The sequence below is a fragment of the Streptomyces sp. NPDC054883 genome, assembly GCF_053610645.1.
Window position 1 is genome coordinate 1 of the sequence record NZ_JBSGYT010000045.1, and the last position, 54,157, is coordinate 54,157.

The 54,157-nt window shown below is 71.9% G+C and carries 56 protein-coding genes and 3 pseudogenes (1 of these 59 cut by a window edge); 37 read left to right on the forward strand and 22 right to left on the reverse strand.

All coding sequences use genetic code 11. The annotated features are described in order from the left end of the window. Nucleotides 1–122 (forward strand): annotated as a pseudogene (locus ACWGH1_RS27175) (MerR family transcriptional regulator); the annotation flags it as partial. 212 nt (nucleotides 123–334) lie between these two features. Here ACWGH1_RS27175 and trhA read toward each other — a convergent pair. Beyond that, complete coding sequence (gene trhA / locus ACWGH1_RS27180) at nucleotides 335–1,120, reverse strand: PAQR family membrane homeostasis protein TrhA (protein ID WP_453409083.1); 786 nt, start codon at nucleotides 1,118–1,120, stop codon at nucleotides 335–337. A gap of 220 nt (nucleotides 1,121–1,340) precedes the next feature. Between trhA and ACWGH1_RS27185 the strand changes: the two genes are divergently transcribed. Next, nucleotides 1,341–1,901 (forward strand): hypothetical protein, encoded by a 561-nt coding sequence (locus ACWGH1_RS27185; protein ID WP_453354135.1) that lies wholly within the window; start codon nucleotides 1,341–1,343, stop codon nucleotides 1,899–1,901. A 14-nt stretch (nucleotides 1,902–1,915) separates the two neighbouring features. Here ACWGH1_RS27185 and ACWGH1_RS27190 read toward each other — a convergent pair. Continuing rightward, nucleotides 1,916–2,164, reverse strand: a pseudogene (locus ACWGH1_RS27190) (tyrosine-type recombinase/integrase); the annotation flags it as partial. Continuing rightward, nucleotides 2,157–3,035 (reverse strand): helix-turn-helix domain-containing protein, encoded by an 879-nt coding sequence (locus ACWGH1_RS27195; RefSeq protein ID WP_453354136.1) that lies wholly within the window; start codon nucleotides 3,033–3,035, stop codon nucleotides 2,157–2,159. The pseudogene ACWGH1_RS27190 and the gene ACWGH1_RS27195, both read right to left, overlap by 8 nt. Nucleotides 3,036–3,481: 446 nt before the next feature. On the opposite strand from ACWGH1_RS27195, the gene ACWGH1_RS27200 reads away from it, so the two are divergent. From ACWGH1_RS27200 to ACWGH1_RS27215, 4 genes are all read left to right on the forward strand, one after another. After that, complete coding sequence (locus ACWGH1_RS27200; protein WP_453354137.1) at nucleotides 3,482–4,735, forward strand: ice-binding family protein; 1,254 nt, start codon at nucleotides 3,482–3,484, stop codon at nucleotides 4,733–4,735. A 265-nt stretch (nucleotides 4,736–5,000) separates the two neighbouring features. Next, a complete protein-coding gene (locus ACWGH1_RS27205) occupies nucleotides 5,001–5,657 on the forward strand; it encodes a DUF5819 family protein (RefSeq protein WP_453354138.1) in 657 nt (218 codons plus the stop codon). Nucleotides 5,658–5,700: 43 nt separating this feature from the next. Next, nucleotides 5,701–6,768, forward strand: a complete 1,068-nt coding sequence (locus tag ACWGH1_RS27210) for an HTTM domain-containing protein (protein WP_453354142.1) — start codon at nucleotides 5,701–5,703, stop codon at nucleotides 6,766–6,768. Nucleotides 6,769–7,303: 535 nt separating this feature from the next. Continuing rightward, nucleotides 7,304–7,504, forward strand: coding sequence for a hypothetical protein (locus ACWGH1_RS27215; RefSeq protein WP_453354139.1), 201 nt, complete (start codon nucleotides 7,304–7,306; stop codon nucleotides 7,502–7,504). Nucleotides 7,505–7,579: 75 nt separating this feature from the next. Here the strand turns inward: ACWGH1_RS27215 and ACWGH1_RS27220 are convergent, their stop codons facing one another. Next, the gene (locus tag ACWGH1_RS27220; protein ID WP_453354140.1) at nucleotides 7,580–8,044 is read right to left on the reverse strand and encodes a DUF5994 family protein; all 465 of its coding nucleotides are present in this window, start codon (nucleotides 8,042–8,044) and stop codon (nucleotides 7,580–7,582) included. 307 nt (nucleotides 8,045–8,351) lie between these two features. Here ACWGH1_RS27220 and ACWGH1_RS27225 point away from each other — a divergent pair, with 307 nt between their 5' ends. From ACWGH1_RS27225 to ACWGH1_RS27260, 8 genes are all read left to right on the forward strand, one after another. Beyond that, a complete protein-coding gene (locus ACWGH1_RS27225; protein ID WP_453354141.1) occupies nucleotides 8,352–8,927 on the forward strand; it encodes a DUF5994 family protein in 576 nt (191 codons plus the stop codon). Nucleotides 8,928–8,932: 5 nt separating this feature from the next. Beyond that, nucleotides 8,933–9,121, forward strand: coding sequence for a hypothetical protein (locus ACWGH1_RS27230; RefSeq protein WP_361312667.1), 189 nt, complete (start codon nucleotides 8,933–8,935; stop codon nucleotides 9,119–9,121). Nucleotides 9,122–9,219: 98 nt separating this feature from the next. After that, nucleotides 9,220–9,486: a hypothetical protein gene (locus ACWGH1_RS27235; protein ID WP_453355865.1), complete on the forward strand. Its 267-nt coding sequence runs from the start codon at nucleotides 9,220–9,222 to the stop codon at nucleotides 9,484–9,486. A gap of 47 nt (nucleotides 9,487–9,533) precedes the next feature. Next, nucleotides 9,534–9,818 carry a hypothetical protein gene (locus ACWGH1_RS27240; RefSeq protein ID WP_453355861.1) on the forward strand — a complete coding sequence of 95 codons (285 nt, stop codon included), beginning with the start codon at nucleotides 9,534–9,536 and terminating at the stop codon, nucleotides 9,816–9,818. Nucleotides 9,819–10,447: 629 nt separating this feature from the next. Continuing rightward, nucleotides 10,448–11,647 carry a PP2C family protein-serine/threonine phosphatase gene (locus tag ACWGH1_RS27245; RefSeq protein ID WP_453355862.1) on the forward strand — a complete coding sequence of 400 codons (1,200 nt, stop codon included), beginning with the start codon at nucleotides 10,448–10,450 and terminating at the stop codon, nucleotides 11,645–11,647. A gap of 315 nt (nucleotides 11,648–11,962) precedes the next feature. Then, nucleotides 11,963–12,535, forward strand: coding sequence for a peptidoglycan recognition protein family protein (locus ACWGH1_RS27250; RefSeq protein ID WP_453355863.1), 573 nt, complete (start codon nucleotides 11,963–11,965; stop codon nucleotides 12,533–12,535). A gap of 217 nt (nucleotides 12,536–12,752) precedes the next feature. Continuing rightward, nucleotides 12,753–14,288, forward strand: coding sequence for an alkaline phosphatase (locus tag ACWGH1_RS27255; protein ID WP_453355864.1), 1,536 nt, complete (start codon nucleotides 12,753–12,755; stop codon nucleotides 14,286–14,288). A 66-nt stretch (nucleotides 14,289–14,354) separates the two neighbouring features. Next, a complete protein-coding gene (locus ACWGH1_RS27260; RefSeq protein WP_453409084.1) occupies nucleotides 14,355–14,894 on the forward strand; it encodes a hypothetical protein in 540 nt (179 codons plus the stop codon). A gap of 30 nt (nucleotides 14,895–14,924) precedes the next feature. Here the strand turns inward: ACWGH1_RS27260 and ACWGH1_RS27265 are convergent, their stop codons facing one another. The 3 genes from ACWGH1_RS27265 to ACWGH1_RS27275 form a co-directional block, all read right to left on the reverse strand. Further along, complete coding sequence (locus ACWGH1_RS27265; protein ID WP_453354287.1) at nucleotides 14,925–15,869, reverse strand: MASE1 domain-containing protein; 945 nt, start codon at nucleotides 15,867–15,869, stop codon at nucleotides 14,925–14,927. 94 nt (nucleotides 15,870–15,963) lie between these two features. Continuing rightward, the gene (locus ACWGH1_RS27270) at nucleotides 15,964–16,791 is read right to left on the reverse strand and encodes a PP2C family protein-serine/threonine phosphatase (protein ID WP_453354282.1); all 828 of its coding nucleotides are present in this window, start codon (nucleotides 16,789–16,791) and stop codon (nucleotides 15,964–15,966) included. Nucleotides 16,792–16,862: 71 nt separating this feature from the next. Next, nucleotides 16,863–18,377, reverse strand: coding sequence for an alpha/beta hydrolase (locus ACWGH1_RS27275; protein WP_453354283.1), 1,515 nt, complete (start codon nucleotides 18,375–18,377; stop codon nucleotides 16,863–16,865). 301 nt (nucleotides 18,378–18,678) lie between these two features. Here ACWGH1_RS27275 and ACWGH1_RS27280 point away from each other — a divergent pair, with 301 nt between their 5' ends. Beyond that, the gene (locus ACWGH1_RS27280; protein ID WP_453354284.1) at nucleotides 18,679–19,098 is read left to right on the forward strand and encodes a GNAT family N-acetyltransferase; all 420 of its coding nucleotides are present in this window, start codon (nucleotides 18,679–18,681) and stop codon (nucleotides 19,096–19,098) included. A 47-nt stretch (nucleotides 19,099–19,145) separates the two neighbouring features. Further along, nucleotides 19,146–20,003: pseudogene (locus tag ACWGH1_RS27285) on the forward strand (SigB/SigF/SigG family RNA polymerase sigma factor); the annotation flags it as partial. Here the strand turns inward: ACWGH1_RS27285 and ACWGH1_RS27290 are convergent. Then, nucleotides 19,996–20,409 (reverse strand): ATP-binding protein, encoded by a 414-nt coding sequence (locus ACWGH1_RS27290; protein WP_453354288.1) that lies wholly within the window; start codon nucleotides 20,407–20,409, stop codon nucleotides 19,996–19,998. The pseudogene ACWGH1_RS27285 and the gene ACWGH1_RS27290 overlap by 8 nt on opposite strands. Nucleotides 20,410–20,955: 546 nt before the next feature. Between ACWGH1_RS27290 and ACWGH1_RS27295 the strand changes: the two genes are divergently transcribed. Next, complete coding sequence (locus ACWGH1_RS27295; RefSeq protein ID WP_453354285.1) at nucleotides 20,956–22,305, forward strand: aminotransferase class III-fold pyridoxal phosphate-dependent enzyme; 1,350 nt, start codon at nucleotides 20,956–20,958, stop codon at nucleotides 22,303–22,305. Nucleotides 22,306–22,598: 293 nt separating this feature from the next. Further along, nucleotides 22,599–23,516 (forward strand): factor-independent urate hydroxylase, encoded by a 918-nt coding sequence (gene pucL / locus ACWGH1_RS27300; protein ID WP_453409085.1) that lies wholly within the window; start codon nucleotides 22,599–22,601, stop codon nucleotides 23,514–23,516. Between the two features lie 34 nt (nucleotides 23,517–23,550). On the opposite strand, the gene ACWGH1_RS27305 is transcribed toward pucL, so the two are convergent. Next, the gene (locus tag ACWGH1_RS27305) at nucleotides 23,551–24,027 is read right to left on the reverse strand and encodes a histidine phosphatase family protein (RefSeq protein ID WP_453356711.1); all 477 of its coding nucleotides are present in this window, start codon (nucleotides 24,025–24,027) and stop codon (nucleotides 23,551–23,553) included. A 255-nt stretch (nucleotides 24,028–24,282) separates the two neighbouring features. Between ACWGH1_RS27305 and ACWGH1_RS27310 the strand changes: the two genes are divergently transcribed. The 6 genes from ACWGH1_RS27310 (at nucleotide 24,283) to ACWGH1_RS27335 (ending at nucleotide 27,148) form a co-directional block, all read left to right on the forward strand. Continuing rightward, a complete protein-coding gene (locus ACWGH1_RS27310; RefSeq protein WP_453356710.1) occupies nucleotides 24,283–24,498 on the forward strand; it encodes a CbtB domain-containing protein in 216 nt (71 codons plus the stop codon). Between the two features lie 18 nt (nucleotides 24,499–24,516). Continuing rightward, nucleotides 24,517–25,275, forward strand: a complete 759-nt coding sequence (locus ACWGH1_RS27315; RefSeq protein ID WP_453356709.1) for a CbtA family protein — start codon at nucleotides 24,517–24,519, stop codon at nucleotides 25,273–25,275. Between the two features lie 21 nt (nucleotides 25,276–25,296). After that, a complete protein-coding gene (locus tag ACWGH1_RS27320) occupies nucleotides 25,297–25,542 on the forward strand; it encodes a hypothetical protein (RefSeq protein WP_453356708.1) in 246 nt (81 codons plus the stop codon). Between the two features lie 230 nt (nucleotides 25,543–25,772). Next, complete coding sequence (locus tag ACWGH1_RS27325) at nucleotides 25,773–26,417, forward strand: hypothetical protein (RefSeq protein ID WP_453356707.1); 645 nt, start codon at nucleotides 25,773–25,775, stop codon at nucleotides 26,415–26,417. Nucleotides 26,418–26,544: 127 nt separating this feature from the next. Continuing rightward, complete coding sequence (locus ACWGH1_RS27330; RefSeq protein WP_453356706.1) at nucleotides 26,545–26,895, forward strand: hypothetical protein; 351 nt, start codon at nucleotides 26,545–26,547, stop codon at nucleotides 26,893–26,895. A 100-nt stretch (nucleotides 26,896–26,995) separates the two neighbouring features. Continuing rightward, a complete protein-coding gene (locus tag ACWGH1_RS27335; protein ID WP_453409086.1) occupies nucleotides 26,996–27,148 on the forward strand; it encodes a hypothetical protein in 153 nt (50 codons plus the stop codon). Nucleotides 27,149–27,213: 65 nt separating this feature from the next. On the opposite strand, the gene ACWGH1_RS27340 is transcribed toward ACWGH1_RS27335, so the two are convergent. Continuing rightward, nucleotides 27,214–27,624 (reverse strand): hypothetical protein, encoded by a 411-nt coding sequence (locus tag ACWGH1_RS27340; protein ID WP_453356488.1) that lies wholly within the window; start codon nucleotides 27,622–27,624, stop codon nucleotides 27,214–27,216. Nucleotides 27,625–27,780: 156 nt separating this feature from the next. Here ACWGH1_RS27340 and ACWGH1_RS27345 point away from each other — a divergent pair, with 156 nt between their 5' ends. The 3 genes from ACWGH1_RS27345 to ACWGH1_RS27355 all read left to right on the forward strand — a co-directional run bounded on the left by ACWGH1_RS27345 (nucleotide 27,781) and on the right by ACWGH1_RS27355 (nucleotide 32,755). Continuing rightward, the gene (locus ACWGH1_RS27345) at nucleotides 27,781–28,608 is read left to right on the forward strand and encodes a hypothetical protein (protein WP_453356489.1); all 828 of its coding nucleotides are present in this window, start codon (nucleotides 27,781–27,783) and stop codon (nucleotides 28,606–28,608) included. 103 nt (nucleotides 28,609–28,711) lie between these two features. Further along, the gene (locus ACWGH1_RS27350; protein WP_453356490.1) at nucleotides 28,712–30,727 is read left to right on the forward strand and encodes an FUSC family protein; all 2,016 of its coding nucleotides are present in this window, start codon (nucleotides 28,712–28,714) and stop codon (nucleotides 30,725–30,727) included. A 294-nt stretch (nucleotides 30,728–31,021) separates the two neighbouring features. After that, nucleotides 31,022–32,755, forward strand: coding sequence for a VWA domain-containing protein (locus ACWGH1_RS27355; protein WP_453409087.1), 1,734 nt, complete (start codon nucleotides 31,022–31,024; stop codon nucleotides 32,753–32,755). A gap of 86 nt (nucleotides 32,756–32,841) precedes the next feature. Here the strand turns inward: ACWGH1_RS27355 and aspS are convergent, their stop codons facing one another. Further along, on the reverse strand, nucleotides 32,842–34,647 hold the full coding sequence (aspS, locus tag ACWGH1_RS27360; protein ID WP_453355346.1) for an aspartate--tRNA ligase: 1,806 nt from the start codon (nucleotides 34,645–34,647) through the stop codon (nucleotides 32,842–32,844). Between the two features lie 159 nt (nucleotides 34,648–34,806). Here aspS and ACWGH1_RS27365 point away from each other — a divergent pair, with 159 nt between their 5' ends. After that, nucleotides 34,807–37,011 carry a SpoIIE family protein phosphatase gene (locus tag ACWGH1_RS27365; protein ID WP_453355345.1) on the forward strand — a complete coding sequence of 735 codons (2,205 nt, stop codon included), beginning with the start codon at nucleotides 34,807–34,809 and terminating at the stop codon, nucleotides 37,009–37,011. Between the two features lie 24 nt (nucleotides 37,012–37,035). Here ACWGH1_RS27365 and ACWGH1_RS27370 read toward each other — a convergent pair whose 3' ends face one another. Both ACWGH1_RS27370 and ACWGH1_RS27375 read right to left on the reverse strand, forming a co-directional pair. Next, complete coding sequence (locus ACWGH1_RS27370) at nucleotides 37,036–37,998, reverse strand: pirin family protein (protein ID WP_453355344.1); 963 nt, start codon at nucleotides 37,996–37,998, stop codon at nucleotides 37,036–37,038. 151 nt (nucleotides 37,999–38,149) lie between these two features. Next, nucleotides 38,150–38,776, reverse strand: a complete 627-nt coding sequence (locus tag ACWGH1_RS27375; protein WP_453355343.1) for a TetR/AcrR family transcriptional regulator C-terminal ligand-binding domain-containing protein — start codon at nucleotides 38,774–38,776, stop codon at nucleotides 38,150–38,152. 97 nt (nucleotides 38,777–38,873) lie between these two features. Here ACWGH1_RS27375 and ACWGH1_RS27380 point away from each other — a divergent pair, with 97 nt between their 5' ends. Further along, nucleotides 38,874–39,929, forward strand: a complete 1,056-nt coding sequence (locus ACWGH1_RS27380; RefSeq protein WP_453409088.1) for an aldo/keto reductase — start codon at nucleotides 38,874–38,876, stop codon at nucleotides 39,927–39,929. A 6-nt stretch (nucleotides 39,930–39,935) separates the two neighbouring features. Here the strand turns inward: ACWGH1_RS27380 and ACWGH1_RS27385 are convergent, their stop codons facing one another. From ACWGH1_RS27385 to ACWGH1_RS27395, 3 genes are all read right to left on the reverse strand, one after another. Next, nucleotides 39,936–40,397, reverse strand: coding sequence for an SseB family protein (locus ACWGH1_RS27385; protein ID WP_453355952.1), 462 nt, complete (start codon nucleotides 40,395–40,397; stop codon nucleotides 39,936–39,938). Nucleotides 40,398–40,466: 69 nt separating this feature from the next. Beyond that, complete coding sequence (locus ACWGH1_RS27390) at nucleotides 40,467–40,661, reverse strand: DUF397 domain-containing protein (protein WP_453355951.1); 195 nt, start codon at nucleotides 40,659–40,661, stop codon at nucleotides 40,467–40,469. Nucleotide 40,662: 1 nt separating this feature from the next. Beyond that, entirely contained in the window at nucleotides 40,663–41,520 is an 858-nt protein-coding gene (locus ACWGH1_RS27395; RefSeq protein ID WP_453409089.1) for a helix-turn-helix domain-containing protein, read from the reverse strand. A gap of 117 nt (nucleotides 41,521–41,637) precedes the next feature. Here ACWGH1_RS27395 and ACWGH1_RS27400 point away from each other — a divergent pair, with 117 nt between their 5' ends. The 5 genes from ACWGH1_RS27400 (at nucleotide 41,638) to ACWGH1_RS27420 (ending at nucleotide 46,473) form a co-directional block, all read left to right on the forward strand. Further along, nucleotides 41,638–41,844, forward strand: coding sequence for a hypothetical protein (locus tag ACWGH1_RS27400; protein ID WP_453355949.1), 207 nt, complete (start codon nucleotides 41,638–41,640; stop codon nucleotides 41,842–41,844). Next, the gene (locus ACWGH1_RS27405) at nucleotides 41,841–42,245 is read left to right on the forward strand and encodes an ATP-binding protein (RefSeq protein ID WP_453355948.1); all 405 of its coding nucleotides are present in this window, start codon (nucleotides 41,841–41,843) and stop codon (nucleotides 42,243–42,245) included. The genes ACWGH1_RS27400 and ACWGH1_RS27405 overlap by 4 nt, the downstream gene beginning before the upstream one ends. Before the next feature lie 67 nt (nucleotides 42,246–42,312). Then, complete coding sequence (locus tag ACWGH1_RS27410) at nucleotides 42,313–44,139, forward strand: acyl-CoA dehydrogenase (protein WP_453355947.1); 1,827 nt, start codon at nucleotides 42,313–42,315, stop codon at nucleotides 44,137–44,139. Nucleotides 44,140–44,337: 198 nt separating this feature from the next. Beyond that, on the forward strand, nucleotides 44,338–45,078 hold the full coding sequence (locus tag ACWGH1_RS27415) for a hypothetical protein (RefSeq protein ID WP_453353215.1): 741 nt from the start codon (nucleotides 44,338–44,340) through the stop codon (nucleotides 45,076–45,078). Nucleotides 45,079–45,180: 102 nt separating this feature from the next. After that, entirely contained in the window at nucleotides 45,181–46,473 is a 1,293-nt protein-coding gene (locus tag ACWGH1_RS27420; protein WP_453353214.1) for a M18 family aminopeptidase, read from the forward strand. Nucleotides 46,474–46,517: 44 nt separating this feature from the next. Here the strand turns inward: ACWGH1_RS27420 and ACWGH1_RS27425 are convergent, their stop codons facing one another. Further along, a complete protein-coding gene (locus tag ACWGH1_RS27425; RefSeq protein ID WP_453353213.1) occupies nucleotides 46,518–48,359 on the reverse strand; it encodes an NHL domain-containing thioredoxin family protein in 1,842 nt (613 codons plus the stop codon). Between the two features lie 103 nt (nucleotides 48,360–48,462). On the opposite strand from ACWGH1_RS27425, the gene ACWGH1_RS27430 reads away from it, so the two are divergent. After that, on the forward strand, nucleotides 48,463–49,017 hold the full coding sequence (locus ACWGH1_RS27430; protein WP_453353212.1) for a Uma2 family endonuclease: 555 nt from the start codon (nucleotides 48,463–48,465) through the stop codon (nucleotides 49,015–49,017). Here ACWGH1_RS27430 and ACWGH1_RS27435 read toward each other — a convergent pair. Continuing rightward, nucleotides 49,014–49,817, reverse strand: coding sequence for a hypothetical protein (locus ACWGH1_RS27435; protein WP_453353211.1), 804 nt, complete (start codon nucleotides 49,815–49,817; stop codon nucleotides 49,014–49,016). The two genes, ACWGH1_RS27430 and ACWGH1_RS27435, sit on opposite strands and share 4 nt — an antisense overlap. A 32-nt stretch (nucleotides 49,818–49,849) precedes the next feature. On the opposite strand from ACWGH1_RS27435, the gene ACWGH1_RS27440 reads away from it, so the two are divergent. After that, nucleotides 49,850–50,344, forward strand: coding sequence for an LURP-one-related/scramblase family protein (locus tag ACWGH1_RS27440; RefSeq protein WP_453353210.1), 495 nt, complete (start codon nucleotides 49,850–49,852; stop codon nucleotides 50,342–50,344). Between the two features lie 5 nt (nucleotides 50,345–50,349). Here the strand turns inward: ACWGH1_RS27440 and ACWGH1_RS27445 are convergent, their stop codons facing one another. Then, on the reverse strand, nucleotides 50,350–50,679 hold the full coding sequence (locus tag ACWGH1_RS27445) for a hypothetical protein (protein WP_453353209.1): 330 nt from the start codon (nucleotides 50,677–50,679) through the stop codon (nucleotides 50,350–50,352). An 84-nt stretch (nucleotides 50,680–50,763) separates the two neighbouring features. Beyond that, entirely contained in the window at nucleotides 50,764–51,543 is a 780-nt protein-coding gene (locus ACWGH1_RS27450; RefSeq protein ID WP_453353208.1) for a carbon-nitrogen family hydrolase, read from the reverse strand. A 137-nt stretch (nucleotides 51,544–51,680) separates the two neighbouring features. On the opposite strand from ACWGH1_RS27450, the gene ACWGH1_RS27455 reads away from it, so the two are divergent. Continuing rightward, nucleotides 51,681–52,505, forward strand: coding sequence for a maleylpyruvate isomerase family mycothiol-dependent enzyme (locus ACWGH1_RS27455; protein ID WP_453353207.1), 825 nt, complete (start codon nucleotides 51,681–51,683; stop codon nucleotides 52,503–52,505). 32 nt (nucleotides 52,506–52,537) lie between these two features. Here the strand turns inward: ACWGH1_RS27455 and ACWGH1_RS27460 are convergent, their stop codons facing one another. Together ACWGH1_RS27460 and ACWGH1_RS27465 are read right to left on the reverse strand one after the other, a co-directional pair. Then, nucleotides 52,538–53,857 (reverse strand): MFS transporter, encoded by a 1,320-nt coding sequence (locus ACWGH1_RS27460; protein WP_453353206.1) that lies wholly within the window; start codon nucleotides 53,855–53,857, stop codon nucleotides 52,538–52,540. Then, nucleotides 53,854–54,157 carry the final stretch of a GntR family transcriptional regulator gene (locus ACWGH1_RS27465; RefSeq protein WP_453353205.1) on the reverse strand. The gene runs 347 nt beyond the window's last position, so 304 of the gene's 651 nt are visible here — the last part of the coding sequence; its start codon lies off the right edge, out of view; it ends in the stop codon at nucleotides 53,854–53,856. The genes ACWGH1_RS27460 and ACWGH1_RS27465 overlap by 4 nt, the downstream gene beginning before the upstream one ends.

Consider the following 54,157-nt stretch of genomic DNA (forward strand, 5'->3'; position numbering starts at 1 on the left):
GCACCCCCATCGAGGCCGCCTGCCGCATCGTCATCCTCGAAGACCAGCTCGAAGAGGCCCAGCGCATCAACGCCGAATACCGCCGCGCCGCCGAATCGCCCGGTCCGTCGGCCTCGGCCTGAGGTGAGTGTGCCCGTCGGTATCCGCGTGCCCGTGCCCATGGATCGTTTTACTGCGGTGACGGGGCGTGCAGGTGTACCGCGTGTGCGGCTTCTCCCTCCGCCGCCACCCTCCAGCACTACGAGCCAGAACGAGCAGCCAGCGGCGTGCCTACCCTGCACAAGCTGAGGGGCGACGTGCGCACCGCGCAACGCGTCGGTCGTCATCGTCATAGTCAGTGGGCTACGAGGAAGATGGCGGTGTAGTGCGCGGTGAAGGCTGCCACGGTCAAGGCGTGGAACACCTCGTGGTAGCCGAACCAGCGGGGTGAGGGGTCGGGGCGCTGGAGGGCGTAGACGACCGCGCCAGCGCTGTAGAGGAGGCCGCCGGTCACGATCAAGGCGAGTACGGCCGCCCCGCCACTGTGCAGGAAGTCGGACAGGTAACGCACCGGTGCCCAGCCCAGCGCCAGGTAGCACGGGGTGTACAGCCAGCGGGGAGCTCCGACCCACAGGACGCGGAAGGTGATTCCCGCCAGCGCGCCCGTCCACACGATCCACAGGAGGACGGACCTCTGGTCAGGGGGGAGAAGGAGCACGGCCAGCGGGGTGCAGGTGCCTGCGATGATCAGGAAGATGTTGGCGTGGTCGAGGCGACGCAGAACGGCCTCGCCGAGTGGCCCCCAGGTGCCGAGGTGGTAGACGGCACTCGTCCCGAACAGCAGCCAGGCGGTGACGGAGTACACGCTGCAGGCCAGAGCGGCCTGCGGTGTCGCGGCCAGGCAGAGGAGGACGATGCCCGCGGCCAGCGCTGCGGGGACCATTCCTGCGTGAAGCCAGCCTCGTAGCTTCGGCTTGATCGGCTCCACCAGATCGGCCGCTCGCTCGACCAGGTCGGCAACGGGGTGGGAGTCCTCGCGTCCTCCAACCGTTGGTGCGGGATGAACACGACCGGCTTCGGCGTCGTCTCGGGACACTGCTTCCCGTCCTGACCCGGACTGCTGGGCATCACTGGCGACCATGTGTTCATGCTAGGAGCCTGCCCGGAGCGGCGAACCCGGAGGTCTGCCGCAGACTGCCGGACCGGCTTCGCCTGACGTGGCCGGTTCAGCCGCCTCATGGGTCCGGTCCTGGCGGTCTGCCACCGACCGGGGTCGTGGAAGTCGTGTAATTCGACGGGCCATGGGAACGATGAGGGCTCCCGAACGGGTCTCTCCGCTCTCCTACGTCCAAGGATCGCCGATGCTTCCCGAGTTCCGCTCCCACGCATCCGTCCCCCTTTCCCATCAGCTGGAACAGCGACTGGGACTGGACCCACGCCTCGAAGCCGGCCACATCGATGTCGAGCGTGTCGCGGACATCGCCGTCGTCGCAGCGGCCCACTCCGACGGATACGCGGCCACCGCACACCTCCTCGGACTGCTGGCCGCTCTCCCCGCTCCCACCGCGGCCGGAGAACGCTTCTGGTCGGACTTGTGGAGGTCCTCGGGCTCGCTCTACCTGCTGCCCGCCAACATGAAGGCCTGCGTGCTGACTTCGCTGTCCGGAGAAGGCACCGGTCTGGCCGGGCAGATCCTCTCGGCCGTCGACGAGATGACGCCGCCCCAGCGCATCGCAGCCGGAGAGGTCATCGGCCAGGCACTTGCCGAGTCCGACCACCTCCCCGACCTGAAAACGCAGGTCATCGGCGAACTGTGGCTCCGGGACCTCGAACTCACGGCCTGGCGCGTCCTGCACGCGGACCACAAATCAGCCGATCCGGCCGGGCGAAAAGCCTTCCTCGACGCATGGACAAGCATCTGACCGGCAACATCACGCTGGTAGATCACCGCCGCCTTCTCCGAGGACTGGCCGGCGCGGACCATCGTGTCCTTCAGCGTGGCCCGCGACTGCGTCGACAGGGTGAGGCCGGTGTGGCGCAGGTCGGAGAAGCGGAAGCCGGCCGACTTGGTGTCCCCCTCGGCGCGGCGGCCGGTGTTCGGCTCGGGGGCCGCCTTGGTGATCCGTAGGGCGAGGGGGTCGAGGGTGACCGAAGTCCGGCGGGAAGCCGCCTGCTCCTCAGTGCGCCGCCCGGAATGCCGTGCCGACGTATGCCTTGACGATTTCGGCGAGGAACTGCCGGGCGCCGTCCGGGCTCAACGCCTGGGCCTGCAAATACGCATACATGTCGCTGTAGAGCCGCACCTCGGATCGTTTCTCCAGATAGAGGTCGCCGGTGAACCTTTCCAGATACACCACACTCTCATCGGCGGCGCCGGAGAATTCGAGCAGCGAGAACTGCCCGGAGACACCGGGGTGCGCCCCCACCTCGTGCGGGAGTACCTGCACGGTGATGTGCGGCTGGGCACCGAGGCTGTTCAGATGCTCCAGTTGTTCGCGCATGACCTCGTGGCTGCCCACGACGCGCCGCAGCGCCGCTTCGTCCAGTACGGCCCATAAGCGCAGCGGGTTTTCGGGAGCAGCCAGCCGGTCCTGGCGCCGCAGCCGTACCTGGAGGCGGGTGGCGGCCTGGTCGTCGGCGGCGTGAGGGATCGTTCCTGCGATGACCGCCCGGGCGTAGGCCGGGGTCTGCAGCAGGCCCGGGATCACCAGGGGCTCGTAGGTCCGGATCGCGGCGGCCTCGGCCTCCAGTCCGATGTAGGCGCCGTACGGGATGTCGCCGTAGGCGTTCCACCAGCCCTGTCGGCCCGATTCCCGGGCCAGCCGCATCAGGTCGTCGACGAGCCGCTGGTCCTGGACTCCGTACAGCCGGCAGAGATCGCGCACGTCGCGCGGCTTGATGAGGCGGCGGCCGTTCTCCAAGAGGCTGATCTTGGGCTGGGAGATCAGCAGTCGCTCCGCCACATGCTGCGTCGTCATACCGCCGGCCTGCCGGAGCCGGCGTAGCTCCGATCCCAAGCGGCGCCTGCTGACGGTGGGATTGATGTCGACGCCCACGGGACGTGTTCCTCCGCTCCTTGCAACCCCTGTTCCGGTGAGCACACTGCCATGCCCCAGGGGGAGTTGGATCCGTCCTGGTGTCGTGTCGCGCACGGCCGCCAATCGATTCGGTTCCCACCGTTGCCTCATGGATTGCGGCAGCCCGGGCCGAGGGTCCAGAGAAATACCGGCTTCCCCCACACGGCTCATTAATCCGATTCAGTTATTTGCATTATCGGCCCGTCGGCACGAATGGCGGATGAGACGGAAATCGCCGAACAGATCCCGACTTTTTGCAAGTTTCTGCGTAATATGCCAGCCATAGTGAGACGGTCCTGTGCGGTCGAGACCGTCCATTACGTCACCATCCACTCACAGGAGTTGGCCCCTCGATGACGCTGAATATCTCTGGCGCGGCGCTAAAGCGCACAACGCCGGTCTGGATCGCGACGGTACTCGCCACGGTGATCGCCTCTGCCGTGGTCGCGGTGACGCCGACCCGGGCACATGCGATCGCAACACCCGTACCTCTGGGCACGGCCGCCAGCTTTGCCGTGCTGGCCGGCTCGGAGATCACCAACACCGGCCCCACGGTCATCACCGGCGACCTCGGAGTGAGTCCGGGAACAGCCATCAGCGGATTCCCGCCCGGGATCGTGAACGGTACCGTGCACTCCGGCCCTGTCGACCCCGTGGGCCTCCAAGCCAAGAGCGACCTGGTCGTGGCGTACGACAACGCCGCCGGGCAGCCGGCGGACGCGACTCTTCCCCCGGACGCCGGGGGCCTGACGTTGGTTCCCGGCGTGTACACCGCCCCCTCCACTCTCGGACTCACCGGCACCCTCACCCTGAACGCCCAGGGCAACCCCAACGCCGTGTGGGTGTTCCAGGTCGGTTCGGGTCTGACGACGGCAAGCTCCAGCAACGTGTCCCTCATCAACGGGGCCTCGCCCTGCAACGTGTTCTGGCAGGTCGGAAGTTCGGCCACCCTCGGCACCGAAACCAACTTCGTCGGCACCATCATGGCCCTGACCTCCATCTCTCTGACCACGGGCGCGGACATCGACGGACGGGCGCTGGCTCGTAACGGCGCGGTGACGATGGACACCAACACGATCAACCGCGGGACGTGTGCCGCCGGCACCACCGGCGGAACCACGGGCGGTCTGGTCACGGGCGGCGTCGTCGCCGGCACCACGACCGGTGGCCCGACGACGGGTGGCACCACGACCGGTGGTCCCACGACCGGTGGCTCCACGGCTGGCGGCCTGCTCGGCGGCGTGCTCGGCGGTGCGACGACCGGCGGCGCCAATGGTGGCCTGCTCGGCGGCGTGCTCGGCGGTGTGACGACGGGCGGTGGCCTCGTAGCGGGTACCACGACGGGCGGCGTCACGGGCGCGACGACGGGCGGAACCAACGGTGGCACAACCGGCGGTGTTCCCAAGCCGCCCGGCAAGCCGGGCAAGCCCGGCTGGCCTGGCCATGACGTCCCCGGGTGGCCGGGTCACGACGAGCACGACGAGCACGAGCAGCAGGGCCGTCCCGACCACGGGGATCACGGCGGACACGAGCACGGGCACCACGAGGGGCCCGACTACGGGAACCACGAAGGACCCGACCACGGTCAGGGCGAGCCCGACCACGGTCAGGGCGAGGAGCCGGACAACGGGTACGGCGGTCAGGGCGACGAGCACGACGGCTGGGGCCACGACGAGTGAGCACTCCGCACGCCATGCGGATCGTCTGCGGTAAGTCGCGCGTAGCTCCCGAGGCGGCCTGAATGCCCAGGCAGTCACGCGCGACACACGAGTAGGGCGGGTGGCGCGCGGCGGATCTTCCTCGGTTCCGTCGCGCGCCGCTCGCGCAAGTCCGGAAGGAACGGATGGGTGAGCAGTCGGGATGGGAAGGCCGGGTGGGATCGTGCCGGGTGGCGTCACGTCAACGGACGTGAAGGAAACGGAGCACTCAGGATCCGGGCCTGCGGTGGAGGACCACGACGGCGGTCCGGAGTCGTACTCGGATGATTCCGGGCCGCGCCGCCCGCTGGGGGTAGGAACAGGAACCTTCATCGTCCTGTGTCTGGCAACGACGCTGATCCACGTGCTCGTGGTCTTCCTGCATGTGGCGCCGGCGAACGCCGTCTCACAGCTGTACAGCGGGCCGATCAACGCATGGGTATATCCGCTCTTCGAGCAGAACTGGCGCCTCTTCGCCCCGGATCCGGAGTCGGTCAACCGCAAACTCTCGGCGAGGACCAGGTACACCGCCCCTGACGGCAGCGTGCGGGTGAGCGGCTGGTTCGACCTGAGCGCCGTGGACGGCTCCGCCGTCGAGCACGACCCCTTCCCGAGCCACACGGCGCAGAACATGCTGCGCCGGGCCTGGAGTTCGTACCTCGAAGCGTTCGGCGGTGACGACGAGCCGCATTCCGAGCGGGCCGTGATGATGCAGACGTACCTGCGCAACATCGCGGCGGACCGCGTCGCCGCCCACCGGCCAGGTTCCTTCGACTCCATCCAGCTTCGGGTGATCACGCTCCCCGTCACCACCCCGGACGCCTCAGGCGCTATCCGCCAGGCCGCACCCATCGACACCCGTTACCTGCCCTGGTGGAAGGTGGCCCCCCATGGAACAGACTGAGCCGACACCGGCAGCCACGCCCACCCGACCGGCGGCGCAGCGCATGCTCGACCGCCTGGGCGTGCTCGTTGCCCTGCTGATCGAGCGGCCGGTCTCCTTGTACGGCGCGGCGGTCCTGCGCATCGGGTACGGACTGCTCTACCTCGTCTTCCTGCTCCGCGAGTTCCCGCACCGCGACGAGATCTGGGGTCCGGGATCGCCCTGGACGCCCGCGCTGGCGCGGCAGCTGTTCGACCAGACCGGGTGGGTCAGCATCCTCACCCTCTCCGACAGCCGTGCGTACTTCGAATGCTGCTACGCGGCGGCTGTCGTGACGTCCGTACTGTTCATGCTCGGTTGGCGGACCAGAGCGGTGTCCGTGCTGTTCGCGGTGATGGTGGCGTCGTTCCACGCGCGGGCCGTCTTCATGACGGACGGAGGCGACAACCTCTTCCTCCTCATGGCCGTGTACCTCGTCTTCACCGCGTGCGGTCGACGCTGGTCCATGGACGCACGCAGGAAGTCGAGGCCGGCAGCGGACGGCGGGCGCCAGCGCCGCCGGTTCCGCGAGTTCGGTCGCACCGCGAGCACCGTGCTGCACAACTGCGGCATGTTCGTCATCGCCGCCCAGGTGTGCTTCCTCTACGGATCCGCCGGCCTGTACAAGGTGCAGGGCGGCTCTTGGGGCAACGGGACCGCCCTCCACTACGTGCTGAACCTCGACCTCTTCCGGCCATGGCCCGCGCTGTCCCTCCTGTTGGACGAACACCCGGTCGCGGTCGCCGTCGCCGGTTACCTGACGGTGCTGCTGCAGGTCGCGTTCCCGTTCGTACTGTTCGGCAGGCTCAAATACCCCGTGCTGATCATGCTGGCGGGCCTGCACCTGGGGATCGCGGTCCTCTTGGGGCTGCCGATCTTCTCCGGAGTGATGGTCGTCGCGGATGCCGTGTTCCTTCCGGACCGCTTCTACCGGTCTTTGGGGTGTCTGTGTTCGCGGTCTGCCCGGCCGCTGGGCTTCGGGAAGGGGCGGGCTGCGGTCCGGGGAGAACCAGCACTCGTGCCGGCTCAGCCCGGGCCGGCGGACCCGGTCAGCCCGACCGTCGAAGCCGTGAGCCGGCGGCCGGCGCGGTGACCGGAACCGCCGACTTCCCCGACGGCGGCACGACCATGAGCCACGTGGGCATCCACGCCGCGCGACGGTATCCGGCACGCTCCGAGGTGGAGCACCCGCCCGCATCACGATGACCGGTCTTGCCCGGCCACGATCGAAGCGCGCTGGATCCATGGCGACCGGCTTGGTACGGCGGCGGGAGGAAACCCCACCGCCGGAATGCCGTCAAGGGGCATATCCTGGTAAATAGGCCGTCGCACTCTCACGTGTGACGTCCGGAAGGGCGACCCCGGCAGGTGAATGTGCCGGGGTCGTTGCACCACCGTCGTCGCGGCATCACCGTCGTCGCGCCGTAGGTGCCGACGCCGGTGGGCGCGGTGGGGATCGCGTCCCTCCTCGGCACTGAAGGGACGGCCGCCCTTACGACGCTGCCACACCGCTGAGGAGCGTCATCCGTGTGCCTCGCTTCGCAGCCGACATGATGCAGACCGTCGCTGTGCGTGTCAGCGTGACCGGGGAGCAATCCGAACCCCACGCACCAAGAGGAGACGCCGTCATGGACGGTACGCAGGGCAAGCGTCAGGAGCCGGGCAAGGGCCGCGAGGCGCAGGAACATCGTCGCCCCGGAGACCCCGCGCAGCCCCAGCCGGGCAGGCAGTCCCGCGAGAAGGGGCAGACACCCCGCGGGAAGGAGACCTCGCGCGGCAGGAAGAACGACCTGCTGCGCGAAGAGGACCTGCACGACGAAGGGCTCTGACCAGAGCACCGATCGCCCGCACGCCCAGAGCCCGGCCGGTCCGCCGTCACTGCCCAGAGCCCGGTCGTTCCGCCGTCACTCCGGCCGGGCTCTGCTGCACCCCGTCCGACGCCGAAGGAGACCGCGGACGGCGCGGGCCATCGCTTCCCGGGCGGCATCGGCGGTGGTGTCGGGAGGAACCAGCAGCAAGGCGAAGTGGTCGGTGCGGCCCCGGGTGATGAGAACGGTGTCGTCACCGACCGGGTCGGAGTCGAGGTGCACGACCCGGCCGTCGATGACCAGGCGGGTCGGGAGGCCGTCCCAGGCGGACGCGTCGACCCCCACCCGGGTGATCGGTCCGAGATCCCTGGTCAACACGCTGATCAGCGCGGACGGTTCCGTCTCGATGTCGCGCGTGCGCGGCCACCACGCACCGTCCAGGAGCCCCGACCGGAAGCTGGTGGTCTCCAGCCGCAACAGCGCCGTACCGGGCTTGATCGCCGGGTGGATCGCATCCGGCAGGAGCAGCGGGCGGGTGCGGGGGGTGTCGGAGTCAGCCATGAGGGTCCGCCCATCCCTCGGGTACGGCCGTACGTCGACGCAGGTCGGAGCCGGTACCGACGCAGGTCGGAGCCGACGCCGGTGCCGGCCGGCGACGTGCGCCGGCCTTTGGCCGTTTCACGATGCTCCCGCCGCCCGCTCCGCCGCCCGCGGGAAACTGCCTGGTCACGCCGGTCAGAGTCCGCCGAAGAGGCGTACAGTGAAAGCACCGGGAGTACTTCGCACACCGGCTTACACGCAGGTGTCATTTCCGGCGATCGCCTAGGAACCGGGCTGCCGACGGGCAGCCTTAGGGCAGGTCCGCATCATGACCACCACCCTCGACCGGACCGCGTCCCGCGACCTCGCCGCGGAGTTCCCGGCCCGCTTGTCCCTCACCCCTAAGACCATGCTCGCCGGCCGGCTGGACGGGGCATGGTGGCCGCGCTCCCGTGACCTCGAGGCCGAGCTCCCACCGCTCGTCGCCGCCCTGGAGGAACCCTGGGGCCGCGTCACCCGCGTCACGGTCAATCCCACCCGCTGGCCCGTCGTCCCGCACACGGTTGCCATGGACGGGCGCACGCTGCACGTGGGCTGGTTCACCGAACAGGACCCCGACAAGCTGATCCTGCTCGCCTACACCGTCGGCCGCTGGGACCTCCTGGTGGTCCCGCCCGAAACCGGGCCCGCAGCTGCGGCCCGTCTGATGGCCGCCGCCGCGCTCCCGGGCAGCGTCCTCACCGCGGGCGTCCTCATGGCCAACGAGACCGTCATCGGGCGCGGCATCCGCGACGCCCGCCGCCGCGAGGCCGCGTGGGAGAGCGAAGGCGGGGCCTGTATGTCCCCCTCCGGGAACCCGATGGGCAGATCCGCCCTGCCGCTGCCCGGAAAAGGCTGGAGGTGAGCTCCGTGGAGACCATCGTCCTCATCGCGGTGATCATCCTCATGATCGGCATCGGAATGCGCTGGATACATCTGCTGAACGCCCAGCACGACGCGCGGATCGCGGCCTACCACTTCAGCGACCCCCTGCCGAGGCCTTCCGGCCTGCCGGACGACACCGGTCGTCGAGCCCACCACGCGGATGCCGACCGGTGAGGGAACGGACCTTCCTCCGGCCGGGGGCAACGGTCGGGGTGCCTCGCGCACCCCGACCCGCCGGCCCCTCGCCCACCCCCGAAGGGAAGCACGCCCACGTGAAGGACATCGAGCCCCAGACACTGCCGCTGCTCGGGCACGCGGAGGTACGGATCACCGCGCGCACGCCGGAAGCCGCCCGCGCGGTCGCGGAGGCGTTGCGCAGCTGTTTCGCAGGCGCGGAACAGCGCAGCTACCCCGGCCTCGACGGCGACACCCGCCTCCACCTCACCGTGGACACGACGGCACCCGCCGGACCTGCCCGTTCGTGGCTGGCCGCCAGTAGGACCCGCGTCGGCTCCGGCGCCCACTCCGACGAGATCTGAGAAGCCCCAACCGGCCCCGGAGCCCCCACACACGAAAGGACGCGGTCATGGCCACACTGCGCGAACGCAAGACCTACCGCGATCAGGTGCTCCAGGTCCTGTACGAAGCCGTCGAAGGCAACCGCCTCCTCGGCATCACCGGAGCACAGCTGCGGCGCGATCTGCACGTGCCGGAAGAGGACCTGGCCGCCGCCTGCACCTACCTGGCGGGCGAAGGGCTGATCACCGTCGACTGGGAGCCGGGCAACACCCCCGCGATGGTCACCCTCACCCACGGGGGGATCCGGCGCATGGAGGCCGAGGAGGAAGGAACGGCCACGGGGCCGGCCTGATCCGAACGACAGCCCCTGGATACGGGCGACCTCCTCGGCCATGGCCGAGCCGACCGTCGGCCTGGTGTCGCTGATGGTGCCCAGGGAGTCCTCGGTGTCGGGGCGGACCCGGGTTCCGGTGCCGAAGGTGCGCTCGAACTGGATGTGGGAGATGGTGCGCCACATGGACGATGTCGGCGGGTGTGAGCCCGCTGGCGGTCGCCAGCACCGCGCCGTCGGCCCACCACCTCGTCCGCGGTGGTTACCACCGCCGGGTGGAGAGCCGGGAGGGCCGCCACGGCGTTCGAGAGCGGGAAGAGAGGCGGCTCTTCGGCCGTGCCGCTCTCCGCAGCAACACGGATCAGCGCTTCCAGATCGTCCTGGGTGTAGTCCCTGACACGCCAACCGTCATGGTCAGCTCCGCGTGCTCGGCCGTACTCCCCTCATCGGCCGGCGTGCGCGGGACGCGCACGCCGGGCGAACGGTGTGGTCCGGGGCCCCCGCGGCACCGGCCCATGGGGCAATCCGAATGGTGGAGGCCGCTCGGGGCACGGGAGCCGTGTGGCGTGCCCGATCGCAGGGGAGCATCCTGGAGGCCACGCCGCCCGTGCAGCCGGACGCCGGCCCGCCGCCCGGTTGGAGGCAACAGGATGACCGTCGGAGGGCGCGGGGAACCAGACCGCTCGGAGAGCTTCGGAGAGGAACTGCTCGGGCTGCTCCTCGACCAGGCGCCCGAGCTGCCGCCCCATCTGGTCTGCCCGCTCGTCGCCGAGACGGTGGCCCGGATGGGGGGCCGCGAACCACAGGTCCTGCTCCAGGACTACGGACAGCAACAGCTGGTCCCGCTGCCCGTCGGCGGCTTGGCCACAGGTGATCCGCAGTCCATCGACCGGTCCGCAGCCGGCCGGTGTTTCCTGGAGTCACGTCCGGTCGAAGTCCTGATGCCCGACGGCATACGGGTCCACCTGCCCCTGCTGGACGGCGGCGACCAGGTGGGGGTCCTCGCGGTCACCCTGGACGGGATCGACGACGACACCCGTCGGCTCCTGCGCAGGATCGCGGGCCTGGCGGCCGACCTGCTGGAGACGAAGAACGGCTACACCGACCTCTTCTTCCGCACTCGCCGCAGTCAACCGATGAGCGTGGCCGCGGAGATCCAGTGGTCCCTGCTGCCCCCGCTGTCGATGGTGATGCCGCGCGTCGCGGTGGCCGGAGTCCTGGAGCCCGCCTACGCCGTGGCGGGGGACAGCTTCGACTACGCCCTGAACGGCGATGTCCTGCACCTGGCCATGGTCGACGCCATGGGGCACGGTCTGGACGCGGCCACGATGGCCACGGTGGCCATCGGCGCGTACCGCCACGCCCGCCGGATCAGCATCGAACTGTCCGAGATCTACCTCTTCATGGACCGGGCCGTCGCCGAGCAGTTCGACCCGGACCACTTCGTGACCGCCCAAATGATGCGTCTGGACACGGACACGGGGCGCCTCCAGTGGGTCAACGCGGGGCATCCCGCACCGATGCTGATCCGCGCGCACCGCGTCGTACGCCGTTTGGAGAGCCCCACGACCCTCCCCGTCGGCTTCGGAGGGGCCCAGCCACAGGTCAGCGCGGTGGCTCTGGAGCCGGGCGACCGCGTCCTCTGCTTCACCGACGGCCTGATCGAAGAACACCAAAGCGGGCAGGCACAGTTCGGCGAGGAGCAGCTGATCGACTGGGTGAACCAGCTGGAGCAGGCTGAACACGGGATCCGCACGGTCGCCCGGGACCTGTCCCACACCCTCAAGCGGGCACGCGGCGAAACCACCTCGGACGACGCGACGCTCGTCCTGTTCGAGTGGCGCGGATGACGGAAGGTCGTGCCACAAAGTGCCGGTAAAGGCGGTCGACAGCGGTCATCAAGGGACCAGACGCGGCAGCCCGACCGGCGCCCTTGGCATTCGTTTCCGCCCTCCGCGGGCCCCGACTCGCCGGAGTGCCCTGGCCAGGGGGGTAGAGCACGAAGCAGTCCGGCAGAAGGGTGGCCGTACGTTTCCTCTTGATCATCTGATCGTTGCGCAAGCCGTGGGAATTCATCCTGGCCAGGCGTCCCTGGAGACAGCGCACTCGCGGCTCATCAGCAGGCGGCTCGCCCTCGGCTCCGTGCTGGGGCTCGCGCCCGTCGTGTGGGCACCGGTGGCGCGGTCCGCTCGGTGGCGGGGATCATCGGCTGCGAGGCGTGGGGGGCGCGGCCGCCTGCCGAGGACGTGGTCGTCCTGGCTTCGCCGCCGCGCCGGATCGTGGTCCACCACACGGCGACGAGGAACCTGGAGGACTTCTCCCTCGGCCGGGCCCTCGCTCTCGCCCGGGCGGTCCAGAACCTGCACATGGACACCCGCGGCTGGATCGACACGGGCCAGCACTTCACCGTCAGCCGGGGGGCGTACGTCACCGAGGGGCGCCACCGCAGTCTCGCCGAGCTGAACGAGGGCCTGCGGCAGGTGCGTTCCGCGCATTGCGTCGGGCAGAACGACGTGGCGGTGGGCATCGAGACCGAGGGGACCTACACGGGCGTCGAGCCGCCTCCGCGGCAATTCGAAGCCCTGGCGGAGCTGTGTGCGCACGTCTGCGGTCAGTACGGGCTGGATCCCGCCGAGATCTGGGGGCACCGGGACTTCAACGACACCGCCTGCCCCGGCGACCGGCTGTACGCGCTGCTCCCCCGGCTGCGTGACGAGGTCGCGGCCCGGCTGCGCTGAGGGCTGTCGGCGCAGCGGCGCAGCCCGGGACGAGTGCTGAGACACCGCGCCGCTCGCCCATGACCGTGCCGGGGGCCGGCGCTGCGGGTCGGGGGGCCGGGCGAGGGGACGGTTTCCTGCGTTCGGGTGGTGGTCACGCGTTGAGCAGGGTCTGTTCATGTGGCGCTCATAGCTTCGGGGGGACCGCGTCGTCCTTCCCGAGGGGATCTCCCAGCACATGCGCCGCAGACCAGTGAAGACGTTGACCGTTCTGGCCCTCGCGGGGACCGTGGCCGCCGGGACCGCGGTCACCGCCAACTCCGCGCCGCAGAACAGCGAGCACGGCAAGGAAATCCGGAACGTCATCTACCTGCTCGGTGACGGAATGGGCCGCACCCACGTCACGGCCGCCCGCGACCGGTACTACGGGGCGGGCGGGAAGCTCACCATGGAGACCCTCCCCTTCACGGGCGCGGTCGCCACCTACGCCGTCGAGAAGGGCACCGCCAAGCCCTCCCTGGTCACCGACTCGGCCAGCTCCGCCACCGCTTGGTCGACGGGCGTCAAGACGTACAACGCCGCGATCGGCGTGGACTCGTACGAGAAGAAGGCCGCCACGCTGATGGAACAGGCCAAGGCGGCCGGCTTCGCCACGGGCAACGTCTCCACCGCCGAGATCACCGACGCCACCCCGGCGGCGCAGTTCAGCCACGCGCTGCTGCGCGGCTGCCAGGGCCCGGTCTACTCCGACGCCGCCTGCCTCCCCAAGAAGGAGGACGGTACGTACGAGGGCGCGCCCGCCGACAAGACGCTGATCACGCCGATCGCCGAGCAGATCGCCCGCAACGGCACCGCCGACGTCGTCTTCGGCGGCGGTCTCGCCCGCTTCGAGCCGGACGACCAGAAGGCCCTCCAGGCCCAGGGCTACCAGGTGCTCGGCAGCTTCGGCGACGCCTCGCTGCCCGCCCAGACCGCCGCCAGCCAGAAGGTCGCCACCAAGGCCGACCTCGACAAGGCCAACGGCAAGAAGGTCCTCGGCCTCTTCAACCGCGGCAACCTGACGGTCGAGCAGGCCAAGGCCGGTCTGCCCGCCGACGCCCCGCAGAAGCAGGAGCCGACGCTGGCCGACATGGCCCGCAAGTCGATCTCGCTGCTCTCCGACCGCAAGCAGCAGGAGCGCGGCAAGGGCAAGGGCTTCTTCCTCCAGATCGAGGGCGCCCAGATCGACAAGCGCTCGCACGCCAACGACGCAGCGCAGACGCTCGGCGAGGTCAAGGCGTTCGACGACGCGGTGAAGGCCGCGTACGACTTCGCGAAGAAGGACGGCCACACGCTGGTGATCGTCACGGCCGACCACGAGTGCGCCGGCTTCAACATCATCGAGCACGGCACCTACACCAACGCCGAGGCCGTCGCGCCCCCGGCCAACACCGACGCGGGCAACACCGCGAACAACAGCGTCCCCTCGCGTGCCGCCTCGGGCGCGAAGGACACCACCCGCTCGACCGGCATCGTCAACGGCGCCGGCTCGGGTGACGCGAAGAACTTCGCGCCGGCCACCTTCCGCACCCCGGACGACGCGCCGGGCGTGCAGGACGGCAGCCCCGAGGCCAGCCTGTGGCTGACCTACCTGTCCGGCAACCACACCGGCGCCGACGTGCCGATCTTCGCGTACGGCCCGAACGGCAGCGCGTTCGCCGCGAGCCAGAACAACACCGAGCTCTACTCGAAGATGTACCGCTCGCTGTTCGGCCGCTCGCCCCAGCAGCACTGACCCTTCGCACGGTCCCGGGGCCGGGGGCGACTCCCCCCGGCCCCGGCCCCTTTTCAGGAGCGTTCGATGAGACACCCCCTGCGCCGCACCGCGGCCGCGCTGGTCCCGGCCCTGGCCGTACTCGCCCTCGTCACCGGTTGCTCCGGCGGCGCGCGGCACGCCGCCCCCGCCGGGGCGCCGACCGGCGCCGCCTCGCCGGTGGCCCTGCCCGCGCCGCGCAGCGCGCCGGCACCGGCCGCCGTCCTCGCGCAGCCCGCCCGGCAGGGTGAAGTCCGCGTGGAGCAGGGGCCGTTCACCGACCGGGTGCGGCTGGAGCGGCTGGCCCTCACCGACCGGCAGACCGTGACCGGGCACGTGGCCATCACGGCGGACGTCAGCGACACGCTGGCCCTCGAACTCGCGGTGGCCTACTACGACGCCTCCGGCCACCTCGTGGGCACCGGGGCGTTCCAGTACCAGGAGGAGGGCGAGGACGCACACGGCTCCGAGCACCACGACGGCCCCCGCGCGGCGGGCGACGGCATCGACTTCACCGTGTCGCCGGGCCGGCTCACCGGCACCCCGGCCAGTGCCGTACTGACCATCCCGGTGCTGGTCAGCGAGTAGCCGCCGGGGCGGCCCACCGCCGCCCGGCGCTCAGCCGCGGGGGCGCGGGGACAGCCGGTTCACCAGCTCGGCCAGGTCCTCGCAGGCTTGCTGGATCTTCGAGCGGACGTTGTTCTGCTCGGTGACCAGCGCCGACAGCAGCAGCGCGGTCAGCGCCACCGAGCCGTTGAGGGCCATCAGGTTGGCCATCACCTCCAGGGTGCCGTGGTGCGCGAAGGGCCCCGCCCGCTCGGTGGCCGCCGACACCGCCGCCACCGAGATCAGCAGTGCGCACGGCGCCGCCCCCACCAGCTGGAACCGGACGGCGGCCCAGATCAGCAGCGGGAAGACGAGGAAGAGCAGCGAGAGCGGGCTGCGCGTCACCAGCAGGGTGACCAGCACGGTCACGACCGCCAGCGCCACCGCCTCGGCCGTGCGGTACAGGTCGCGCGGCAGCCCCATCAGCGGCAGGGCCAGCAGCAGCGGCGTCCCCACGAGCACCCCCATCGCGTCGCCGGCCCACCAGGCCGCCCACACCGGCCAGAACCCGCTCCACGGCAGGCTCCCGGTGAGCGCCAGCACCCCGGCGCCGACGGTCGCGCTGAGCAGCATCGGGAGCAGGCCGCCCAGGAACACCAGCGCCAGCCCGTCGCGCAGCCGGTCCAGCTCGGTGCGGAAGCCCGCCCGGCGGAGCAGCGCGTAGGCGCACAGCGGGGCGAGGGTGTTGCCGGCGATGATGGCGAGCCCGCTCGGATCGACCGGGCCGAGCGCCCGCATGACGAGGTACGTGCCCAGGGTGATGCCCGGCCAGATTCCCGCGCCCCGCCACAGCAGGGCGGCGACGGCGATCCCGGTCGACAGCCACAACGGCGTGACCTGCGCGCCCGCGACGACCAGGCGCTGGAGCAGGCCCAGCCGGCCCGTGACGTAGTAGGCGGCGGCGACCGCGAGGATCCACGCCGCCTGCCGCAAGGGGAACGGACGCGGTGGCGACAGGGCGGGGGAGAGACCTCGCCGCCGCTGCCCTCGCTCGGTGCTCACCCCACGTATGAGACAACGGCGCCGGCCCCGCGCGGGTTCCTGACACGCCCTATGCGGGCGGCGGCGCGTCGTGCCGCAGCACCAGGACCGCCGCGTCGTCGGCGTGACCGGTGGAGTCGGCCACCCGCAGCACCTCCGCGGCCAGCTCCTCCGGATCGGCCGCCGCACCGTCCCGGACCACCCGGGCCACCTGCCCCAGCCCCGTCTCGATCGGGAACGAGGGCCCCTCCACCACCCCGTCGGTGAGCAGGACGTACGCGCCCGCCCGCGCGAGCGGCCGGGCCGTCACGGGGTAGTCGCCCCCGGCCAGCACGCCCAGCGGGAGGCCGCCGTCGTCCTCCGCGATGCCGTACGCGCCGTCCACCGTGGCCCACACCGCCGGGATGTGCCCGGCGCGGGCGCCTTCGAGCCGCCAGGTCCGGGGGTCGAAGCGGAGGAAACTGCAGGTCGCGAAGAGGTCCCGGCCGACCGACAGCAGCAGGTCGTTGGCCCGTCCCAGTACGTCGCCCGGGTCGGTCGCGGCGGCGGCCACCGCGCGCAGGGCTATCCGGATCTGGCCCATGAAGGCCGCCGCCTCCACGTCGTGGCCCTGTACGTCGCCGATGGAGAAAGCGAGCGACCCGTCCGGGAGCCGGAAGCCGTCGTACCAGTCGCCGCCGATGTCCAGTCCGTGCCGGGCCGGCGCGTACCGGGCCGCGGTCCGCAGTCCCGGCACGTCGGGCAGCGAGGCGGGCAGCATCTCGCGCTGCAGGGCCTCCGCCAGCTCCACCCGGGCCTGCTGGAACTCGGCCCCCAGCCGCGCCTGGGCGGTGAGCCGTCCGAGCGTGGTCAGGAGGTCGTCCGCGCTCGCCGGCCGTGGGGAACGACGCCGGGTCATGGACCGCTCCCTCTGGACGACCGGTTCTCCCTGTCCTGCACCCTGTCCTGCACTCAGGGTAGGTGCGGGGGTCAGCTCCCGCAGTACGTGTCGCCCTGCGGCCGCTGCCCCGTGGTGAGGAACCGGGTCACCGCCCGGTCGCCGCAGGCGTTGCCGGTGCCCAGGTAGGAGCCGTGGCCGCCCGCGTCGACGGTGACCAGCCGGGCCCGCCCGCCGAGCGCCTCGCGCATCTTGAGGGCGCCGGAGTACGGGGTGGAGGGGTCCCGCAGGTTCTGGATCATCAGGACATTGGACGGCCCCTTCGCGGTGATCCGGGTGGGCCGCTCCGCCGGGCGGTCCTTCCAGAAGGCGCAGGGGGTGATGTTCGCCGGCATTCCGCCCGTGAGCGGGTGCGCGGTCCGGTCGGCGGCGACGGCGCGCTCGTACGCGGCGACGTCCCCGGGCCAGCTCACGTCGTTGCAGATGACCCCGACCGTCACCGCCGCGTCCGGGTCCGGCATGGGTCCGGAGACGTCGGGTGTCAGCACGGGTTCGGCGGCCGGGTCCTGAGCGGCCCGCAGGAGCCGGGCGAAGGGGGCGAAGGAGTTGCCGTAGAGGCTGGTCTGGAGCGCCTGGCGCAGCCGGGCGCCGGTCAGCGGCACGCCCGGGACGTTCGACCGCCGGGGCTCCCGGTCCAGCTCCGCCGCGACCTCCAGGAACAGGGGGCGGACGTCCTCGGGGTGTGCGGCGAGCCGAAGGCCCTCGGCGTCCCTGGCCGGGTCGGCCGCCCAGGCCGCGAAGTCGGGGAAGCGGTCGTCGGCGCCGGCCGACATGTTCGCGAGCCAGCCGCGCGCGACGCGGGACGGGTCGGGGTCACCGCTGCTGTCCAGCACCCAGCGGTCGGTGTGCTCGGGGAACCGCTGCGCGTACACCGCACCCACGTAGCTCCCGTACGAGGTGCCCCACGCGGACAGTTTCCGCTCGCCCAGCGCCTGCCGCAGGCGGTCGATGTCGCGCACCTCGTTGGCGGTGGTGAAGCTGCGCAGTTCGGGCCCGCCGTGCTCGGCGCAGGCCTCGGCGACCCTGCGCGAGCGCGCCACGTTCTCGGCGATCGAGCCGTCGGGGCCGGGCCAGGAGCGCAGGGTGACCAGGTGCCGGTCCTCCTCGGCCAGCCCGCAGGAGGCGGTGGTGCTGTCGCCGACGCCGCGCGGGTCCAGGGAGACGAGGTCGTACGCGCCGGCCGTCTCCCGGGCCAGATCCGGGCCCTTCGAGGTGAGCCGCTTGACGCCGGAGCTGCCCGGCCCGCCGGGGATCACCAGCAGGGTTCCGCGCCGGGCCTGCGGGCGGTCGCTGCGCAGCCGGGACACGGCGAGACCGAGCTGCCGGCCGCCCGGGTCGCGGTAGTCGAGCGGGACGGGCAGCGTCGCGCACTGCTGCCCGGGCAGGGCGCCCCGGTGGGTGCAGTCCTTCCACTCCAGGGCGGGCACGGTGGCGGCGGACCCGGTCAGGGCGGTGGCCCGCGGGGCGGCGGCGCCGGTCAGGGCGGTGACGACGGCCAGGGCGGAAAGGGCGACGGCGGCGGCCTTGCGGCGGCGGTGTGTGGGCATGACCCCATGTTTCTCGACGGCGCGGCGCCGCCCCATCCGGCTGCCGGGACGGCCGTACGGGGGCTGGCCCCCCGGGGGAGCCCCGCGCGCACGGTCCGCGTGCCTACGCTGACGCCCATGACGACGCTGCTGCGCGGGGTGCCCGAGGGGGCCGGAGCCCGGGAACGGGTCGCCGAGCTGTACTGGCGGGCCTGCGGGGCGGCTCGGCGCCGCGCTGGGCCCCGCCCAGGCCGGACGGCGGTTCATCGCCGCGCACCTGGCCCCGGACCGGGCGCTGACCGCCGTCGCGGAGGACGGCCGGGTGCTGGGCGTGGCCGGGTACCGGCTCGCCGGGCGGGGCCTGGTGGGCGGTGACACGGCCGCGGTGCGGGCTGAGTACGGGCAGGTCAAGGGCCTGTGGCGGGCGTACCTGCGGGCCCTGCTGGAGCCCGCGCCGGGGAGCGGCGAGCTCGTCGTGGACGGCGTCGCCGTGGACCCGGGCGGGCCGGGGCGGGGCGTGGAGGCGCTGCTGCTGGAGGGCGTCGAAGCGGTCGCCGCCGAGCAGGGGTGCCGCCGGATCCGGCTGGAGGTGGCCGCCGGTGATCCGGCTGCCCTGGCCCGCTACGAGGGGCTCGGCTTCCGGGCGGTCCTGGTGCCGCGGACGTCCTGGCCCCGGGAGGTACTGGGCCTCGGGACGGTGACGACCCTGCACAAAACCGTGCTGCCGCAACCCGGGGAGTGAACCGGAAAGCGGGAAAAACTTCCGGGTACGGAATGGTTGGGACGGGTATATCCCCCTGGACAGCGCAACGACGGCCCCTTCGCGGGACCCCTCCGTCGCAGGAGCGCAGACTGATGGAACGTACAGAGCTCACAGACGTCGCGACCCACGAGGCCAGGGCCCTCTCGGTGGCCCTGTTCCGCAGGCTGGCCTGGCTGGAGGAAGGCACCGCCGAGTACTCGTACGTCCGCAACACCCTCGTCGAGCTGAACATCAGCCTGGTGCGGTACGCCGCCCGGCGCTTCCGGGGCCGCAGCGAGCCGATGGAAGACATCGTCCAGGTCGGCACGATCGGCCTGATCAAGGCCATCAACCGGTTCGACCCGGATCGCGGTGTCGAGTTCACCTCGTTCGCCATGCCCACCATCACCGGCGAGATCAAACGGTTCTTCCGCGACACCAGCTGGGCCGTCAAGGTGCCCCGCCGGCTCCAGGAGCTGCGCATCGACACGGCCAAGGCCCATGACGCCCTGGAACAGGACCTCGGCCGCGAGCCGACCGACACGGAACTCGCCGAGCAGCTGCACGTGACGCCGGAGGAACTGGTCGAGGGCCGCAAGGCCGCGCGAGCCTACTCCGCGCGCTCCCTGGACGCCCCCGCGCAGGAGGAGAGCGACCACGACCCCTACGCCGCGCCGACGGCGCTGGGCGAGGAGGAGCCCGCGTACGACCTGATCGAGTGCCTGGAGTCGCTCAAGCCGATGCTGGCCGGGCTCTCCCCGCGCGAGCGGACGCTGCTGGAGCTGCGCTTCGGGCAGGAGCTCACGCAGTCCGAGATCGGCGGGTTGCTGGGACTGTCGCAGATGCACGTCTCGCGGCTGCTGAACCGGACCCTGACCCGGCTCCGCGAGGAGTTCCTCACGGACGCGGAGGAGGAGCAGAGCCGTCCCGAGAACTGTCCCGAGACCCGTCCCGGGGCCCCGGGGTGCCGTCGGTCAGCGGCGGACGGCCCGGACCGGGGAACGGAGCGGGGCGCGGGTCGCGGGGCAGAGCGGGAGGCGGCACTTCCAGCCAGACCGTCTTCCCGGGAAACGCACCGCCGGACGGTTCGGCGCCCCACTTCGTCGCGAGCCGTTCCAGCACGATGAGGCCGTGGCCGCCGGGCCGGCTGCGGTCGCCCGGCGGGCGGCGGCGGGGCGGCTCGGGGCTGTCGTCGCTGACTTCCACCCGCAGGCCCTCCGGGCTGTGACGCAGGACCAGCTCACGGGGGCCTCCGGCGTGCAGGCAGGCATTGGTGACGACCTCCGAGACCAGCAGGAGCACGTCTTCCATCGCCTCGGGGTCACGGGGCCACTGCCAGTCCGTGAGCGCCTGCCTCGTGAAGTCCCGGCAACGGGTCACGACACCGGTCGTCGCGCCGCCCAGGACCAGCCTCCGAGTCTGCTCGGCCACAGGGCCTCCCGTCTCCGCGCGCACGTGTCCGCGCGCCCGTCTCCGCGCGCACTCCTGCGCGCCGCACCTACCCCCGCCCGGGGCGACCAATCCCGATATTCCTTTATGCACCCCTTCCCGACCACCCCCGGAAGCGCCTCGGGTTGGCGTCGGGCATCTTCCGTATGGCGGGAACCCGATTCCGCAATGTGAGCCGGCCCACCGGCACGGACTCGCCCGACGCACGCCACGGGCGCTTCGGCCGGGACGTTTCCCACCCCCGTGCGGAAACCTCCCGGGCCGCCTCCCCCGGCCGCCCCGACGAGCCCGTTCCGGTGACCGGCGGCCGACGCTAGTCCGGCCGCGGGCCCGCGTCGAAGCCCCTCCGCCGGATCCGTCAGGTCCGGCGGGGCAGTTGTCCACATTCTGGACAACTACCCTCGGATTATGAACGCAGCCGCCGACGCCCACGCCGCCGTGAAAGACGCCGACCGGAAGCACGTCTTCCACTCCTGGTCGGCGCAGGAACTCATCGATCCGCTCGCCGTCGCGGGGGCCGAGGGTTCGTACTTCTGGGACTACGAGGGCAACCGCTTCCTCGACTTCTCCAGCGCGCTCGTCTACACGAACATCGGCTACCAGCACCCCAAGGTCGCCGCCGCCATCGCGGAGCAGGCCGGGAAGCTCTGCACCGTCGCCCCCGGTTTCGCCGTGGACGTCCGCTCCGAGGCCGCCCGCCTCATCGCCGAGCGCACCCCCGGTGACCTCGACAAGGTCTTCTTCACCAATGCCGGCGCCGAGGCCGTCGAGAACGCCGTCCGGATGGCCCGCGTGCACACCGGCCGGCCGAAGGTACTGGCCGCGTACCGCTCGTACCACGGCGCCACGTCCGCCGCGATCAACCTGACCGGCGACGCCCGGCGCTTCGGCAACGACTCGGCGACCGCCGGCGTCGTGCACTTCTGGGGCCCGTTCCGCTACCGCTCGCCCTTCCACGCCGCCACCGACGCCGAAGAGAGCGCCCGCGCCCTGCGCCACCTCGAGGACACCATCGTCTTCGAAGGCCCCCGGTCGATCGCCGCGGTCATCCTGGAGACGGTCGGCGGCGCCCCCGGCGTGCTCGTGCCGCCGCCCGGCTACCTGGCCGGGGTGCGCGAGCTCTGCGACCGCCACGGCATCGTCTTCATCCTGGACGAGGTCATGGTCGGCTTCGGCCGCACCGGCAAGTGGTTCGCCTGCGAGCACTGGGACGTCACCCCCGACCTGCTGTGCTTCGCCAAGGGCGTCACCAGCGGGTACGTGCCGCTCGGCGGCGTCGCCATCTCCGCCGCGATCGCCGAGACCTTCGCCCGCCGGCCCTACCCGGGCGGGCTGACGTACTCCGGCCACGTGCTGGCCTGCGCCGCCGCGGTCGCCACCATCACCACGATGGAGGAGGAGGGCATCGTCGAGCAGTCCGCCCGCACCGGCGCCGAGCTGCTGGGGCCGGGCCTGCGCGCGCTCGCCGAGCGGCACCCGTCCGTCGGCGAGGTCCGGGGCCTGGGCACCTTCTGGGCGCTGGAGCTGGTGCGGGACGCACAGACGGGCGAGCCGCTCGTCCCGTACAACGCCTCGGGCGGCGACAACGCGCCGATGGCCGCGTTCGGGGCGGCCTGCAAGAAGGGCGGCCTGTGGCCGCTGACCGCCGGCAACCGGATCCACGTCGCGCCGCCGTGCAACATCTCGGAGCAGGACGTGGCCAAGGGCCTGGCGATCCTCGACGAGGCCCTGTCGGTGGCAGACGCGCACATGGCCTGACCTGCGCGAACCGCCCCGCTGCTGTGGGGTCGCCCAATCCGTGGGTGCGGGTGTTCGGATGATCCGTGCGGTGGAGATCGCGCCATGCGCGTGTTGCAATCCGGGGAGCGGTACGGAGCAGCACCGCGCACCACCCAGCACCTACGGACCGGGATGCACGTCAGTCCCGGGGCGGCCCCGCGCGGGTCGAACGGCGGGGAGCGGCACGCCTTCTTTCGGGCGGACGCTGGACGCCGGGCGTACGGGATCCAGACCACCGGACTCCGTGTTCCCGAGACCCGAAGGAAGACAGCATGAGCAAGCACGTCCTGGCCCAGAACCAGTACGGCAAGGCCGAGAACCGCGTCGTCAAGGTCACCCGCAAGGGCAGCGACGGTTCGTGGCACGAGATCCGTGACCTGAACGTCTCGGTCGCGCTCCGCGGTGAGTTCCGCGACGTCCACCTGACCGGCGACAACGCCAACTGCCTTCCGACGGACACCACGAAGAACACGGTGTACGCCTTCGCCAAGGAACACGGCATCGACTCGCCCGAGGCCTTCGGCATCCTCCTCGCCAAGCACTTCGTCTCCTCCCAGGAGCCGATCCGCGAGGCGCAGATCCGCATCGAGGAGTACGTCTGGGACCGGATCCCGGTGCCGACGCGCAAGGAACAGCACTCTTTCGTCCGCAAGGGACAGGAAGTGCGCACCGCGCAGGTCATGTACAGCGAGACGACCGGGCTCCAGGTCATCTCGGGCCTGAAGGACCTGACGGTGATGAACTCGACGAACTCCGAGTTCCACGGCTACATCAAGGACAAGTACACGACGCTCCAGGAGGCGTACGACCGCATCCTGGCCACCAAGGTCACCGCCCGCTGGGCGCACTCGGCGCTGGCCGCCGACGACGCCGGGTACGACTGGGACCGGTCGTACAAGAAGGCCCGCAAGCACCTGCTCGACGCGTTCGCGGAGACGTACTCGTACTCGCTCCAGCAGACCCTGAACCAGATGGCCGAGCGGGTGCTGGACCACTGCCCGCGGATCAACGAGGTCCGGCTGAACCTGCCCAACAAGCACCACTTCCTGGTCGACCTGGAGCCCTTCGGCCTCAAGAACGACAACGAGGTCTACTTCGCGGCGGACCGGATGTACGGCCTGATCGAGGGCACCATCCACCGGGACGGGGTGCAGCCGGTCATCGCGACCAGCGACTGGATCGTCGCGTAACGACCGCGCGCGCCGTACGGCCCGCGCGCGCCGTTCAGTTCGGCCCGGACCGCGTCGCGGGGTCCGGGCCGTCCGGCTGTCCCACGAGCAGGTTCCAGCGCCCGGAGCGTCCGGTGAGGGTGGTGACGGCCTGCGGCCGGACGTCCAGCCGCCAGAAGGCCGCCGCGGGCAGCTCCAGGGCGTACACCACGGCCGCCCGTACGACGGCCTGCTCCACCACCGCGCGGTAGCTGCCGGGCACGAGCCCGGCGAGGTGGGCGCCCGTGCGCGCGATCAGGGCCGCCACCGGTTCCCCGCCGCCCGGGGGCGCGTACGACGGATCCGTGAGCCACTGCCCGACCGCCTCCGGGTCCCCGGCGGCGACCTCGTCCAGGGTCCGGCCCGCCCACTCCCCCATGTCGGGGCCGCGCAGGCCGTCGTGTCCGGGGCAGGGCTCTCCGTACCCGAACCGCCCTTGCCGGGCGGCCGGTCCGAGCGGTGGCGTCACCAGACGCAGGCGTACAACGGGCATGGGAAAAGGGTAGGGCCGGCGGGCGGGCGCGCGCCCGGGGCGTGAGACGGCGCCCACACGCCGTGGTGTTCAAGCCAGGCGCGCGGTACGGTCACGGACGACATGACGACGGTATGACGGAAGTACCGGTGAGAATCCGGCACGGTCGCGCCACTGTGAAACCTCCCGCAGGAGTACGGGGAGGGAAGTCAGACCCGCCACCTTCGTCAAAGAGCACCACTGACCGGGACGCGTGTTCCCTCTGGAGGTTCTGCCATGGCCCACTCTGCCGCGCCCACGACGGCGCCCGCCGCCATTGCCCCGATTTCCCTTTCCGCGCTGGCCCCTTGGGCCGTCTTCGCGGGCATCGTGACGCTCTTCCTGCTCTACCTCGTCGGCGCCGAGCAGGGCGCGACCGCGCTCTTCGAGGGCAACACCGTCCACGAGTGGATGCACGACGGCCGTCACCTCCTCGGCTTCCCCTGCCACTGATCCGGAGTGGCGAACCACATGAACTCCGTATCCCCCCGCGTGTTCCTCGTCCGGGGCATGCTGTCCGGCCTGCTGGCCGGACTGGCCGCCTTCCTCGTCGCCTACGTCCTGGGCGAGTCGAAGGTCGACGCCGCGATCGCCATCGAGGAGGCGGCCTCCGCCGGTCACGACCACGGTGACGAAGCCGCCGCCCCGGTGAGCCGGGCCCTCCAGGCCACGGCCGGACTGGGCACCGGCACCCTGCTCTACGGGGTCGCGCTCGGCGGCATCGCCGCGCTCGTCTTCTGCTACGCCCTGGGCCGCATCGGCCGCTTCGGCCCGCGGGCCACGGCGGCGCTGGTCGCCGGGGGCCTGTTCGTCACCGTGAACCTGGTGCCGTTCTTCAAGTATCCCTCCAACCCCCCGGCCGTCGGCGATCCCGAGACGGTCGTCCACCGCACGACGCTCTTCGTGCTGATGATCGCCTTGAGCGTGCTCCTCGCGTCGGGTGCGCTCATCCTCGGGCGGCGGCTCGCTCCGCGCATGGGCAATTGGAACGCCTCGGTCGTCGCCGCGCTCGCGTTCGTCGTGGCGATCGCCCTCGCGTACGCCTTCCTGCCCGGCATCAACGAGGTACCGGCGGACTTCCCGGCTGTGCTGATCTGGCAGTTCCGGCTCGCGTCCCTCACCATCCAGGCAGCCCTGTGGGCGACTTTCGGCCTGTCCTTCGGATATCTAGCCGAACGCGCACTTGTGCCCGCCACCGCGCCCAAGGAGGCTGTGCAGCCGACAAGTTGACAGGGAAGGGGCCGGTGGCACATGCAGACGGCGATCTGGGAATGGCGAGGCTGGACGGGTGCTGCACCGTTCTGGCTGAGCTCCGTCCTGCTGCTCCTGGCCCCTTTCACCGCCATCACCCTGCTGGCACAGGTCGGCGTCATCGTGGCGCTGGCCGGCCTCGGCGGTCTGGCCCGGCAGCTCTGGTTCGGTGACTACGGGCACCCCGCCATCCATGTGGCCGCCGCGCTGATGGGCGCCACGGCGGCGGCACTGGTGGTGGTCTGAACCCGGCGGTGACCACTCCCGCCTTCCCTCCTCACCCGTACGGGTGCACCGGCCCCGGCGGCCGAAACAGAGCGGGCGCGACCGCCTCCATCTGCGAAGACGCGCCCGGCGTGTTACGACACACCGGTGACATGTCGGCAGTGTCCGGCGCCTGCCGATGTGTGCGGGCGCCGGGAGCGGTCCACTGCTGACAGGATCCGGCCGCCCGAGCCGGACCAGGAGGGAATGCCATGGCCCGCGCCCAGTGGGCCGTCGGTGCGCTGACGGTCACTCTGCTCGGCACCGGCGTAGCGATGTTGCACAGTACCCAGGGCGCCGAGCCCGAGGCCGTCGCCGTGAGTGACGCGCTGCCGTCGCGGGCGCTGGGGCTGACCGGTCACCGGCGTCTCGTGCGGGAGCTGGAGCACGGCGGCGAGTACCCCGGCCAGGCCGGGCCGCACGCTCCCGGCAACGGCTCCCGGCCCGCGCGGGGTTCTTCGGGGAGCGCCGTCCAGCCGATGCGGGTGGCGCGGCCGGTCCGGCTGCGGATCCCGAGCGTGGGTACGGACGTGCGCCTGTCCTCCCGGCACCCGGAAGGCGGGGCCCGCTGGGACCCGGACAGTCCGGCTCCGGGGTCGGCCGGTACCGCCGTCGTCACCGGGAAGGAGCTGCGGCTCTCCGGTCTGCGGCGCGGACGCGTCATCGAGATCGCCCGCGCGGACCACCGTACGGCCGTGTTCACCGTGGAGCGGGTCGTGCCGGTGGAGGCCGACGGAGGGCCGGTCCGGCGGGAGCGGACCGGGCGCCGGGAGCGGGCGGAGCGGGCGGGACTGCGGCTGGTCGGTGCCGACGCCGTCGTCATGGCCCGGCTGACGGGGCGCCACCACACCCGCTGAACCGGGGGCGGCCGCCTGTCAGCCGCCGGGACGCGTATCAGCCGACAGGGGTGTCCTGGTCCCCCCATCGGGCGTTTCTCGGGCAGCCGCGGCACGGTCTTCGGCGCGTCGGGGCACACAGCAGGGCATGAACGGTGCGCGGTACGCGCGGGCGGTGCTGGCGAAGGCCCTGACGGTGGCCTGCGTCGTACTGCTGTGCGTGTTCGGCGCCGGTCCCGCGGCGGCCATGGCCGCCGAGTCCCCTCCTGCCACCACGGCCCCGGCGGAGCCCTCCGACGGGTCCTCGTCGGATCCGGCCCCGGACGTCGAGGCACGGCCTGCCCTGCGGACGTTCGCGCGCGAGACGCCCGACGTACGGCGGCCGCCGTTGGTGTTTCACGTGAAACGTGCCGCTCACCCGCTCCGCGCCACCCCGGACGGGGCGGCCGTGGCGGAGTCGTCGCGGCAGGCGGTACGGAGTGTGGTCCTCCGCTGCTGAGCGGGCCCGGGCGTTTCGTCCCGCCGGCCCGGTCCCGCGAGGTCGAGGCGCCTGCCCGAGCGCGTCCTGCCCACACTCCTGCGACACCGTGAGGTCCGTCATGCCCATCGACCCGTACGCGGCGCTGAACGCCATGATCCGCGCCGAAGCCCTCCGCTCAACTCCGCCGCCGGCCCGACGCCCCGAAGCCGAGGACACCGGCCGGCAGGGCAACCCGCCCCCACGACCGGCCGGGACCACACCGGCGGAGTGAGCTGACGTCGGCGCCGGTCCCGTGCTGGACCGGCGCCGGCGCCGAGGCGTGCCACGCCCGGGATTTCAGTCCTCGTGCGTGTAGTACCAGTAGAACGTGGTGAGTGCGGTGCCCACGGCAACCGCCAGGCCGATCGCCACGGAACGCAGCACCGATTCGTTGGTGAGGCTGAACAGGTAGCCGATGGCGATGCCGCCGAAGGCGCCCCACGAGGCCGCGTGCAGTTCGCGCGCGAGCCGTGGGCCGAAGCGGGCGAGGGCGAACACGCAGCCGGCGAAGACGACGCCGCACAGGATCCCGTAGAAGACGTTGCCGGCGTCGACCGGCCCCATCTGACGCTGGATGAAGGCCGCCCAGACCCCGTAGACGAGGCCGAGCAGCAGGGCAACCATCAGTGCGGTCCTGCTGACGTGCCGCATGTCCGCCCCTGCCATCCGCTGGGGCCGCCGGGGAGCGGTAGGTGCCGCATGTGCCATGGCCAGCTCCTCTCTGTCCACCCTCCAGGGCACACCCGCCGACCCGGGGCGGCAAGTGGATCAACCCGGCCACCCGGGCGACGCGCCGCGTCCGGAGTCACCCGGACGCAGCAGCAGAGCTGGCCCGGCGGGGTACCCGGGGCGTTCCCTGGTGACGTGCGAACCTCGTTGTCGGCGGTACTGATCGTGCTCGTGGCCCTCCTGGTGCCCGCGAGCGCCGTCGCGTACTGGGCCGACCGGGAGCTGGGCGACGCCGATCGCTACACCGCGGCCATGTCACCGCTGGCCCGGAACCCGGCCGTGCAGAACGTGGTCGTCACGGAGGGCACCCGGGCCCTGGCCGGGCAGATCGACGCCGGCCCGTTCCAGGGCGGCGTCGACACCCTGCTCGGCGAGGCCCTGCACTCCTTCGTCGGGACGCCCGCGTACCGGACGGCGTGGGACGCCGCCAACCGCGCCGCGCACGCCGCGTTCTTCCGCGCGCTCACGACCGGGCACGGCGACGCCGTGACCATCGATCTGGCGCCCGTACTCGCCGAGGTCAAGGGGGAACTCGTCGGGGACGGGGTCCCGTTCGCGGACCGCATCCCCGTCACGCACCTGTCCGTGAAGGTCATGGAGTACGACGATCTCGGCGCGCTCCGGAGAGGATTCCGCATGCTCCAGGTCGCCGGCGTCTGGCTTCCCCTGCTGACCCTCGTCCTCGCCGTGGCGGCGGTAGCCGTCGCCGTGCGGCGCCGGCGCGCCGTGCTGGCCACCGGCATCGGGCTCGCCGTGGGGGCGGTGCTGCTGTGGGTCAGCGTCGAAGTCTGCCGCCGCCTGACCCTGGACGATCTGCCGCCCGATGTCGACCGCCCGGCGGCCGGGGCGGTGTACGACGCGCTCACCTCGTTCCTGCGCACCACCGCATGGCTGGTGCTGGCCATCGGGCTCGCCGCCGCGCTGGCCGCATGGCTGACCGGGCGACTGCGCCGCACCCCATAAGCTCGGAACGTACGCAACAGGCCCAGAACTCCACAGAACCCCGTAGAACCCTCCCGGCAGAACCCAGCAGAACCGATTCGCGAGCGGCGCCACGGAAGCGGGAATGACCAGCGAACGACGCACCGAGCACATACCGCCCGGGCAGCCACGGGACCGGCCCGCAGCCCGGCAGGTCCCGCTGTCCCCGCCCGCCTGGCTGCTGAAGGGGCTGCGGCCGAGCAAAGCACCGGTGCCGTGGGCCGCCGTCGTACGCGCCGGGATCGCCCTGTCCGCCCCGCTCGCCGTCGGTTTCGCCCTGGGCGAGCCCGAATACGGCGCGCTCGTCTCGATGGGTGCGCTGTCCGGGGTGATCGGGGACACCGCCGACGCCTATCGGATGCGGATCCTCAACATCGCCGTCCCCCAGGTGTTCGGCGCCGTCGGCGTGGCGCTCGGAACGCTCGTGTTCGGGCACGGCTGGCTGGCGGTGGGCGCCCTCACCCTGATCGCCCTCGTCTCCGGAATGATTTCCTCGATCGGCACCGTCGCGTCCGTCTCCGGGCTGCTGCTCCTGCTCAACGCCGTGGTGGGTGCCGGACTGCCGCTCCCCAAGCCCTGGTGGACCGCGCCGCTGCTGCTCGCCGCCGGCGGACTGTTCGTACTGGCGCTGACCCTGTTGGGCTGGCCGCTGCGCGGACGGCAACCCGAACGGGCCGCCGTCGGGGCCTGCTACCGGGCCCTCGCCGACGCCCTGGAGGCAGCGGGCGGCCCCGACTACGAGGAGCGGCGGCTGGGGGTCACCCACTCCCTGAACCACGCCTACGACCTCGTTCTGGGCCGCCGGGCCCGGGTCCACGGGCGCAACCCCTCCCTCGTGCGGTTGCTGGTCCAGCTGAACGTGCTGGTCCCGCTCGTTGACGCGGCGCCCGCCGTACACCTGAGCGGCCGCCCCCTGCCGCCGGAGGTCCCGGCAGCCGTACGGGAGCTGGGCCGGGTCGTGGAAGAGGGCCCTACGGGGGCGCCCGCGCTGGAACTTCCCCCGCCGCACGGACCGTCCCAGCGGGCCGTCGACAAGGCGCTGCGCTACGCGACGGTCCTGGTGCACGAGGAGGAGCCCGACCCGTACGACATCGACGACCGGCTCGGCAGGCCGGCCGCCCTGCGCGTCCGGGCCGGCCGGGTGGGGCGCGACATGGCGCTGTCGGGGGCTTCCTGGCGCTACGGGCTGCGGCTCGCCCTGTGCATCGGGCTCGCGCAGTCGCTGGTGTCGCTGGTGCCGGTCGAGCGCTCGTACTGGGTCGGCCTGACGGTCACCTTCGTCCTCAAGCCGGACTTCGGTTCGGTGTTCTCGCGGGCGGTGCTGCGGGCGCTGGGCACGGCGGCCGGGCTGGTCCTGGCCGCCGCCGTGCTCTCCGAGGTACCCCGCGGCTGGTGGGACGTACCGGCCATGGCGGTGCTGGCCGCGCTGATCCCGGCGTTCTCCGTCAAGGGGTACGCCTTCCAGACCGCCACGATCACCCCGGTGATCCTGCTGCTGTCGGACCAGCTCAACCATCAGGGCTTCGATCTGATCCTGCCCCGGCTGCTGGACAGTCTGATCGGCTGCGCCATCACCCTGGTCGCGGGGTACCTGTTGTGGCCCGAGAGCTGGCACACCCGGATCGGGGACCGGCTGGCCGAAGCCGTCGAGGACTCGGCCCGGTACGTGGAGCGGGCGTTCGCCGCCGCCGACACGACGGAGGCCGACCGGGCGGCCGCGCGGACCGCCCGGCTCCATGCCCGGCGACGGATCTACCGCGAGCTGTCGGGCGTACGGAGCGAGTTCCAGCGGGCGCTGACCGAGCCGCCGCCCACCGGGGCGCGGGCCGCCGCGTGGTGGCCCCTGGTCGTGGCCGTCGAGCGGATCGTGGACGCCACGACCGCAGCCCGGGTGCGGGTCAACAACGGGGCCGAGCCGCCCGCTCCGGAGGAGGTGGCCGCCGTCACCGTCGAGCTGCGCGGCCTGGCGGAGGGGGTACGGAACAGCAGGACCCCGGAGAAGGTCCGGGTCACCCCGCTGCCGGCGGGGGCGGAGGAGTCCGTACTGGCCCCGGTGCACCAGGAGGTCGCGGCCGCACGGGCCATCGCCACCGAGCACTGACGGTTCGCGGTCACGGCCGGGCCGAACTCCTGCCGGGGGCGGGTCGTTTCACGTGAAACCGCTCCCGGGGTGCCCGGCTGCCATGACGCGGGAGTGAACGCTTCGTGAAACGGGGGCCGTGAAGTAGGCGTTCTGGCGGGCCCCTCGGGGTGCGGAGGTGACAGGAACGCCACGATTGGCGCCCCTGCCGACGTTCCAGCCAAGGGGCCGATAACCTTACGTGTCCACTCTGGGTAGGGATCTACCGCGCAGCACGGACAAATGACGCACGCACACATGCGAAAGGCCTGGCCCATGGGTATTCGGAGCTTGTTGCGCAAGGTGTTCGGACGGTCTCCCGAACCGGTTCCGGATTCGTCGGACGCCCCGTCTGCGGCCGTCCCGAACCAGGCCGAACGTACGCCGCTGGACGTGGCGGCCGAGCTGGTGGCGGCGTCCTTCGACAACCCCACGGTCCCGCCGCAGTCCGCGCCGCGCGACCGCGAGCCGGGCACGGTTCTGACGGCGCCGCCCCAGACGACGGACCCGACGGTCCCGGAGGCCCGCCGTCCGTCGCCGACGGTCACCTCGGAAGCCCCGACCGGCGCCTCCCCGGCCTCGGTTCCCCAGCCGGCCCAGCCGGAGCCGGCGGCGGAACCGGAAGCGGAAGCAACGCCCGCCGCCGAAGCGGAACCCGAGCCGGCCGCGAAGACGGAGGCCGAGGCCGAGGCCGAGACCGCCCCGGAGCCGGCCGCCGCCGAGCCGAAGGCGGAAACCGCACCCGAAGCGGAGCCCGAGCCGAAGGCCGGCGCCGAGCCGGTCGCGAAGACCGAGGCCGAGGCCGCACCGGAGCCCCAGGCCGCGCCCGAGCCGGTGACCGTCACCGAGGCGGTCGCGGAGACCAAGGCCCAGGCCGCCGCCGAGCCGAAGGCCGAGACCGCACGTGCGGTGGAGCCCGAGCCGGTGGCCGCCGCACCCGAGGCGGAGCCGGAAACCGCACCCGAGCCGGTGGCCGCCGCACCCGAGGCGGAGCCGGAAACCGCACCGGAGCCGGTCGCGAAGACCGAGGCGGAGCCGATCGCCGCCGAGCCGGAGGCCGAGAACAAGGCCGAGGCCGCTGCCGCGCCCGAGCAGCCGACCACCGCCGAGCCGGTCCCTGGGACCGAAGCCGAGGCCGCTGCCGCACCTGAGACCGCGCCGGAGGCGGCTGCCACCGAGCCGGAGGCCGAGGCCACGCTTGAGGCTGAGCCGGAAACCGCACCCGAGCCGGTCGCCGCCGAGCCGGAGGCCGAGACCGCACCCGAGGCGGAGCCCGAGCCGGTGGCCGCCGCCGCACCCGGGGCGGAGCCGGAGACGTCCCCCGAGCCCGTCGCCGCCGCGGCAGAGGCCGAGGCGGCGCCCGCCGTCGCGCTCGCCGCCGTGAAGCGGCAGGCACCCGAGGTGGCCGCCGCCTACAAGGCCGCCGGTCAGGTGCTGCGCGGCAAGGGCAAGACCGGGTCGCGCGCCAAGGTGTACCTCGTCCTGGACCGCTCCGGCTCCATGCGCGGGTTCTACAAGGACGGCAGCGCCCAGTACCTCGCCGACCACGCCCTCGCCCTCGCCGCGCACCTGGACGAGGAGGCGACCGTGCACACCGTCTTCTTCTCCACGGAGGTGGACGGCACCGCCGACCTCACCCTCGACGCCCACGACGCCACCTGGGTCGAGTCCCGCCACGCCGAGCTCGGCCGCATGGGACGCACCAGCTACCACGTGGCCGTCGAGGCGGTCGTCGAGCGGTACCAGAAGGACGGCGGCGACCACCGCGCGATCGTGGTGTTCCAGACCGACGGGGCCCCCGACAACCGCCAGCCCGCCAAGCAGGCCCTCGCCGACGCTGCCGGGCACGACATCCACTGGCAGTTCGTCGCCTTCGGCGACCACGACTCCAAGGCCTTCGACTTCCTGCGCAAGCTGGACGCCGAGAACGCCGGCTTCTTCCACGCCGGGCCGGCCCCGCAGGAGCTGACCTCGGCGGCCCTCCTCAAGGGCGTCCTCGACCGCTTCTGAGCAACCCGCACAGCGCGAAGGGCCCGGGATCGGTGATCCCGGGCCCTTCGCGCTGGGTACGACAGGTCCGGCCGGACCGCCGCGGCCTACTGGTGCGGCTTGACCGACTTCTCGACCGGCTCGGAGCTCTTGGTCTCCACCGGCTTGCGCAGCGCGATGTTGAGCTCGCGCAGGCGGGACTCCTCCAGCACCGTCGGCGCGCCCATCATCAGGTCCTGCGCGTTGCCGTTCAGCGGGAAGGCGATCGTCTCGCGGATGTTCGGCTCGTCGGCCAGGAGCATCACGATGCGGTCGACGCCGGGGGCGATGCCACCGTGCGGCGGGGCGCCGAGACGGAACGCGCGCAGCATGCCGGCGAACTCCCGCTCGACGGTCTCGGCGTCGTAACCGGCGATCTCGAAGGCCTTGAGCATGACCTCGGGCTCGTGGTTGCGGATGGCGCCGGAGGACAGCTCGATGCCGTTGCAGACGATGTCGTACTGCCACGCCAGGATGTCGAGCGGGTCCTTCTCCTCCAGGTCCTTCATGCCGCCCTGCGGCATGGAGAAGGGGTTGTGCGAGAAGTCGATCTTGCCGGTCTCCTCGTCCTTCTCGTACATCGGGAAGTCGACGATCCAGCAGAAGCGGAAGACGTTCTCCTCGAACTGGCCGGCGCGCTTGGCGGCCTCGACCCGGACCGGGCCCATGATCTTGGAGACCTCGTCGAACTCGCCCGCGCCGAAGAACACCGCGTGCCCGGCGGCGAGGCCGAGACGCTCGGTGAGGACCTTGATGTTCTCCTCGGTGAGGAACTTGGCGATGGGGCCCGTCAGGGCGCCGTCCTCGCCCACGCGCACCCAGGCCAGGCCCTTGGCGCCCAGCGAGATCGCGTACTCGCCCAGACCGTCGAAGAACTTGCGCGGCTGCCCGGCGGTGTCCGGGACGGCCAGCGCACGGACGTGCTTGCCGGCGAACGCCTTGAACTCCGAGCCCTCGAAGACGTCGGAGATGTCGACGAGCTCCAGCTTGGCCCGCAGGTCGGGCTTGTCGTTGCCGTACTTGAGCATCGACTCGCGGAACGGGATGCGCGGGAACGGCGAGGTGACCGCGCGGCCGCCGCCGAATTCGGTGAAGAGCTCGGTCATCAGCCGCTCGATGGGCTGGAAGACGTCCTCCTGCTCGACGAAGGACATCTCGACGTCGAGCTGGTAGAACTCGCCCGGCGAGCGGTCGGCGCGGGCGTCCTCGTCGCGGAAGCAGGGCGCGATCTGGAAGTACCGGTCGAAGCCCGAGATCATCAGCAGCTGCTTGAACTGCTGCGGCGCCTGCGGGAGGGCGTAGAACTTGCCCGGGTTCAGGCGGGACGGGACGACGAAGTCACGGGCGCCCTCGGGGGAGGTCGCGGTGAGGATCGGGGTCGCCATCTCGTTGAAGCCGAGGGCCACCATCTTGGAGCGGATGGAGGCGATCACGGCCGAGCGCAGCATGATGTTGCGGTGCATGCGCTCGCGGCGCAGGTCGAGGAAGCGGTACTCCAGGCGCCGCTCCTCGTTCACCCCGTCGTCGGTGTTGATGGTGAAGGGCAGCGGCCCGGCCGCGCCGAGCACCTCGACCTCGGAGACCTCGATCTCGATCTCGCCGGTGGGCAGCTCGGGGTTGACGTTGTCCGCGCCGCGGGAGACGACCTTGCCGTCGACCCGGACGACGGTCTCCTTGCTGACACTGCTCAGCGCCTCGTTCGCGGCGGTGCCGGGACGGGCGACGAGCTGCGTGATGCCGTAGTGGTCACGCAGATCGATGAAGAGGATGCCGCCCAGGTCTCGACGATTGTGCACCCAGCCGCTCAGCCGGACGTCAGCGTTGACGTCGGAGGCACGAAGCTCGCCGCACGTGTGGGACCTGTACCGATGCATCAGTCATCCAGTTCTTCGCGATACCAGGGTGGATTCAACCCTCACAAGGTTACCGTCCGGGACGGGTGCCGTGCTGGCGCGGCCGCGGAAGGGCCCGGAACGGGAGCCCGGGGCGCCCTGGACAGGCACCAGGGCCTGATCACCTGTAAAGATGACCGGGTGCGCACCGAGGACGTCCTGGCCGCCATCGCGACGGGCCTGTGGCGATGGGACAACGCCTCCGGGACGGTCACCCTCGACGGCGAGGCCGCCCGGCTGCTCGGGCTGCCCGCCGAGCCCGTGGTCCTGCCGGAGGTGGCCGTACGGTCGCGGTTCCACCCGGTGGACTGGAACGAGATCAACGCGATCGTGGACCTGGCCGTCGCCGAGGGCACCCTCGCCGAGGCGCGGCTGCGGATCGTGGACCCGCAGGGGCGGGTGCTGCGCACCGTACGCAGCCGCTCCAAACCGCTGCCGGCGCCCACGACGCGCGGCCGGGTCGACTACGAGCTGATCGGCACGGTCCAGGAGATCGCCGAGCCGCAGCCGGGCACGACCGCCGCGCACACCCCCATCACCGGCGACTGGCGGCGCTCCCGCGAGGCGTTCCTGCTGGACGCGGGCCGGGCGCTGGCCGAGGCCCGGTCGACGGCGGAGGTGCTGCGGGTCGCCGCCTCCCTCTCGATGCCCGGATTCAGCCCCGACGGGCTGGCAGTCTTCGGCGTCGACGGCGACCGGCTGTCGGTCATCGGCCACCACGGGCACGGCCCGGGGGACGAGAGCCCCTTCACGGAGATGCGGCTGGACACGGCCTACCCCGCCGCGGAGGTGGTCCGTACCGGACGCGCGGTCTACCTGCCGACGCCCGAGGAGTACAAACGGCGCTTCCCGGCCACCTGGCCGCTGGCCGCACCCTTCGGCCGGTCCTCCTGGGCCTTCGTCCCGCTGATCGTTGCCGGGCGGACCATGGGGGCGTGGATGGCGGCCTTCAAGCACCCGGTGTCCTTCTCGCCGGACGAGCGGTCGGTGCTGACCACGGTGGCTCGGATGCTGGCCCAGGCGCTCCAGCGGGCCGGGGTGACGGAGTCCGAGCGGGAACTCACCACCGGTCTGCAACGGTCGATGATGCCGCAGCTCGGCCCGGAGATCCCCGGCATGCGGATCGCCGCCCGGTACGTCCCGACCGGCGGCGGGCTCCAGGTCGGCGGCGACTGGTACGACATGATCCCGCTCCCCTCGGGCCGGTTCGCGCTGGTCATCGGGGACGTCCAGGGGCACGACGTACGCGCGGCAGGACTGATGGGACAGCTGCGGATCGCGGTCCGGGCCTACGCCTCGGAGGGGCACCGGCCGGACGCGGTGCTCTCCCGCGCCTCCCGCTTCCTCTCGGGTCTGTGCTCGTCGCAGGAGAAGGACGGCGGCCCCGACGGGTACGCGGACGGCTACGCCGGCGGCGGCCCCGACCCGGACTTCACCAGTCCGCGCTTCGCGACCTGCCTCTACATGGAGTGCGACCCGCGCACCGGCCTGCTGGAGGTGGCCCGCGCGGGCCACCCCGATCCGGTGGTCCGGATGACGGACGGCACGGTCATGATGCGGCCGACGGCGGGCGGCCTCCCGCTCGGCATCGTCCCGGACACCGACTACCCCACCACCCGCTTCGCCCTCGAACCGGGCGAGACGCTGATGCTGTGCACCGACGGACTCATCGAGACGGGCGGACACGACCTGGAGACGGGCTGGGCGCGGCTGCGGGCCGTCCTCGAAGCCGAGGACCCGGATGCCGGGGGCCCGGACTCCGGGCACTTGGAGAAGCTCGCCGACCTGCTGGTCCAGGCCGTCCACGGCCCGTACTCGCACCACACCACCGGTCCGCTGGCCGACCGGCGCGAGGACGACATAGCCGTGGTGCTGCTGTGCCGCGAGGGCGCGGGCTGCGGCTGCGGCGCATCGGCCCCGCACCTCACGCGCCCGGCGCGGCGCACCATGCTGACCGTGGCCCAGGCCGAGCCGGAACGGATCTCGGGCGTGCGGCGGCAGATCCGGGAGCTGCTGCACGACTGGGCGGACCCCGACCAGGTGGACTCGGCGGAGCTGATGGTCTCCGAGATGGTGACCAACGTACTGACGCACACCGACGGCGACGCGCTGCTGGTCGCGGAGGCGGTGGGCGAGCTGGGCACCCGGCGGCTGCGGGTGGAGGTCGCGGACTCCAGCGACGAGCTGCCGCACAAACGGCACCCGGGCGAGATGGCGTCCAGCGGCCGCGGGGTCCTGCTGATGGAGATGCTGGCCGACGCGTGGGGGGTCGACCCCCGCGGCGAGGGCAAGTCGATCTGGTTCGAGCTCTCCGAACAGGCGAAGGCCGACGACTCCCAGGGCTGACGCCCCGGGAGGGCCGGCGGGGGACTAGCGGGTCCGGGGCGTGGTGGGGACGGTCCCCAGTCGGCCGGCCTGGAAGTCGTCGAACGCCTGCTGGAGTTCGTGCTTGCTGTTCATCACGAACGGCCCGTAGTGCGCCATCGGTTCGCGGATCGGCCGGCCGCCGAGCAGGACGATCTCCAGCGCCGGGGCGTTGGAATCCTGCGCCGCGTCCGCCCGCACCGTGAGCGAGCCGCCTTCGCCGAACACGGCCGTCTGCCCGGTCTGGACCGGCCGCCGGTCCTCGCCGACCGAGCCGCGTCCGGCCATGACGTAGGCGAGGGCGTTGAAGTCCGCGCGCCACGGGAGGGTGATCTGCGCGCCCGGGGTGACGGTCGCGTGGATCATGGTGATCGGGGTGTGCGTGATGCCCGGGCCCTGGTGCCCGTCGAGCTCACCGGCGATCACGCGGAGCAGCGAGCCGCCGTCCGGGGTGGTCAGCAGCTGCACCTGGCCGCCGCCGATGTCCTGGTAGCGCGGGGGCATCATCTTGTCGGAGGCGGGGAGGTTCACCCACAGCTGGAGGCCGTGGAACAGCCCGCCGCTGACGACGAGCGACTCCGGCGGGGCCTCGATGTGCAGGAGGCCCGAACCGGCGGTCATCCACTGCGTGTCACCGCCGTTGATGACGCCGCCGCCGCCGTTGCTGTCCTGGTGGACGAAGGTTCCGTCGATCAGGTACGTGACGGTCTCGAAGCCGCGGTGGGGGTGCCAGGGGGTGCCCTTCGGCTCGCCCGGCGCGTACTCCACCTCGCCCATCTGGTCCATCATGATGAACGGGTCGAGGTACTGGTAGTTGATCCCGGCGAACGCGCGGCGCACCGGGAATCCCTCGCCCTCGAAACCACCGGGGGCGGTCGTGACGGCCAGCACCTTGCGGGCGGCGGTCTCCTGGGCCGGTTCCACGACGCGGGGGAGCGTCAACGGGTTCTCCACAGTCACTGCAGGCATGGTCGGAACCTCCTTCTGGCGTCGAGTTTAGTTGAATCTCGAACTTTCTGCCACACCTGACTGAACAGTGCGCTGCCCGCCGCCATTCCCGGCCCGCTCCCGCCGTCGTTCCCGACCCCGGATGCGCGGGCTCACCACGCCTCCCGACGGCTCAGCGGCGTACGTACACCCCCGCGCGCGCCGCCACCGCCGCGGCCGTCGCGGCCCGGTCGGCGGCCTCCTCGTCCAGCGGATCGGCCGTGGTCAGCAGCCGGTAGTAGAGGGGGGCGGACACCGCGCGGATCACCTCGTGCGGATCGGTGCCCACGGGCACCTCACCACGGCCCACCGCCTGCTCGACGCAGGGCGCCCACTCCGCGACCCGCACGGCGTAGAAGCCGCGCAGGGCCTCGGCCGCCTTCGCGTCACAGCCGGCGGCCGCGATCACCGCCTTGAGCAGCGCCCCCTGCCGGGGATCGGCGAGCGTCCGGGCCACCAGACGGGCGTTGGCCGTCAGGTCCCCCAGCAGCGAGCCGGTCTCCGCACGCGGCACGGACTGCTGCGCCATGTCCGACAGCAGGTCGGCCACGAGGCCGGTGACCGTGCCCCAGCGGCGGTACACGGTCGTCTTCCCGACCTCCGCCCTACGCGCGACATCGGCCAGGTCCAGGTGCGCGAAACCCTCCTCGGCCAGCACGTCTGCGGCGGCCCGCAGCACGGCGGCCCGCACCCGTGCCGTCCGCCCACCCGGCCGCACGGCCCCCGGTTCCGCCTCGGGATCGCCCTCCGAGAACTCCATAACGGGACTCCTGTTCCATTAGTGGCCGCAACTTGCTACGGTGAAACACCTTAACGGAACTTTGGTCCCATTAAACGCCAGGGTAAGGAGACACGTCATGGAATACAGGCGGCTGGGTGCGTCCGGGCTCCAGGTACCGGCACTGAGCTTCGGCACGGGAACCTTCGGCGGGCAGGGCCCGCTCTTCGGTGCCTGGGGCACCATCGGGGTGCACGAGGCGCGCCGCCTCGTGGACATCTGCCTCGACGCCGGCATCACCATGTTCGACACCGCCGACGTCTACTCCGCCGGCGCCTCGGAGGAGGTCCTCGGCGCCGGCCTCAAGGGGCGCCGAGACCGGGTGCTCATCTCCACCAAGGCCGGCCTCCCGATGGGTGACGGCCCCGCCGACGCGGGCACCTCACGCTCACGGCTGATCGGTTCGGTGGACGCCGCCCTGCGCCGCCTCGGCACCGACTACATCGACCTCTTCCAGCTGCACGCCTTCGACGCCGGGACCCCCGTCGAGGAGGTGGTGTCCACTCTGGACGACCTGGTCCGGGCCGGGAAGATCCGCTACGTCGGCGTCTCCAACTTCTCCGGCTGGCAGACGATGAAGTCCCTCGCCGCCGCCGACCGCCACGGCCGGCAGCGCTACGTCGCCCACCAGGTCTACTACTCCCTCATCGGCCGCGACTACGAGTGGGAGCTGATGCCGCTCGGGCTCGACCAGGGACTCGGCGCGATCGTCTGGAGCCCGCTCGGCTGGGGCCGGCTCACCGGCAAGGTCCGCCGCGGCCGGCCGCTGCCCGCCGGAAGCCGGCTGCACGACACCGCCGGCTACGGTCCGCCGGTGGAGGACGAGCACCTCTACCGGGTGGTAGACGCGCTGGACGAGATCGCGGAGGAGACCGGCAGGGCCGTCCCGCAGATCGCCCTGCGGTGGCTGCTCCAGCGGCCGACCGTGTCCTCCGTCCTCATCGGCGCCCGCACCGAGGAGCAACTGCGCCAGAACCTGGGCGCGGTGGGCTGGGCGCTCTCCCCGGAGCAGATGGCGAGGCTGGACGCGGCGAGCCACCGCCCGGCCCCGTACCCCTACTTCCCTTACGAGCGCCAGGAGGGCTTCTCGCGGCTCAACCCGCCGGCGGTCCCGACCCCGGGCGCGGGTGCCTGACCTCGGCTAGCCGTACATGCGGCGCATGGCGTAGTCGACCATCTGCTCGACCGCCTTCGCGTCGAACACCATCCGGTGGTCGCCCTCCATGTCGAGGACGAAGCCGTACCCGGTCGGGAGCAGGTCGATGACCTCGGCGCCGGTGATCACGAAGTACTTGGACTCCTTGCCGGCGTACCGGCGCAGCTCCTTGAGCGTGGTGAACATCGGGATGACCGGGTGCTGCGTGTTGTGCAGCGCGAGGAAGCCGGGGGTCTCGCCGCGCGGGCAGTAGACCTTCGAGGTGGCGAAGATCTGCTGGAAGTCCTCGGCGGCGAGCTGCCCGGTCGTGAAGGCCCGTACCGCGTCCGCGAGGGAGGGGGGCGACGGCTCGGGGTACAGCGGCGGCTGCTGCGCGTAGCCCTGCTGGGGCGGCGGGGGCTGCGCGTAGCCCTGCTGGGCGCCCGGGGTCTGGTCGTAGCCGTACATGCGGCACAGACTACCGATCGCCCGCCCCGGTACCGGTGGGTACGGGCCACCCCTGCGGGGACGCCCGGATCAGCCGGCGAAGCCGCCGTCCTTCAGGGCGCCCACGAAGGGCGCCCATGCGGCGGCCGTGACGATCATGGTGGGGCCGTGCCGCCGCTTGGAGTCCCGGACGGGGACGAGTCCGGCCAGCCCGTCGGCCACCTCGACGCAGGTACCACCATCGCTGTTGGTGTAGCTGCTCGTACGCCAGGCTGCGGCGCTCAAGTCAATCCCCGTGCTGGCCATTTCGGTAGTCCTCTGCCGCCGCCTCCATCAGGGCGAGGGACGCCTCTGGCGGTAGCGCGACGGCCCTCAGCAGATCGTACGACCTCCGGTACTTCTTCACGAGCGCCGGATCGTCGACGGTCACACCGCTGTGCAGCGACTCCGTGTAGACCAAGGGTGGAGCGTCCGCGAAAGTCATGATGATCGTGGTTCCGGCAGACATGAAAGGGTGCGCACCCGCGTTCCACGGGACGAGTTGTGGAACGATCCGATTCCGCCGCACCAGACCGGTGATGTGGTCAAGTTGGTCCGCCATCTGGGCTGGTGGCACGACGGGCAGCCGCAGTAGCGACTCGTGCAGAACGACCCAGTACTCCGGCCTACCGTGGGCCTCTTCGAATAGGCATGCCCGCGCCATCCGGGCCCGGATCTTCACGTCGGTCTCCTCCGCGGGCTCAAGTGGACGTTCGGCCCGTGCGAGAGCGCGCGCGTACTCAGCCGTCTGCAGCAGCCCCGGAAAGGCGGTCGGGCACCATTCATCGATCGTCTCCGCGACCTTCTCCGCTTCGAGGACCTTCTCGGCGTATTTGGCCTGCCCGATCGTCCGAGCTCTGCGTGCGTCCTCGCAGCACCGCTCGAAAATGCCGTCCGTCCTCAGGACGGCGTCCACGTGGCGCGCCAGATCCAACGGCATACGCCGGTGGCCCCGTTCGATCTCGCTCAGGTAGCTGACCCCGTAGAAGCTGCCCTCGACCGTCTGCTCCAGCGTGAGCCCCGCGGCCTCGCGCTTCCAACGAAGCTCCTTGCCGTAGAAGGCCGGAACGCTCGCCGAACCGTCAATGCCCTTCCGTGCGGCCATCGTCGGGGCCCGCCTTTCCACACCTTGCACCGTGGACCAGAAACCCTTCCCACGGTACGCACCCGGCCACCACTGTGTGAGTGGTTCGTCACACTCCGCACAGGAACGGAAGTCCCCATGAGCACCCACCCCGCCGACCGCGTAGCGATCGAGGCCCTGGCCCAGCTCCGCGCCGCCCTCGCCGCGCACGGGATCCTGCTGCCCTCCCTCGACCTCCACCTCCCCTCCTACGCCAGCGGCTACGGCAACCCTCCCCTCATCACCCTCGGCAACTGCAACACCGCCACCGCGCAGCGCCTGGCCGCCGCCCTGGCCGAGCGGTGAACGGCCTCACCCTCCGGCTGCTCGCCACACCCGAGGCGGTGCCCCGCATCAGGCGGGCCGTGCGGGAGTACCTCGGGGAGCCGTGTGCCGACGTGCAGCTCTGCGTCAGCGAGCTGCTGGCCAACGTGATCACCCACCTCGGCGAGGGCACCCCGGTCACCCTGCGGATCAGCGGAAGGGCAACCCGTACGCGGGTCGAGCTCACCGATCCCGATCCGCGCGCATGGCCCGTACTGCGACGGGCGACCGAGGCCGACGAGTGCGGGCGCGGGCTGGCCCTGCTCGACGCGGTGGCGCTGCGCTGGGGGGTGACACAGGGGGCGGGATGCAAGACGGTGTGGTGCGAGCTTGACCCTGGTCACAGTCGGGGCAGGAGGGTTGCCCTTATTACCGGCGGGTAGCATCATGTTGTTACCGATTGGTATGTACGAGGAACCCGTCTCACCGAGCCTTAACGGAGCCGTCGCCATGGGGCACTACAAGTCGAATCTCCGCGACATCGAGTTCAACCTCTTCGAGGTGCTCGGCCGCGACAAGCTGTACGGCACCGGCCCGTTCGGCGAGATGGACACCGAGACCGCCAAGAGCATCCTGGCCGAGCTGACCAAGCTCGCCGAGAACGACCTGGCCGCCTCCTTCGAGGACGCCGACCGCAACCCGCCGGTCTTCGACCCGGCCACCAACACCGCGCCCGTCCCGGCCTCCTTCAAGAAGAGCTACCAGGCCTTCATGGACTCCGAGTACTGGCGCCTGGGCCTGCCCGAGGAGATCGGCGGCACCACCTCGCCCCGCTCCCTCATCTGGGCCTACGCGGAGCTGCTGCTCGGCGCCAACCCGGCCGTGTGGATGTACTCCTCCGGCCCGGCCTTCGCCGGCGTGCTCTTCGAAGAGGGCAACGAGGCGCAGAAGAAGATCGCCGAGATCGCGGTCGAGAAGCAGTGGGGCTCGACCATGGTCCTCACCGAGCCGGACGCCGGCTCGGACGTCGGCGCCGGCCGTACCAAGGCGGTCCAGCAGGCCGACGGCTCCTGGCACATCGAGGGCGTGAAGCGCTTCATCACGTCCGGTGAGCACGACATGTCGGAGAACATCCTCCACTACGTCCTCGCCCGCCCCGAGGGCCACGGCCCGGGCACCAAGGGCCTGTCCCTCTTCCTCGTCCCGAAGTTCCACTTCGACTGGGAGACCGGCGAGCTGGGCGAGCGCAACGGCGTCTACGCGACGAACGTCGAGCACAAGATGGGCCTCAAGGCCTCCAACACCTGCGAGATGACGTTCGGCGACCAGCACCCCGCCAAGGGCTGGCTGATCGGCGACAAGCACGACGGCATCCGCCAGATGTTCATGATCATCGAGTTCGCCCGGATGATGGTCGGCACGAAGGCCATCGCCACCCTCTCCACCGGCTACCTGAACGCGCTGGAGTACGCCAAGGAGCGCGTGCAGGGCCCGGACCTGGCCAACTTCATGGACAAGACGGCCCCCAAGGTCACCATCACGCACCACCCCGACGTGCGCCGCTCGCTCATGACGCAGAAGGCGTACGCCGAGGGCATGCGCGCCCTGGTCCTCTACACCGCCTCGATCCAGGACGAGATCCAGGTCAAGCAGGCCGCGGGCGAGGACGCCTCCTCCCTCGTCGGCCTGAACGACCTGCTCCTGCCGATCGTGAAGGGCTACGGCTCGGAGAAGTCGTACGAGCAGCTCGCGCAGTCGCTGCAGACCTTCGGCGGTTCCGGTTACCTCCAGGAATACCCGATCGAGCAGTACATCCGGGACGCCAAGATCGACACCCTGTACGAGGGCACCACCGCCATCCAGGGCCAGGACTTCTTCTTCCGGAAGATCGTCCGCGACCAGGGCGCCTCCCTGAACGTCCTCTCCGAGACGATCAAGAAGTTCCTGGCCGAGGCCGTCGGCGGCGACGACCTCGCCCCGGCCCGCGACGCGCTCGCCAAGGCCGCCGTGGACCTGGAGGCCATCGTCGGCCAGATGATCGTCGACCTCACCGCCACCGGCGAGGACGTCAAGAACATCTACAAGGTCGGCCAGAACACCACCCGCCTGCTGATGGCCTCCGGTGACGTCGTCGTCGGATACCTGCTGCTCAAGGGCGCCGCCGTGGCCGCCGAGAAGCTGGCGACCGCCTCCGCCAAGGACGTCGCCTTCTACACCGGCAAGATCGCCGCCGCGAAGTTCTTCGCCGCGGAGGTCCTGCCGGGCGTCTCGGTCCAGCGCGCGCTGGCCGAGAGCGTCGACAACAGCCTCATGGAGCTCGACGAGGCCGCCTTCTAGGCTGCGCCGCCGCACGGTGTCGTACACAGCGGCCGGACCTCCGCAGGGAGGTCCGGCCGCTGGCGTACGGGGCGCACCCGGCGCAGGCACCCCGGGCCGGGGCGGACGGCGGGGCCGGGCGAAGGGCCGGGAGCCCGGCGAGCGCGGCCGTCACCTGCGCATTCCTCCCTTGTCAGTCGGCCGTGGGACGCTCTAGGCATGACTCCACAGGATCAGCACGGCAACGGCAGGGGGTACTCCGTCCCCACCGGGCGGCCGTACGCCCTCAAGGAGCTGCAGGCGACCCTGGGCAGCCTCGGCGACCACGCCCGGGAGCTGTACGACGGCTCCCACCCCGCCGAGTACGAGGGCCTCGCCGACGCGCTCTACACCGCGTTCCAGACCGCCGCCGGGCTGGCCCCCGCCAAGAGCTACACCGGCTGCCCCGAACACCCCAACGGCGCCCTCGACCCCGAGGCGCCCGACGGCTGGGGCCGCTGCCTGATCTGCAACGACCGGCGCCGGCTCGGCCTGCGCAGGCACGGCGGGCGCCCCGGCCCCGCCGCCCCGGTCCCCGGGGAGCAGCGCCGGCTGGGCTACCCGGTGCCCGAGCCCCCGTACACCCACGAACTGCTGCGCGGGTACCTCCGTACGATCGAGGACCAGCGCTTCCACCTCGGCATCTCCTCCCCCGCCGGCGACTTCGTACGGATCGCGGACGACCTGCACCGCGCCTTCATCGTCGCCCGGGAACTGTCCCGCCCCCGCAACGCCTCCGGATGCTCCGAACACCCCGGAGCACCGATCGACCCCGATGCCCCGCCGGGTGAGGCCTGTATCTTCTGCGCCGGACGCAAAAGACGCGCGCAGCGCCCGCCGCAGACCCCCGAGATGCTCCCGCGCATCCACCGGGGCGAGCGGCGGCAACTACAGCGCAGATTCGAGCGTCCGCCGGGCTGAAAACGACGGGACCGCGGGCCACACATCCCGCGCCACCCTGACCTTTCCGCTATCCGCCGCAGTCCGGCCATGGCGAACACGACCGTCGTTAAGGTGAACCACATGAGCTCTCCCGCCCACTTCGACCGCGGCCACACCGACGATCTGATGGCCTTCTTGACGGCCAGTCCGTCGCCGTACCATGCCGTGGCCAACGCGGCCGAGCGGCTGGAAAAGGCAGGCTTCAGGCAGTTGTCGGAATCGGACGCCTGGGACTCGGGAACGGGGGGCAGGTTCGTACTCCGCGGCGGTGCGATCATCGCCTGGTACGTACCGGAAGGCGCCGCCGCGCACACCCCGTTCCGCATCATCGGCGCCCACACCGACTCCCCCAACCTGCGCGTCAAGCCGGTCCCCGACACGGGCTCGCAGGGCTGGCGGCAGATCGCGGTCGAGATCTACGGCGGGACGCTGCTCAACACCTGGCTGGACCGCGACCTCGGCCTGGCCGGCCGGCTGACGCTGCGGGACGGCAGCGAGCGGCTGGTGAACGTGGACCGGGCACTGCTGCGCGTACCCCAGCTCGCCGTGCACCTGGACCGGTCGGTGAACACCGACGGGCTCAAGCTCGACAAGCAGCGCCACATGCAGCCGATCTGGGGCCTGGGCGAAGTACAGGAGGGCGACCTGATCGCGTTCCTGGAAGAGGAAGAGGGCCTGGCCCAGGGCTCGGTGGCGGGCTGGGACCTGATGGTCCACTCGATCGAGGCACCGGCGTACCTGGGCCGTGACCGCGAGCTGCTGGCCGGCCCGCGCATGGACAACCTGCTGTCGGTGCACGCGGGCGTCGCGGCCCTGGCGGCCGTCTCGGGGGCGGCCAAGCTCGACCACATCCCGGTCCTGGCCGCCTTCGACCACGAGGAGAACGGCTCGCAGTCCGACACCGGCGCGGACGGCCCGCTGCTGGGCAACGTGCTGGAACGTTCTGTCTTCTCGCGCGGCGGCTCGTACGAGGACCGGGCGCGCGCCTTCGCCGGCACCGTCTGCCTGTCCTCGGACACGGGCCACGCCGTGCACCCCAACTACGGTGAGCGGCACGACCCGACGCACCACCCGCGCGCCAACGGCGGCCCGATCCTCAAGGTCAACGTCAACCAGCGGTACGCCACCGACGGCAGCGGGCGCGCGGTGTTCGCGGCCGCCTGCGAGCGGGCCGGGGTGCCGTGGCAGACCTTCGTCTCCAACAACTCCATGCCCTGCGGCACGACGATCGGCCCGATCACGGCCGCCCGGCACGGCATCCAGACCGTCGACATCGGCGTGGCGATCCTGTCGATGCACAGCGCCCGCGAACTGTGCGGCGCGGACGACCCGTTCCTGCTGGCGAACGCCCTGGTGGCGTTCCTGGAGGGCTGAACAACCCCCGGCCCGCGGTCTCCGCGGGCCGGGGGCCCTGCCCGCTAGGCGTCCATGCCGGCGAGAACCAGCGGGAGGCGGCCGGTCCCGTCGGCGGTGACCGTCACCGGAACGCCCCAGTCCTGCTGGTGGACGTGGCAGGCCGGGTACTCGTTCGCCGGGTCGTCGTCGCAGGACGCGGCCATCGCGGAGACGTGCAGCACGCCCTCGGTGACCTCCGGGTTCAGCTCCAGGTCGCGGAACAGGTCCGTGCCCGGACCCTCGCCCGCCGCCAGCAGCCCGGGCGGGGTCGAGGAGACCAGCAGCCGGGTCGAGGGCCCGTAGCGGGTGTCGAGCTTCTGCCCGCTCGGCGCCTGGAAGACCACGTCGAGCCGGAGCGTGCCGGGCGCGACCTCGGTGGCGGCGCGCTGCGTGCGGTGGGCGACCGCGTCGACCCGTACCGCCTCCTCGGGCAGCCGCAGCCGCGTCAGCCGGTGCCGGGCCGACTCCACCACCACGATGTCCCCGCCGACGAGGACGGCGTCGCTGGGCTCGCGCAGGTCGGTGGCGAGGGTGGAGACCTCGCCCGTCGCCGGGTCGAAGCGGCGCAGCGCGTGGTTGTACGTGTCGCAGACCGCGACCGAGCCGTCGGGCAGCGCGGTCACCCCGAGCGGGTGCTGGAGCAGGGCCTGGGCGGCGTCGCCGTCGCGGTGGCCGAAGTCGAAGAGGCCGGTGCCGACGGCGGTCCGGACCACGTACCCGTCGCCCTCGGGCTCCGGCTCCACGTAGCGCAGGGCGCTGGTCTCGGAGTCGGCGACCCACAGCCGGTCCCCGGCCGCGGCGAGCCCGGACGGCTGCGCGAACCAGGCCTCGGCGGCGGGCCCGTCCACCAGCCCCTCGTTGGTCGTGCCGGCGGCGACGGCGACGGTCCCCGCCCCGGGGTCCCAGGTCCACAGCTGGTGCACGCCCGCCATGGCGATCCACACCTTGCCCTGCCACCACGCCACGTCCCACGGCGAGGACAGGTCGACCTCCAGGGCGGCCCCGGAGGTGGCCGAGCCCTGCCACCACTGACGGCCGGTCCCGGCGACGGTCTCGACGGCCCCGGTGGCGGGGTCGTACGTACGCAGCGCGTGGTTGACGGTGTCGGCGACGACGACCTTGCCGTCGGGCAGCAGCGCGAGGCCCTGCGGCTCGCTGAACGCGTCGGCGCCGAACCCGCGCTCGCCGCTGCCGACGCGGCGTACGACGCTCTCCCCGTCCGGGGCCATCTCCACGAGCTGGTGCCGCGTCGAATCGGACACGAGCAGGTTCCCGCTGTCGAGCAGCAGGGCCTTGCCCGGGAAGCGCAGGTCGGTCGCGACCGGCTCGGGCGCCACGTACGGCCCGTCCCCGCGCCGCAGCGTCCCCTTGGCGGCGTGCTCGGCCTCCAGCTCCTCCACGAGCCGCTCGATGGCGTGCGCGTGCCCCTCACCGGCGTGCTGGGCGACGACGTACCCCTCGGGGTCGATCACCACGAGCGTGGGCCAGGCCCGCACGGCGTACTGCTTCCAGGTGGCCAGCTCGGGGTCGTGGAGGACGGGGTGGTGCACCTCGTACCGCTCGACGGCGTCCACGACGGCCGCGTGCTCGGCCTCGTGCGCGAACTTCGGCGAGTGCACGCCGACGATCACCACGGTGTCCCGGTGCTTCTCCTCCAGCTCGCGCAGCTCGTCGAGGACGTGCAGACAGTTGATGCAGCAGAAGGTCCAGAAATCCAAGATCAATACGCGACCTCGGAAGTCGGCGAGGGTCAGTTCCTTCCCACCGGTGTTCAGCCAGCCGCCCTTGCCGATCAGCTCGGGGGCACGGACACGGGCACGGCGGGTAGCGGGCGCGGGGGTGGGCGCCGGTGCGGCATCGTTCATCCTTCAAGCTTGCCATCCCCGACCAGGTGTACCCCCGGGGGTGACGACGGTCGGCGGGCCGCCGTGGCACGCTGGCCGCAAGGCAGCGAAGGAGGCGTCCGGTATGACGACCGCGTACGACTACGGCGAGGGCATCGACCCCGAGCGTGCCCTGAAGTACGCCATCCAGCACCACAGCGGCGACCGCACCGAGATCGTTGAAGGGGTCATCAGCAACGTGACGCCGGACTGGGATCACGAGAACGCGGCTGAGGAGATCCGCGATCAGATCAAACCGCGGGTCAAAGAACTCGGCTGTGTGACCGGGTCCGGCAATCTGGACCTGCCTGGCTCAGCGAACTGGTATGTCCCGGACCTCGCGGTCGCCCCCAAGGAACTGGCGAAGGGCGGCGGCGCCCTCCTCCCCGATCAGACCCTGCTGATCGTCGAGGTGACCTCGGAGTCCAATGCCGAGACGGACCGTGTGGTCAAGCGCAAGCGGTACGCCGAGTACGGCGCGCCGCTGTACCTGCTGGTCGACCGGCTGGACAAGACGGTCACCCTGTTCTCCGAGCCCGGGCGGCTCGGCTACGCCGGGGTCGACGGGCCGCACCCGTTCGGGACGGCCGTGCGGCTGCCGGAGCCGTTCGGGATCGTGCTCGACACCAGCGAGCTCTAGGACAGGAAGGAGTCGAGGGAACGGGCGAGGGACGTGACGAAGGCGTCCCGGACGTCCGTCGGGACGAGGTGGAGGGACAGGTAGGGGTTCAGGTCCTCCAGCTCCACCAGGAGGAGGTCGCCGGAGGGGGCGCGGCAGGCGTCCACGCGCTGGATGCCGTGCGCGAGGGTGTTCCACTCGACGAAGGCACGGGCGAAGGCCAGGTCCGCCGGGGTCGCGGCGTACGGCTCCAGCTCCCACCGGCGCTCGGGGTCCGGGGCGTAGAGGGCGTACTGGAAGGCGTCGTCCACGAAGTAGAAGGACACCTCGTACGCGAAGTCGATCCGCGGCTGGATCAGGGAGTGCCCCGGCTCGGCGGTGGCGGGGTCCGCCGTGAAGGTGAGGCCGATGGAGTCCGCCCCCTGCTTCGGCTTGACCACGTACTGCTCGACCCGCGGCAGCAGGTGCAGGTGCGCCGGGTCGTCGACCGTCGGGATCACCGGGTAGCCGGCCGCCGTCAGGTCCACGAGGTACTGCTTGCCCGCCATGTCGCCGCGCCCCGTCAGCGGGTTGTAGACCCGGGTGCCCGCGGCCAGGGCGGCGGCGCGGAACGCGTCGTGGGCCTCCTGGTGGTGCAGGACCGGGCCGCTGTTGCGGACCACTACCGCGTCGAAGCCGCCCATCAGGGCTTTGGCGTCCCGCGGGTGGCACAGGGCCAGCGGGAAGTGCCCGCGCAGCCGCCCGGTGAGGAATATGTCCTCGTCGCAGTAGCGGCGGCCGCGCGCCGGGTACGTCAGGTCGGTGACATAGAGCAGAGGCATGGCGGCAACCTATCGCGGGCACGGATCAGGCCATGAAATACCTCGTACGGGACAAAGTGCTGGCCATCGGGGACGACTACTGGATCGAGGACGAGGACGGCCGCCACGCCTTCCTCGTCGACGGCAAGGCCCTGCGCCTGCGCGACACCCTGGAGCTCAAGGACCGCGACGGCCGGATCCTGATCACCCTGCGGGAGAAGTGGCTCGCCTTCCGCGACGCGATGACCCTGGAGCGGGACGAGCGCCGGCTCGCGGTGATCCGCAAGAAGCGGCTCTCCCTGCTGCGCAACCACTACCTCGTCACCCTGGCCGAGGGCACCGAACTGGACGTGAGCGGGCGGATCCTGGACCGCGAGTTCAAGGTCGAGTACGACGGGGAGCTGCTCGCGCTGGTCTCCCGCCAGTGGTACCGGATCCGCGAGACGTACGCGGTGGACGTGGTGCGGGAGGACGCGGACGCGGCGCTGCTCATCGCCGTCGCCGTGTGCGTGATCCGGATGGCCGAGAAAGAGCGGGAGGAGCGGTAGCCGGGTCAGCGGCGGCGCGCCGTCAACTGGCCCTGTGCGTAGGGGTCGGCCTCCGGTGCGTACGGGCCGCCGTGGTCCACGAGGAGGTCGGTGATCCGCTGCCACTCGGCCAGGGCGGCCCGGGCGGGCGCGTCGGCGCCGGCCACGTCGCCCGCAGCCGCGGCGTTCAGGGCCCGCTCCAGGGCGGCCGCCGCCTGGTGGTGGGTCATGCCGGTGGCCTCGGCCCGTACCCGGTCGCGGGCCGCGACCTCGCCGGGGAACGGTTCGTGCGGCTCCAGTGCCGCCTCGATCGCCGCCTCGACCGTGGTCCCGGTCTCCTCGGTCTCCTCGGACATGGCGCCCGCCCCCCTGTTCCGCTTCTTCCGTCGCGGCCCGTGTACCCGGCGGCCGGGCCGCCAACCCTCGCCCCGACCGTCGGCTCAGCGCCCGAGGCGGCGGTCCTTCAGCGCCGGGAACTGCTCGCGCGTGTCCGCGACCTTCGCCGGGTCCAGCTCGACCGTGAGCACGTCCTCGCCCGGCCCGGCCTCCGCGAGCACCTCGCCCCACGGGTCCACCACCAGGCTGTGGCCGGCCTGCTCGACGCCCGCGTGGGTGCCGGCCAGCCCGCACGCCAGCACGTACGCCTGGTCCTCCACGGCGCGGGCCCGGTTGAGCAGCGTCCAGTGGGCCCGCCGCCGGGCCGGCCAGCCCGCGGCCACGACCATCGTCGTCGCCCCGGCGTCGACCAGGCCGCGGAACATCTCGGGGAACCGCAGGTCGTAGCAGGTGGCGATGCCGAGCGTCTGTTCCGGCAGGGTGACCGTGGTCAGCGTGTCCCCGGCTGCCATCAGCACCGCCTCGCCCTGGTCGAAGCCGAAGCGGTGGATCTTGCGGTAGCTGGCGGCGAGCTCGCCGGCCGGGGAGATGACCAGCGCGGTGTTGTAGAGCGAGCCGTCGCCGGCCCGCTCCACGACCGAACCGGCGTGGAGCCAGACCCCGGCGTCGGCCGCTGCCCTGGACATGGCCCCGTACGTCGGGCCGTCCAGCGGCTCCGCCTCGGTCTCGAACTGCTCGTAGGCGAACGCCCCGACCGTCCACAGCTCCGGCAGCACCACGAGGTCGGCGGCGGACTGCTCGCGTACGAGACCGGCCACCCGGGCCCGCCGGGAGGCGACCGATTCGCCCTCGTTGACCGCGACTTGGATCAGAGAGGCGCGCACACTACCACCGTCCTTGCATTGTGTCCGTCAGCTCGGGCCTACGATCGTCACACGAAAGCACTGCCGGGGCACTCACCGGCAGCGTAGTTTTGGGCACAGTCCACAACGCGCCACTGAACAGCACGCGAGGGGTCCCGTTGACCGTCCATCCCAGCCTTCAGCCCTATGCCGACGCGTGGACACATTCCATCGAGGCGATATCCGAGCTGGTCCTCCCCCTGGCCGAGGGCGAGTGGAACCGGGCGACCCCCTGCCCCGGCTGGTCGGTACGTGACGTGGTGTCACACGTCATCGGCATCGAGTGCGAGCAGCTCGGCGATCCGCGGCCGATCCACACGCTGCCGCGCGACCTGCGCCACGTGGTGGACGAGTTCACCCGGTACATGGAGGTGCAGGTGGACGTCCGGCGTCACCACACCGCCCCGGAGATGACCTCCGAGCTGGAGTACACCGTCATCCGGCGCCAGCGGCAGCTGCGCAACGAGAAGCGGGATCCGGCCACGATGGTGCGCGGTCCGCTGGGCGACCAGGTGACGCTGGAGTTCGCGCTGCGGCTGCGGGCGTTCGACGTGTGGATCCACGAGCAGGACCTGCGGGCGGCGTTGGGCGTACCCGGGAACCTGGACTCGCCGGGCGCGTACGTGGCGCGGGACATCCTGCTGGCCGGGCTGCCGAAGGTGGTCGCGAAGGAGGCGGGCGCGCCCCCGAACTCGGCCGTGGTGCTCGATGTGCACGGGGAGCTGGAGTTCATGCGGACCGTGCGGGTGGACGCGCAGGGCCGGGGCACGCTGGACAAGGCCCCCTCGCTGGGCCCGGCGGTCACGCTGGCCATGGACTGGGAGACGTACGTGCGGCTCGCGGCGGGGCGGGTCCGGCCGCACGTGGTCGCGGACCGGGTGAAGGCCGAGGGCGACGCCGCCCTGGCGGACGCGATCCTGACGCACTTCGCCGTGACCCCGTAGCCGCCCCCGCTCCCCGGCCCGTGCGCCCGCCGCTACGTACGGGCGCGGGCCGGGGTGACGGGGCCGGGCCCCGGCGCCGCCGCGAGCGGGAGGCGTTCGCGGGCCAGGGCGGCGGGGCGCAGGCGCAGGATCTGGGTGAGGCCGAGCACTTCCAGGAAGAAGACCGACGAGAAGGCGATCCGGTAGTCGTCGCCGGTGGCGTCGAGCAGGACGCCCACGGCCAGCAGCGTCGTCATCGACGCGAGGAAACCGCCCATGTTGGTGATTCCCGAAGCGGTCCCCTGACGCTCCGCCGGGTTGGCCGGGCGGGCGAAGTCGAAGCCGATCATCGAGGCCGGCCCGCAGGTCCCCAGCACCACGCACAGCGCGGTCAGCAGCCACATCGGCGCCCGCCCGCCCGGGTACGCCAGCACCGCGCCCCACAGCGCGGCGGTGGCCGCGACCGTGCCCAGCGCCAGCGGGATCCGCGCGCCCTGGCGGCGGCCGACGAGCTGCCCGTACAGCAGCCCGAAGCCCATGTTCGCCACGACGATCAGCGTCATCAGCCCGCCCGCGGTGGTCCGCGACAGCCCCTGCGCCTCGACCAGGAACGGCATCCCCCACAGCAGCAGGAACACCATCGCCGGGAACTGAGTGGTGAAGTGCACCCACAGTCCGAGCCGGGTCCCGGGCTCCCGCCAGGACTCGGCGATCTGACGGCGTACGAACCCGCCTCCGGCGGCGCGCGCCACGGGCGGCGGCGCGTGCCCCTCCGGGTGGTCGCGCAGGAACAGCACCAGCGGCACCAGGACGAGGAGGCCCGCCGCCGAGCTCCCCGCGAAGGCCGGCACCCAGCCGACGCCGTGCAGCACCGGCGCCAGCACCAGTGTGGAGACGAGGTTGCCCGCCATGCCCACCAGCCCGGCCAGCTGGGCCATCAGCGGCCCGCGCCGCGCCGGGAACCAGCGCGTGCCGAGCCGCAGCACGGAGATGAAGGTCATGGCGTCGCCGCAGCCCAGCAGGGCGCGCGCGGCCAGCGCGGTCCCGTAGGAGGGCGCCAGCGCGAAACCGAGCTGCCCGACTGTGAACAGCAGCGCCCCCAGCGTCAGCACCCGCTTGGTGCCCAGCCGGTCCACCATCAGCCCGACGGGTATCTGCATGCCCGCGTAGACCAGCAGTTGGAGGAGGGAGAAGGTGGCGAGCGCCGACGCGTTGACGTGGAAGCGGTCGGCGGCATCCAGCCCGGCGACGCCCAGGCTGGTACGGAAGATCACCGCGACGAAGTACACGGCGACGCCGATCCCCCAGACGGCGAGGGCCCGGCGCCCGCCGGGCGGGTCCAGGGGGAGCCGCGGCGGCGTGGGCCAGCTCATCGGCCGGCCCCGCGCACCAGCGCCGCAACCCGGCCCACGTGCGCGCGTACGGCGGTGGCGGCCGGCTCCGGCTCCCCGGCGCGCAGGGCGTCCAGGATCTCCGTGTGCTCGGCCAGTGTCCGCTCCACCCGGTCGGGGTGGGCGTGCAGGAGGGCCACGCCCATCCGCAGCTGCCGGTCGCGGAGCTGGTCGTAGAGCCGGCTCAGGATCTGGTTCCCGGCGTGGCGCACGATCTCGGCGTGGAAGGCCCGGTCGGCGGCCATCAGCGCGACCAGGTCCCCCTCGGCGGCGTGCCGGCGC

What these genes read in the sequence shown, in the direction of transcription:
- ACWGH1_RS27350 (WP_453356490.1), top strand. Translation starts at nt 28,712, where the DNA reads ATGACCAGCGAACGACGCACCGAGCACATACCGCCCGGGCAGCCACGG.
- ACWGH1_RS27385 (WP_453355952.1), bottom strand. Translation starts at nt 40,397, where the DNA reads ATGTACGGCTACGACCAGACCCCGGGCGCCCAGCAGGGCTACGCGCAG.
- ACWGH1_RS27255 (WP_453355864.1), top strand. Translation starts at nt 12,753, where the DNA reads ATGCGCCGCAGACCAGTGAAGACGTTGACCGTTCTGGCCCTCGCGGGG.
- ACWGH1_RS27440 (WP_453353210.1), top strand. Translation starts at nt 49,850, where the DNA reads ATGAAATACCTCGTACGGGACAAAGTGCTGGCCATCGGGGACGACTAC.
- ACWGH1_RS27305 (WP_453356711.1), bottom strand. Translation starts at nt 24,027, where the DNA reads ATGCCCGTTGTACGCCTGCGTCTGGTGACGCCACCGCTCGGACCGGCC.
- ACWGH1_RS27400 (WP_453355949.1), top strand. Translation starts at nt 41,638, where the DNA reads ATGAGCACCCACCCCGCCGACCGCGTAGCGATCGAGGCCCTGGCCCAG.
- ACWGH1_RS27215 (WP_453354139.1), top strand. Translation starts at nt 7,304, where the DNA reads ATGGACGGTACGCAGGGCAAGCGTCAGGAGCCGGGCAAGGGCCGCGAG.
- ACWGH1_RS27445 (WP_453353209.1), bottom strand. Translation starts at nt 50,679, where the DNA reads ATGTCCGAGGAGACCGAGGAGACCGGGACCACGGTCGAGGCGGCGATC.
- ACWGH1_RS27270 (WP_453354282.1), bottom strand. Translation starts at nt 16,791, where the DNA reads ATGACCCGGCGTCGTTCCCCACGGCCGGCGAGCGCGGACGACCTCCTG.
- ACWGH1_RS27330 (WP_453356706.1), top strand. Translation starts at nt 26,545, where the DNA reads ATGAACGGTGCGCGGTACGCGCGGGCGGTGCTGGCGAAGGCCCTGACG.
- ACWGH1_RS27325 (WP_453356707.1), top strand. Translation starts at nt 25,773, where the DNA reads ATGGCCCGCGCCCAGTGGGCCGTCGGTGCGCTGACGGTCACTCTGCTC.
- ACWGH1_RS27395 (WP_453409089.1), bottom strand. Translation starts at nt 41,520, where the DNA reads ATGGCCGCACGGAAGGGCATTGACGGTTCGGCGAGCGTTCCGGCCTTC.
- ACWGH1_RS27225 (WP_453354141.1), top strand. Translation starts at nt 8,352, where the DNA reads ATGACCACCACCCTCGACCGGACCGCGTCCCGCGACCTCGCCGCGGAG.
- ACWGH1_RS27340 (WP_453356488.1), bottom strand. Translation starts at nt 27,624, where the DNA reads ATGGCACATGCGGCACCTACCGCTCCCCGGCGGCCCCAGCGGATGGCA.
- ACWGH1_RS27355 (WP_453409087.1), top strand. Translation starts at nt 31,022, where the DNA reads ATGGGTATTCGGAGCTTGTTGCGCAAGGTGTTCGGACGGTCTCCCGAA.
- ACWGH1_RS27310 (WP_453356710.1), top strand. Translation starts at nt 24,283, where the DNA reads ATGGCCCACTCTGCCGCGCCCACGACGGCGCCCGCCGCCATTGCCCCG.
- ACWGH1_RS27260 (WP_453409084.1), top strand. Translation starts at nt 14,355, where the DNA reads ATGAGACACCCCCTGCGCCGCACCGCGGCCGCGCTGGTCCCGGCCCTG.
- ACWGH1_RS27240 (WP_453355861.1), top strand. Translation starts at nt 9,534, where the DNA reads ATGGCCACACTGCGCGAACGCAAGACCTACCGCGATCAGGTGCTCCAG.
- ACWGH1_RS27430 (WP_453353212.1), top strand. Translation starts at nt 48,463, where the DNA reads ATGACGACCGCGTACGACTACGGCGAGGGCATCGACCCCGAGCGTGCC.
- ACWGH1_RS27415 (WP_453353215.1), top strand. Translation starts at nt 44,338, where the DNA reads ATGACTCCACAGGATCAGCACGGCAACGGCAGGGGGTACTCCGTCCCC.
- ACWGH1_RS27220 (WP_453354140.1), bottom strand. Translation starts at nt 8,044, where the DNA reads ATGGCTGACTCCGACACCCCCCGCACCCGCCCGCTGCTCCTGCCGGAT.
- ACWGH1_RS27320 (WP_453356708.1), top strand. Translation starts at nt 25,297, where the DNA reads ATGCAGACGGCGATCTGGGAATGGCGAGGCTGGACGGGTGCTGCACCG.
- ACWGH1_RS27210 (WP_453354142.1), top strand. Translation starts at nt 5,701, where the DNA reads ATGCTCGACCGCCTGGGCGTGCTCGTTGCCCTGCTGATCGAGCGGCCG.
- pucL (WP_453409085.1), top strand. Translation starts at nt 22,599, where the DNA reads ATGAGCAAGCACGTCCTGGCCCAGAACCAGTACGGCAAGGCCGAGAAC.
- ACWGH1_RS27380 (WP_453409088.1), top strand. Translation starts at nt 38,874, where the DNA reads ATGGAATACAGGCGGCTGGGTGCGTCCGGGCTCCAGGTACCGGCACTG.
- ACWGH1_RS27335 (WP_453409086.1), top strand. Translation starts at nt 26,996, where the DNA reads ATGCCCATCGACCCGTACGCGGCGCTGAACGCCATGATCCGCGCCGAA.
- ACWGH1_RS27460 (WP_453353206.1), bottom strand. Translation starts at nt 53,857, where the DNA reads ATGAGCTGGCCCACGCCGCCGCGGCTCCCCCTGGACCCGCCCGGCGGG.
- ACWGH1_RS27275 (WP_453354283.1), bottom strand. Translation starts at nt 18,377, where the DNA reads ATGCCCACACACCGCCGCCGCAAGGCCGCCGCCGTCGCCCTTTCCGCC.
- ACWGH1_RS27370 (WP_453355344.1), bottom strand. Translation starts at nt 37,998, where the DNA reads ATGCCTGCAGTGACTGTGGAGAACCCGTTGACGCTCCCCCGCGTCGTG.
- ACWGH1_RS27375 (WP_453355343.1), bottom strand. Translation starts at nt 38,776, where the DNA reads ATGGAGTTCTCGGAGGGCGATCCCGAGGCGGAACCGGGGGCCGTGCGG.
- ACWGH1_RS27290 (WP_453354288.1), bottom strand. Translation starts at nt 20,409, where the DNA reads ATGGAAGACGTGCTCCTGCTGGTCTCGGAGGTCGTCACCAATGCCTGC.
- trhA (WP_453409083.1), bottom strand. Translation starts at nt 1,120, where the DNA reads ATGGTCGCCAGTGATGCCCAGCAGTCCGGGTCAGGACGGGAAGCAGTG.
- ACWGH1_RS27435 (WP_453353211.1), bottom strand. Translation starts at nt 49,817, where the DNA reads ATGCCTCTGCTCTATGTCACCGACCTGACGTACCCGGCGCGCGGCCGC.
- aspS (WP_453355346.1), bottom strand. Translation starts at nt 34,647, where the DNA reads ATGCATCGGTACAGGTCCCACACGTGCGGCGAGCTTCGTGCCTCCGAC.
- ACWGH1_RS27410 (WP_453355947.1), top strand. Translation starts at nt 42,313, where the DNA reads ATGGGGCACTACAAGTCGAATCTCCGCGACATCGAGTTCAACCTCTTC.
- ACWGH1_RS27185 (WP_453354135.1), top strand. Translation starts at nt 1,341, where the DNA reads ATGCTTCCCGAGTTCCGCTCCCACGCATCCGTCCCCCTTTCCCATCAG.
- ACWGH1_RS27315 (WP_453356709.1), top strand. Translation starts at nt 24,517, where the DNA reads ATGAACTCCGTATCCCCCCGCGTGTTCCTCGTCCGGGGCATGCTGTCC.
- ACWGH1_RS27245 (WP_453355862.1), top strand. Translation starts at nt 10,448, where the DNA reads ATGACCGTCGGAGGGCGCGGGGAACCAGACCGCTCGGAGAGCTTCGGA.
- ACWGH1_RS27295 (WP_453354285.1), top strand. Translation starts at nt 20,956, where the DNA reads ATGAACGCAGCCGCCGACGCCCACGCCGCCGTGAAAGACGCCGACCGG.
- ACWGH1_RS27420 (WP_453353214.1), top strand. Translation starts at nt 45,181, where the DNA reads ATGAGCTCTCCCGCCCACTTCGACCGCGGCCACACCGACGATCTGATG.
- ACWGH1_RS27425 (WP_453353213.1), bottom strand. Translation starts at nt 48,359, where the DNA reads ATGAACGATGCCGCACCGGCGCCCACCCCCGCGCCCGCTACCCGCCGT.